At 53.4% G+C, this 43,734-nt stretch carries 46 protein-coding genes and 1 pseudogene; 33 read left to right on the top strand and 14 right to left on the bottom strand.

Annotated features, from left to right (window positions below; genetic code table 11):
- Positions 1-267: 267 nt before the first annotated feature.
- The 17 genes and pseudogenes from eutS to eutR all read left to right on the top strand — a co-directional run bounded on the left by eutS (position 268) and on the right by eutR (position 15,154).
- Positions 268-603, top strand: a complete 336-nt coding sequence (gene eutS, locus RTW80_RS14230; RefSeq protein WP_000356956.1) for an ethanolamine utilization microcompartment protein EutS — start codon at positions 268-270, stop codon at positions 601-603.
- Positions 604-615: 12 nt separating this feature from the next.
- Positions 616-1,095: an ethanolamine utilization acetate kinase EutP gene (gene eutP, locus RTW80_RS14225; RefSeq protein WP_000820762.1), complete on the top strand. Its 480-nt coding sequence runs from the start codon at positions 616-618 to the stop codon at positions 1,093-1,095.
- A complete protein-coding gene (gene eutQ, locus RTW80_RS14220) occupies positions 1,070-1,771 on the top strand; it encodes an ethanolamine utilization acetate kinase EutQ (RefSeq protein WP_000733906.1) in 702 nt (233 codons plus the stop codon). Before eutP ends, eutQ begins: the two co-directional genes overlap by 26 nt.
- Positions 1,768-2,571: an ethanolamine utilization cob(I)yrinic acid a,c-diamide adenosyltransferase EutT gene (gene eutT / locus RTW80_RS14215; protein ID WP_000651298.1), complete on the top strand. Its 804-nt coding sequence runs from the start codon at positions 1,768-1,770 to the stop codon at positions 2,569-2,571. Before eutQ ends, eutT begins: the two co-directional genes overlap by 4 nt.
- The gene (pta, locus tag RTW80_RS14210; RefSeq protein ID WP_000582977.1) at positions 2,568-3,584 is read left to right on the top strand and encodes a phosphate acetyltransferase; all 1,017 of its coding nucleotides are present in this window, start codon (positions 2,568-2,570) and stop codon (positions 3,582-3,584) included. Before eutT ends, pta begins: the two co-directional genes overlap by 4 nt.
- Positions 3,585-3,622: 38 nt before the next feature.
- Positions 3,623-3,916, top strand: a complete 294-nt coding sequence (eutM, locus tag RTW80_RS14205; protein WP_000387713.1) for an ethanolamine utilization microcompartment protein EutM — start codon at positions 3,623-3,625, stop codon at positions 3,914-3,916.
- Positions 3,917-4,022: 106 nt separating this feature from the next.
- Positions 4,023-4,310, top strand: coding sequence for an ethanolamine utilization microcompartment protein EutN (eutN, locus tag RTW80_RS14200; RefSeq protein WP_000762196.1), 288 nt, complete (start codon positions 4,023-4,025; stop codon positions 4,308-4,310).
- A gap of 11 nt (positions 4,311-4,321) precedes the next feature.
- Complete coding sequence (locus RTW80_RS14195) at positions 4,322-5,725, top strand: aldehyde dehydrogenase family protein (protein ID WP_001075690.1); 1,404 nt, start codon at positions 4,322-4,324, stop codon at positions 5,723-5,725.
- 10 nt (positions 5,726-5,735) lie between these two features.
- Positions 5,736-6,572, top strand: coding sequence for an ethanolamine utilization protein EutJ (gene eutJ, locus RTW80_RS14190; protein WP_000929711.1), 837 nt, complete (start codon positions 5,736-5,738; stop codon positions 6,570-6,572).
- Positions 6,562-7,749: an ethanolamine utilization ethanol dehydrogenase EutG gene (gene eutG / locus RTW80_RS14185; protein WP_001300552.1), complete on the top strand. Its 1,188-nt coding sequence runs from the start codon at positions 6,562-6,564 to the stop codon at positions 7,747-7,749. Before eutJ ends, eutG begins: the two co-directional genes overlap by 11 nt.
- Before the next feature lie 216 nt (positions 7,750-7,965).
- Positions 7,966-9,192, top strand: coding sequence for an ethanolamine utilization protein EutH (gene eutH / locus RTW80_RS14180; RefSeq protein WP_000512372.1), 1,227 nt, complete (start codon positions 7,966-7,968; stop codon positions 9,190-9,192).
- Positions 9,189-10,593 (top strand): annotated as a pseudogene (gene eutA / locus RTW80_RS14175) (ethanolamine ammonia-lyase reactivating factor EutA). Before eutH ends, eutA begins: the two are co-directional and overlap by 4 nt.
- An 11-nt stretch (positions 10,594-10,604) precedes the next feature.
- Complete coding sequence (gene eutB / locus RTW80_RS14170) at positions 10,605-11,966, top strand: ethanolamine ammonia-lyase subunit alpha (protein WP_000769961.1); 1,362 nt, start codon at positions 10,605-10,607, stop codon at positions 11,964-11,966.
- A gap of 20 nt (positions 11,967-11,986) precedes the next feature.
- Complete coding sequence (eutC, locus tag RTW80_RS14165) at positions 11,987-12,874, top strand: ethanolamine ammonia-lyase subunit beta (protein ID WP_000372364.1); 888 nt, start codon at positions 11,987-11,989, stop codon at positions 12,872-12,874.
- A 9-nt stretch (positions 12,875-12,883) separates the two neighbouring features.
- A complete protein-coding gene (eutL, locus tag RTW80_RS14160; protein ID WP_001111038.1) occupies positions 12,884-13,543 on the top strand; it encodes an ethanolamine utilization microcompartment protein EutL in 660 nt (219 codons plus the stop codon).
- A 12-nt stretch (positions 13,544-13,555) separates the two neighbouring features.
- Positions 13,556-14,056 (top strand): ethanolamine utilization microcompartment protein EutK, encoded by a 501-nt coding sequence (gene eutK / locus RTW80_RS14155; protein ID WP_000606257.1) that lies wholly within the window; start codon positions 13,556-13,558, stop codon positions 14,054-14,056.
- Between the two features lie 45 nt (positions 14,057-14,101).
- Complete coding sequence (eutR, locus tag RTW80_RS14150; RefSeq protein WP_063119305.1) at positions 14,102-15,154, top strand: HTH-type transcriptional regulator EutR; 1,053 nt, start codon at positions 14,102-14,104, stop codon at positions 15,152-15,154.
- 5 nt (positions 15,155-15,159) lie between these two features.
- Here the strand turns inward: eutR and hemF are convergent, their stop codons facing one another.
- Both hemF and amiA read right to left on the bottom strand, forming a co-directional pair.
- On the bottom strand, positions 15,160-16,059 hold the full coding sequence (gene hemF, locus RTW80_RS14145; protein WP_000801365.1) for an oxygen-dependent coproporphyrinogen oxidase: 900 nt from the start codon (positions 16,057-16,059) through the stop codon (positions 15,160-15,162).
- A 3-nt stretch (positions 16,060-16,062) separates the two neighbouring features.
- Positions 16,063-16,932, bottom strand: a complete 870-nt coding sequence (amiA, locus tag RTW80_RS14140) for an N-acetylmuramoyl-L-alanine amidase AmiA (RefSeq protein WP_000102936.1) — start codon at positions 16,930-16,932, stop codon at positions 16,063-16,065.
- A gap of 213 nt (positions 16,933-17,145) precedes the next feature.
- Here amiA and RTW80_RS14135 point away from each other — a divergent pair, with 213 nt between their 5' ends.
- From RTW80_RS14135 to yfeX, 4 genes are all read left to right on the top strand, one after another.
- Positions 17,146-17,571, top strand: coding sequence for a GNAT family acetyltransferase (locus RTW80_RS14135; RefSeq protein ID WP_000406000.1), 426 nt, complete (start codon positions 17,146-17,148; stop codon positions 17,569-17,571).
- On the top strand, positions 17,558-18,007 hold the full coding sequence (locus RTW80_RS14130; RefSeq protein WP_001300381.1) for a DUF2919 domain-containing protein: 450 nt from the start codon (positions 17,558-17,560) through the stop codon (positions 18,005-18,007). The genes RTW80_RS14135 and RTW80_RS14130 overlap by 14 nt, the downstream gene beginning before the upstream one ends.
- A gap of 60 nt (positions 18,008-18,067) precedes the next feature.
- Complete coding sequence (locus RTW80_RS14125; RefSeq protein WP_000838936.1) at positions 18,068-18,643, top strand: RpoE-regulated lipoprotein; 576 nt, start codon at positions 18,068-18,070, stop codon at positions 18,641-18,643.
- A gap of 95 nt (positions 18,644-18,738) precedes the next feature.
- Positions 18,739-19,638, top strand: a complete 900-nt coding sequence (yfeX, locus tag RTW80_RS14120; protein ID WP_001295462.1) for a porphyrinogen peroxidase — start codon at positions 18,739-18,741, stop codon at positions 19,636-19,638.
- Positions 19,639-19,877: 239 nt separating this feature from the next.
- Here the strand turns inward: yfeX and pbp4b are convergent, their stop codons facing one another.
- Genes pbp4b through murQ form a run of 3 tightly spaced genes read right to left on the bottom strand, consistent with a single transcriptional unit; the run spans position 19,878 to position 23,511 of the window.
- The gene (gene pbp4b, locus RTW80_RS14115; RefSeq protein ID WP_012135938.1) at positions 19,878-21,182 is read right to left on the bottom strand and encodes a penicillin binding protein PBP4B; all 1,305 of its coding nucleotides are present in this window, start codon (positions 21,180-21,182) and stop codon (positions 19,878-19,880) included.
- 4 nt (positions 21,183-21,186) lie between these two features.
- Positions 21,187-22,611 carry a PTS N-acetylmuramic acid transporter subunit IIBC gene (murP, locus tag RTW80_RS14110; protein ID WP_001040483.1) on the bottom strand — a complete coding sequence of 475 codons (1,425 nt, stop codon included), beginning with the start codon at positions 22,609-22,611 and terminating at the stop codon, positions 21,187-21,189.
- Positions 22,612-22,614: 3 nt separating this feature from the next.
- Entirely contained in the window at positions 22,615-23,511 is an 897-nt protein-coding gene (gene murQ / locus RTW80_RS14105; RefSeq protein WP_001159160.1) for an N-acetylmuramic acid 6-phosphate etherase, read from the bottom strand.
- Between the two features lie 163 nt (positions 23,512-23,674).
- On the opposite strand from murQ, the gene murR reads away from it, so the two are divergent.
- From murR to cysM, 7 genes are all read left to right on the top strand, one after another.
- The gene (gene murR, locus RTW80_RS14100) at positions 23,675-24,532 is read left to right on the top strand and encodes an HTH-type transcriptional regulator MurR (protein WP_000966453.1); all 858 of its coding nucleotides are present in this window, start codon (positions 23,675-23,677) and stop codon (positions 24,530-24,532) included.
- A gap of 128 nt (positions 24,533-24,660) precedes the next feature.
- The gene (gene ucpA / locus RTW80_RS14095; protein ID WP_000517431.1) at positions 24,661-25,452 is read left to right on the top strand and encodes an SDR family oxidoreductase UcpA; all 792 of its coding nucleotides are present in this window, start codon (positions 24,661-24,663) and stop codon (positions 25,450-25,452) included.
- 157 nt (positions 25,453-25,609) lie between these two features.
- Complete coding sequence (cysP, locus tag RTW80_RS14090) at positions 25,610-26,626, top strand: thiosulfate/sulfate ABC transporter substrate-binding protein CysP (protein ID WP_024243555.1); 1,017 nt, start codon at positions 25,610-25,612, stop codon at positions 26,624-26,626.
- A complete protein-coding gene (gene cysT / locus RTW80_RS14085) occupies positions 26,626-27,459 on the top strand; it encodes a sulfate/thiosulfate ABC transporter permease CysT (protein WP_032247363.1) in 834 nt (277 codons plus the stop codon). The genes cysP and cysT overlap by 1 nt, the downstream gene beginning before the upstream one ends.
- Positions 27,459-28,334, top strand: a complete 876-nt coding sequence (gene cysW, locus RTW80_RS14080) for a sulfate/thiosulfate ABC transporter permease CysW (RefSeq protein WP_000852686.1) — start codon at positions 27,459-27,461, stop codon at positions 28,332-28,334. Before cysT ends, cysW begins: the two co-directional genes overlap by 1 nt.
- On the top strand, positions 28,324-29,421 hold the full coding sequence (cysA, locus tag RTW80_RS14075) for a sulfate/thiosulfate ABC transporter ATP-binding protein CysA (protein ID WP_000021036.1): 1,098 nt from the start codon (positions 28,324-28,326) through the stop codon (positions 29,419-29,421). Before cysW ends, cysA begins: the two co-directional genes overlap by 11 nt.
- 133 nt (positions 29,422-29,554) lie before the next feature.
- Positions 29,555-30,466 (top strand): cysteine synthase B, encoded by a 912-nt coding sequence (cysM, locus tag RTW80_RS14070; protein ID WP_032247362.1) that lies wholly within the window; start codon positions 29,555-29,557, stop codon positions 30,464-30,466.
- 188 nt (positions 30,467-30,654) lie between these two features.
- Here the strand turns inward: cysM and RTW80_RS14065 are convergent, their stop codons facing one another.
- On the bottom strand, positions 30,655-31,389 hold the full coding sequence (locus RTW80_RS14065) for a WGR domain-containing protein (RefSeq protein WP_032247360.1): 735 nt from the start codon (positions 31,387-31,389) through the stop codon (positions 30,655-30,657).
- Between the two features lie 32 nt (positions 31,390-31,421).
- Positions 31,422-31,796, bottom strand: coding sequence for a YfeK family protein (locus RTW80_RS14060; RefSeq protein WP_000719962.1), 375 nt, complete (start codon positions 31,794-31,796; stop codon positions 31,422-31,424).
- 104 nt (positions 31,797-31,900) lie between these two features.
- Between RTW80_RS14060 and pdxK the strand changes: the two genes are divergently transcribed.
- Complete coding sequence (pdxK, locus tag RTW80_RS14055) at positions 31,901-32,752, top strand: pyridoxine/pyridoxal/pyridoxamine kinase (RefSeq protein ID WP_000096674.1); 852 nt, start codon at positions 31,901-31,903, stop codon at positions 32,750-32,752.
- Between the two features lie 42 nt (positions 32,753-32,794).
- Here the strand turns inward: pdxK and crr are convergent, their stop codons facing one another.
- From crr to cysZ, 5 genes are all read right to left on the bottom strand, one after another.
- Positions 32,795-33,304 carry a PTS glucose transporter subunit IIA gene (gene crr, locus RTW80_RS14050; RefSeq protein ID WP_000522247.1) on the bottom strand — a complete coding sequence of 170 codons (510 nt, stop codon included), beginning with the start codon at positions 33,302-33,304 and terminating at the stop codon, positions 32,795-32,797.
- Between the two features lie 40 nt (positions 33,305-33,344).
- On the bottom strand, positions 33,345-35,072 hold the full coding sequence (ptsI, locus tag RTW80_RS14045; protein ID WP_000623136.1) for a phosphoenolpyruvate-protein phosphotransferase PtsI: 1,728 nt from the start codon (positions 35,070-35,072) through the stop codon (positions 33,345-33,347).
- Positions 35,073-35,116: 44 nt separating this feature from the next.
- The gene (gene ptsH, locus RTW80_RS14040; RefSeq protein ID WP_000487600.1) at positions 35,117-35,374 is read right to left on the bottom strand and encodes a phosphocarrier protein Hpr; all 258 of its coding nucleotides are present in this window, start codon (positions 35,372-35,374) and stop codon (positions 35,117-35,119) included.
- 383 nt (positions 35,375-35,757) lie between these two features.
- Positions 35,758-36,729, bottom strand: coding sequence for a cysteine synthase A (cysK, locus tag RTW80_RS14035; protein ID WP_000034402.1), 972 nt, complete (start codon positions 36,727-36,729; stop codon positions 35,758-35,760).
- 184 nt (positions 36,730-36,913) lie between these two features.
- A complete protein-coding gene (gene cysZ, locus RTW80_RS14030) occupies positions 36,914-37,675 on the bottom strand; it encodes a sulfate transporter CysZ (protein WP_000254839.1) in 762 nt (253 codons plus the stop codon).
- A 229-nt stretch (positions 37,676-37,904) separates the two neighbouring features.
- On the opposite strand from cysZ, the gene zipA reads away from it, so the two are divergent.
- The 3 genes from zipA to RTW80_RS14015 all read left to right on the top strand — a co-directional run bounded on the left by zipA (position 37,905) and on the right by RTW80_RS14015 (position 41,197).
- Positions 37,905-38,891 (top strand): cell division protein ZipA, encoded by a 987-nt coding sequence (gene zipA / locus RTW80_RS14025; RefSeq protein ID WP_001297862.1) that lies wholly within the window; start codon positions 37,905-37,907, stop codon positions 38,889-38,891.
- A gap of 70 nt (positions 38,892-38,961) precedes the next feature.
- Positions 38,962-40,977, top strand: a complete 2,016-nt coding sequence (gene ligA / locus RTW80_RS14020; protein WP_000443700.1) for an NAD-dependent DNA ligase LigA — start codon at positions 38,962-38,964, stop codon at positions 40,975-40,977.
- A gap of 1 nt (position 40,978) precedes the next feature.
- Positions 40,979-41,197: a DUF3820 family protein gene (locus RTW80_RS14015; protein WP_000410201.1), complete on the top strand. Its 219-nt coding sequence runs from the start codon at positions 40,979-40,981 to the stop codon at positions 41,195-41,197.
- On the opposite strand, the gene RTW80_RS14010 is transcribed toward RTW80_RS14015, so the two are convergent.
- Positions 41,194-42,192 carry a bile acid:sodium symporter family protein gene (locus RTW80_RS14010; protein ID WP_000765610.1) on the bottom strand — a complete coding sequence of 333 codons (999 nt, stop codon included), beginning with the start codon at positions 42,190-42,192 and terminating at the stop codon, positions 41,194-41,196. The two genes, RTW80_RS14015 and RTW80_RS14010, sit on opposite strands and share 4 nt — an antisense overlap.
- A gap of 89 nt (positions 42,193-42,281) precedes the next feature.
- Here RTW80_RS14010 and RTW80_RS14005 point away from each other — a divergent pair, with 89 nt between their 5' ends.
- The gene (locus RTW80_RS14005; RefSeq protein ID WP_001109799.1) at positions 42,282-43,208 is read left to right on the top strand and encodes a LysR family transcriptional regulator; all 927 of its coding nucleotides are present in this window, start codon (positions 42,282-42,284) and stop codon (positions 43,206-43,208) included.
- On the opposite strand, the gene RTW80_RS14000 is transcribed toward RTW80_RS14005, so the two are convergent.
- Entirely contained in the window at positions 43,199-43,540 is a 342-nt protein-coding gene (locus RTW80_RS14000; RefSeq protein WP_000201405.1) for a FlxA-like family protein, read from the bottom strand. The two genes, RTW80_RS14005 and RTW80_RS14000, sit on opposite strands and share 10 nt — an antisense overlap.
- Between the last annotated feature and the right edge of the window lie 194 nt (positions 43,541-43,734).

The following is a 43,734-nucleotide window of genomic DNA, read 5'->3' as shown; positions in this document are numbered from 1 at the left end:
GATAGAAACAGAAGCCACTGGAGCACCTCAAAAACACCATCATACACTAAATCAGTAAGTTGGCAGCATCACCAAAGCAGTCTATATAATATCTCGATATTATTTTATTTATATTCATGCGTTGCATATGAAAGTTTATGCACCACAGCGAATATCTCTCCATTCTTAGTGATCTACCTCACCTTTTAAACGCGCTTGCCGAATTTTGTTATTTACTCTGACGAAAAATTGTCACGATACACGAAAGTTTTTCACAGGCGGCGACTCATGGATAAAGAACGCATCATTCAGGAATTTGTGCCCGGCAAACAGGTCACACTGGCGCATCTCATCGCGCATCCCGGTGAGGAACTGGCGAAGAAAATCGGCGTTCCGGATGCGGGCGCAATTGGCATTATGACGCTAACTCCCGGCGAAACGGCGATGATCGCCGGTGATTTAGCGCTGAAAGCCGCTGATGTGCATATCGGTTTTCTCGACCGATTCAGCGGTGCATTGGTGATTTATGGCTCGGTGGGCGCAGTAGAAGAAGCGTTATCACAAACCGTCAGCGGTTTAGGTCGCTTATTAAATTATACGCTTTGTGAAATGACCAAAAGTTAATACGAGGCATTCATGAAACGAATTGCGTTTGTGGGTAGCGTCGGGGCAGGAAAAACAACGTTATTTAATGCGTTGCAGGGGAATTATACCCTCGCCAGAAAAACACAGGCCGTGGAATTTAATGATAAGGGCGATATTGATACGCCGGGTGAATATTTTAACCATCCCCGCTGGTATCACGCCTTAATTACCACGCTACAGGATGTAGACATGCTGATCTATGTCCATGGCGCAAATGACCCGGAAAGTCGGTTGCCTGCCGGGTTGCTGGATATTGGCGTCAGCAAACGGCAAATCGCCGTCATCAGTAAAACGGACATGCCAGATGCTGACGTCGCCGCAACGCGAAAGTTATTGCTTGAGACGGGTTTCGAAGAGCCGATTTTCGAGCTAAACAGCCACGACCCGCAAAGCGTGCAGCAACTGGTGGATTATCTGGCATCTCTCACCAAACAGGAGGAAGCAGGTGAAAAAACTCATCACAGCGAATGATATTCGTGAAGCACACGCGCGCGGCGAACAGGCAATGTCCGTGGTTCTGCGCGCCAGCATTATTACCCCGGAAGCCCGTGAAGTGGCGGATCTACTGGGTTTTACCATCACCGAATGTGATGAATCGATCCCGGTAACGGCGTCCGTGCCCGCCAGCGTGCCAGCCGACAAAACCGAAAGCCAGCGCATCCGCGAAACCATCATTGCCCAGCTGCCGGAAGGCCAGTTTACCGAAAGCCTGGTCGCACAGCTGATGGAAAAAGTGATGAAGGAAAAACAGTCGCTGGAGCAGGGCGCAATGCAGCCGAGCTTCAAATCGGTGACCGGCAAAGGCGGCATCAAAGTGATTGATGGCAGTAGCGTCAAGTTTGGTCGTTTCGACGGCGCAGAGCCGCATTGCGTGGGCTTGACTGATCTTGTGACCGGAGACGACGGCAGCAGCATGGCCGCCGGTTTTATGCAGTGGGAGAACGCATTCTTCCCGTGGACCCTGAACTACGACGAAATCGACATGGTGCTGGAAGGGGAGCTGCATGTTCGCCACGAAGGCCAAACCATGATCGCCAAAGCAGGCGACGTGATGTTTATCCCGAAAGGCTCCAGCATCGAATTTGGTACGACATCCAGCGTGAAATTCCTGTATGTCGCCTGGCCGGCTAACTGGCAATCCCTATGAAAGATTTCATCACCGAAGCATGGCTAAGAGCGAACCATACGCTCAGCGAAGGCGCAGAGATCCATCTCCCTGCGGACAGTCGCCTGACGCCCTCTGCCCGGGAGTTGCTGGAAAGCCGCCATCTGCGCATCAAGTTTATTGACGAGCAGGGCCGCCTGTTTGTTGACGATGAACAGCAGCAGCCGCAGCCCGTTCATGGGCTGACCAGTAGCGATGAACATCCGCAGGCGTGCTGCGAACTGTGTCGCCAGCCGGTGGCAAAAAAGCCGGATACGCTGACTCACCTGTCGGCGGAAAAAATGGTCGCCAAAAGCGATCCGCGTCTGGGTTTTCGCGCGGTTCTCGACAGCACCATTGCGCTGGCAGTGTGGCTGCAAATTGAACTGGCGGAACCGTGGCAGCCGTGGCTGGCGGATATCCGTTCGCGTCTTGGCAACATTATGCGCGCCGATGCGCTGGGGGAACCGCTGGGCTGCCAGGCGATTGTCGGGCTTTCTGACGAAGATCTGCATCGGCTTTCTCATCAGCCGCTGCGCTATCTCGACCACGATCATCTGGTGCCGGAAGCCAGCCACGGGCGCGATGCTGCGTTGCTCAATCTGCTACGCACCAAAGTGCGGGAAACCGAAACCGTAGCGGCGCAGGTCTTTATCACCCGCAGCTTTGAAGTATTACGCCCGGACATTTTGCAGGCGCTGAACCGCCTTTCGAGCACGGTCTACGTGATGATGATCCTGAGCGTAACGAAGCAGCCGCTAACGGTGAAGCAGATCCAACAACGACTGGGGGAAACGCAATGATTATTGAACGTTGTCGTGAACTGGCGTTGCGAGCGCCCGCCAGAGTGGTTTTTCCGGATGCGTTAGACCAACGTGTGCTGAAAGCCGCGCAATATTTACATCAACAAGGTCTGGCAACGCCCATTCTGGTCGCCAATCCGTTTGAACTTCGTCAGTTTGCGCTCAGTCACGGCGTGGCGATGGACGGGCTACAGGTGATTGATCCGCATGGCAACCTCGCAATGCGGGAAGAATTTGCTCATCGCTGGCTGGCCCGCGCGGGCGAAAAAACGCCGCCGGATGCGCTGGAAAAACTTACCGACCCTCTGATGTTCGCCGCAGCAATGGTCAGCGCCGGTAAAGCGGATGTCTGTATCGCGGGCAACCTCTCTTCCACGGCAAATGTGCTGCGTGCCGGATTACGCATTATCGGCTTGCAGCCAGGCTGTAAAACGCTCTCTTCCATTTTCCTGATGTTGCCACAGTACAGCGGCCCGGCGTTGGGCTTTGCCGATTGCAGCGTGGTGCCACAGCCGACGGCGGCGCAGCTGGCGGATATCGCGCTTGCCAGTGCCGAAACCTGGCGCGCCATCACCGGAGAAGAGCCGCGCGTGGCGATGCTGTCGTTTTCCAGCAATGGTAGCGCCCGTCACCCCTGTGTTGCTAACGTCCAGCAGGCGACAGAAATCGTCCGTGAGCGCGCACCAAAGCTGGTGGTGGATGGCGAGTTACAGTTTGACGCCGCCTTCGTGCCGGAAGTGGCGGCGCAAAAAGCGCCTGCCAGCCCGCTACAGGGCAAGGCCAATGTGATGGTTTTTCCGTCGCTGGAAGCCGGAAATATTGGTTACAAAATCGCACAACGACTCGGCGGATATCGTGCCGTCGGGCCACTGATACAAGGACTTGCCGCGCCGATGCACGATCTCTCTCGTGGTTGTAGCGTGCAGGAAATTATCGAGCTGGCGCTGGTGGCAGCTGTGCCGCGTCAGACAGAAGTGAACCGCGAAAGCAGTTTACAAACACTGGTTGAATGAACGGTCCCGTTCTGGACCCTGATAAAGAGGAAAGCACAATGGAAGCATTAGGAATGATCGAAACCCGGGGCCTGGTTGCACTGATTGAGGCTTCTGACGCGATGGTGAAAGCTGCGCGCGTCAAGCTGGTTGGTGTTAAGCAGATTGGCGGCGGCCTGTGTACTGCCATGGTTCGTGGTGATGTTGCAGCCTGTAAAGCCGCGACCGATGCAGGTGCCGCAGCGGCACAGCGTATCGGCGAGCTGGTATCTGTACACGTTATCCCGCGTCCGCACGGCGACCTGGAAGAAGTCTTCCCGATCGGCCTGAAAGGCGATAGCAGCAACCTGTAATCACCCTGTGTGACGTCGATTCGGGCGTCACGCTCTCTCCTTTTTCATTTTACCTTCTGCGGAGGGTAGGGGGAGCTTTTACCTGAAATACGCCACGGAGGCGGGTATGAAACTGGCAGTCGTCACTGGACAAATTGTTTGTACCGTACGCCATCACGGACTGGCGCATGACAAATTGCTGATGGTGGAAATGATTGATCCACAAGGTAATCCTGACGGGCAATGCGCCGTCGCCATCGACAATATTGGCGCGGGAACCGGGGAGTGGGTGTTACTGGTGAGTGGCAGTTCCGCCCGCCAGGCGCATAAAAGCGAAACGTCACCGGTCGATCTGTGCGTGATTGGCATTGTCGATGAGGTGGTGTCTGGCGGTCAGGTAATTTTCCACAAATAAGGCAGAACATCATGAATCAACAGGATATTGAACAGGTGGTGAAAGCGGTACTGCTGAAAATGCAAAGCAGTGACACGCCGCCCGCCGCCGTTCATGAGATGGGCGTTTTCGCGTCCCTGGATGACGCCGTTGCGGCAGCCAAAGTCGCCCAGCAAGGGTTAAAAAGCGTGGCAATGCGCCAGTTAGCCATTGCTGCCATTCGTGAGGCAGGCGAAAAACACGCCAGAGATTTAGCGGAACTTGCCGTCAGTGAAACCGGCATGGGCCGCGTTGAAGATAAATTTGCCAAAAACGTCGCTCAGGCGCGCGGCACGCCAGGCGTTGAGTGTCTCTCTCCGCAGGTGCTGACCGGCGACAACGGCCTGACTTTAATTGAAAACGCGCCCTGGGGCGTGGTGGCTTCGGTAACTCCGTCCACTAACCCGGCGGCAACCGTAATTAATAACGCCATCAGCCTGATTGCCGCGGGCAACAGCGTCATTTTTGCCCCGCATCCGGCGGCGAAAAAAGTCTCCCAGCGGGCGATCACGCTGCTCAACCAGGCGATTGTTGCCGCAGGCGGGCCGGAAAACTTACTGGTTACTGTGGCAAATCCGGATATCGAAACCGCGCAGCGTTTGTTCAAGTTTCCGGGCATCGGCCTTCTGGTGGTGACCGGCGGCGAAGCGGTAGTAGAAGCGGCGCGTAAACACACCAATAAACGTCTGATTGCCGCAGGCGCTGGCAACCCGCCGGTAGTGGTGGATGAAACCGCCGACCTCGCCCGTGCCGCTCAGTCCATCGTCAAAGGCGCTTCTTTCGATAACAACATCATTTGTGCCGACGAAAAGGTACTGATTGTTGTTGATAGCGTAGCCGATGAACTGATGCGTCTGATGGAAGGCCAGCACGCGGTGAAACTGACCGCAGAACAGGCGCAGCAGCTGCAACCGGTGTTGCTGAAAAATATCGACGAGCGCGGAAAAGGCACCGTCAGCCGTGACTGGGTTGGTCGCGATGCGGCGAAAATCGCGGCGGCAATCGGCCTGAACGTGCCGCAAGAAACGCGTTTGCTGTTTGTGGAAACCACTGCAGAACATCCGTTTGCCGTGACCGAACTGATGATGCCGGTGCTGCCCGTCGTGCGCGTCGCCAACGTGGCGGATGCCATTGCGCTGGCGGTGAAACTGGAAGGCGGTTGCCACCACACGGCGGCAATGCACTCGCGCAACATCGAAAACATGAACCAGATGGCGAATGCTATTGATACCAGCATTTTCGTTAAGAACGGACCGTGCATTGCCGGGCTGGGGCTGGGCGGGGAAGGCTGGACCACCATGACCATCACCACGCCAACCGGTGAAGGGGTAACCAGCGCGCGTACGTTTGTCCGTCTGCGTCGCTGTGTATTAGTCGATGCGTTTCGCATTGTTTAAGGAGTAACAGATGGCGCACGACGAACAATGGCTCACCCCACGTCTGCAAACGGCGGCAACGCTGTGTAACCAGACGCCCGCCGCGACGGAATCTCCGCTGTGGCTGGGGGTGGATCTGGGCACCTGTGATGTGGTGTCGATGGTTGTTGACCGCGACGGTCAGCCGGTGGCGGTATGCCTCGACTGGGCCGATGTGGTCCGCGACGGCATCGTCTGGGATTTCTTCGGTGCGGTCACCATTGTTCGTCGCCATCTCGACACTCTTGAGCAGCAATTCGGTCTTCGTTTTAGCCATGCGGCGACTTCATTTCCTCCAGGTACGGACCCGCGTATTTCCATCAACGTGCTGGAATCTGCCGGGCTGGAAGTGAGCCATGTGCTGGATGAGCCAACCGCAGTTGCGGATCTGCTGCAACTGGACAACGCCGGTGTAGTGGATATCGGCGGCGGCACTACCGGCATTGCCATCGTGAAAAAGGGCAAGGTGACGTACTCGGCGGATGAAGCCACCGGCGGACATCACATCTCTCTGACTCTCGCCGGAAATCGCCGTATTTCGCTGGAAGAGGCGGAGCAGTACAAGCGCGGTCACGGTGAAGAGATTTGGCCTGCGGTGAAACCGGTGTACGAAAAAATGGCGGACATTGTCGCCCGGCATATTGAAGGGCAGGGCATTACTGATTTATGGCTGGCGGGCGGCTCTTGTTTGCAACCGGGCGTGGCGGAACTGTTTCGCAAACAATTCCCGGCGTTACAGGTGCATTTACCGCAGCACAGTTTGTTTATGACCCCGCTGGCGATCGCCAGTAGTGGGCGAGAGAAAGCGGAGGGGCTATATGCAAAATGAATTGCAGACCGCGCTCTTTCAGGCGTTCGATACCCTGAATCTGCAACGGGTAAAAACATTTAGCGTTCCACCGGTGACGCTTTGCGGTCCGGGCGCGGTGAGCAGTTGCGGGCAGCAAGCGCAAACGCGTGGGCTGAAACATCTGTTCGTGATGGCAGACAGCTTTTTGCATCAGGCGGGGATGACCGCCGGGCTGACGCGCAGCCTGGCTGTTAAAGGCATCGCCATGACGCTCTGGCCATGTCCGGTGGGCGAACCGTGCATTACCGACGTGTGTGCAGCCGTGGCGCAGTTGCGTGAGTCAGGCTGTGATGGGGTGATCGCATTTGGCGGCGGCTCGGTGCTGGATGCGGCGAAAGCCGTGGCGTTGCTGGTGACGAACCCCGATAGCACGCTGGCAGAGATGTCAGAAACCAGCGTTCTGCAACCGCGCTTGCCGCTGATTGCCATTCCAACGACCGCCGGAACCGGCTCTGAAACCACCAATGTAACGGTGATTATCGACGCGGTGAGCGGGCGCAAGCAGGTGTTAGCCCATGCCTCGCTGATGCCGGATGTGGCGATCCTCGACGCCGCATTGACCGAAGGTGTGCCGTCGCATGTCACGGCGATGACCGGCATTGATGCGTTAACCCATGCCATTGAAGCATACAGCGCCCTGAACGCTACACCGTTTACCGACAGCCTGGCGATTGGTGCCATTGCGATGATTGGCAAATCGCTGCCGAAAGCGGTGGGCTACGGTCACGACCTTGCCGCGCGCGAGAGCATGTTACTGGCTTCATGTATGGCGGGAATGGCGTTTTCCAGTGCGGGTCTTGGGTTGTGCCACGCGATGGCGCATCAGCCGGGCGCGGCGCTGCATATTCCGCACGGTCTCGCGAACGCCATGTTGCTGCCAACGGTGATGGAATTTAACCGGATGGTTTGTCGTGAACGCTTTAGTCAGATTGGTCGGGCACTGCGAACTAAAAAATCCGACGATCGTGACGCTATTAACGCGGTAAGTGAGCTGATTGCGGAAGTTGGGATTGGTAAACGACTGGGCGATGTTGGTGCGACATCTGCGCATTACGGCGCATGGGCGCAGGCCGCGCTGGAAGATATTTGTCTGCGCAGTAACCCGCGTACCGCCAGCCTGGAGCAGATTGTCGGCCTGTACGCAGCGGCGCAATAAATGCCGGATGCGACGCTTGCCGCATCTTATCCAGCCTACGGGATTGCACATGTAGGGCGGATAAGGCGTTCACGCCGCATCCGCCAGTGGCGCGGTGCAATTGCCGGATGCGACGCTTGCCGCGTCTTATCCAGCCTACGGGATTGCACATGTAGGGCGGATAAGGCGTTTACGCCGCATCCGCCAATAAATAACAACTAACAGGGAGTAAAGGCGATGGGAATTAACGAAATCATCATGTACATCATGATGTTCTTTATGCTGATAGCTGCCGTAGACAGGATCCTGTCGCAGTTCGGCGGTTCTGCTCGTTTCCTCGGTAAGTTCGGTAAAAGTATCGAAGGATCAGGCGGTCAGTTCGAAGAAGGCTTTATGGCAATGGGCGCACTGGGCCTGGCGATGGTCGGTATGACCGCGCTGGCACCGGTACTGGCTCACGTTCTCGGGCCGGTAATTATTCCGGTTTACGAAATGCTCGGCGCTAACCCATCGATGTTCGCCGGAACACTGCTGGCGTGCGATATGGGCGGCTTCTTCCTCGCCAAAGAGCTGGCGGGCGGCGACGTAGCCGCGTGGCTATACTCTGGGTTAATTCTCGGGTCGATGATGGGGCCAACGATTGTGTTTTCCATTCCGGTGGCGCTCGGCATTATCGAACCTTCTGACCGTCGTTATCTGGCGCTCGGCGTGCTGGCGGGCATTGTGACCATTCCGATTGGTTGTATCGCTGGTGGTCTGGTTGCTATGTACTCCGGTGTGCAGATCAACGGCCAGCCGGTGGAATTCACTTTCGCCCTGATCCTGATGAACATGATCCCGGTGATCATTGTTGCGATTCTGGTGGCGCTGGGGCTGAAATTCATCCCGGAAAAAATGATCAACGGCTTCCAGATCTTCGCCAAATTCCTCGTTGCATTGATCACCCTCGGTCTTGCCGCTGCGGTAGTGAAATTCCTGCTTGGCTGGGAACTGATCCCCGGTCTGGATCCTATCTTTATGGCCCCTGGCGATAAACCCGGTGAGGTGATGCGCGCCATTGAAGTTATCGGTTCTATCTCCTGCGTTCTGTTAGGGGCGTATCCGATGGTGCTGCTGCTGACTCGCTGGTTTGAAAAACCGCTGATGAGCGTCGGTAAAGTACTGAATATGAACAACATCGCGGCAGCCGGCATGGTGGCAACGCTTGCCAACAACATCCCGATGTTCGGCATGATGAAGCAGATGGATACCCGCGGCAAAGTCATCAACTGCGCCTTCGCCGTTTCCGCTGCTTTCGCCCTGGGCGACCACTTAGGCTTCGCCGCTGCCAACATGAACGCCATGATCTTCCCGATGATTGTCGGCAAGTTGATCGGCGGCGTAACGGCGATTGGCGTGGCGATGATGCTGGTGCCAAAAGAAGACGCGACCGCGACTAAAACCGAAGCGGAGGCACAATCGTGAACACTCGCCAGCTATTGAGCGTCGGTATCGATATCGGCACCACCACCACCCAGGTGATTTTCTCCCACCTGGAGCTGGTTAACCGTGCGGCGGTGTCGCAGGTGCCGCGCTACGAATTCATCAAACGCGAAATTAGCTGGCAAAGCCCGGTGTTCTTTACCCCTGTCGATAAACAGGGTGGTTTAAAAGAAGCGGAACTGAAATCGCTGATTTTAGAGCAATATCAGGCTGCGGGCATTGCGCCGGAAAGCGTTGATTCTGGTGCCATCATCATCACCGGTGAAAGCGCGAAAACCCGCAATGCTCGCCCGGCGGTGATGGCGCTCTCTCAGTCGCTGGGCGATTTTGTCGTCGCCAGCGCCGGGCCGCACCTCGAATCCGTGATCGCCGGTCACGGAGCCGGGGCGCAAACCCTTTCTGAACAACGGCTGTGTCGGGTACTGAATATCGACATCGGCGGTGGCACCGCGAACTACGCCCTGTTCGATGCCGGAAAAATCAGCGGCACTGCCTGTCTCAACGTCGGTGGTCGCCTGCTGGAAACCGACAGCCAGGGGCGCGTGGTTTACGCTCATAAACCGGGGCAGATGATTGTGGATGAGTGCTTCGGTGCAGGCACTGACGCCCGTTCGCTGACCGGCGCGCAGCTGGTGCAGGTTACCCGGCGGATGGCGGCGCTGATTGTCGAAGTGATTGACGGAACGCTTTCGCCGCTCGCGCAGGCATTGATGCAAACCGGTTTGCTGCCCGCAGGTGTTACGCCCGAAATCATTACGCTTTCTGGAGGCGTGGGCGAATGTTATCGCCACCAGCCCGCCGACCCGTTCTGTTTTGCCGATATTGGCCCACTTCTGGCAACGGCGCTGCATGACCATCCGCGCCTGCGTGAGATGAATGTGCAGTTTCCGGCGCAAACCGTACGCGCCACGGTGATTGGCGCGGGTGCACATACCCTTTCGCTCTCTGGCAGCACAATCTGGCTGGAGGGCAGTACAACTGCCGCTGCGCAATTTGCCGGTGGCGATCCCGATTGATGAAACGGATCTGGTGAGTGCCTGGCAACAGGCGCTGCTTCAGCTGGATCTTGATCCCAAAACTGACGCGTACGTGCTGGCGCTTCCCGCCTCGCTGCCTGTGCGTTACGCCGCGGTACTGACGGTCATCAACGCGCTGGTCGATTTCGTCGCGCGTTTTCCGAATCCGCATCCCCTGCTGGTGGTGGCCGGGCAGGACTTTGGTAAAGCTCTGGGCATGTTGTTGCGCCCACAGCTACAACAACTCCCGTTGGCAGTCATTGACGAAGTGATTGTCCGCGCGGGGGACTATATCGACATTGGTACGCCTCTTTTTGGCGGATCGGTTGTGCCGGTGACGGTGAAATCACTCGCATTTCCTTCCTGAGGGAACGACTTATGAAACTAAAGACCACATTGTTCGGCAATGTATATCAGTTTAAGGATGTAAAAGAGGTGCTGGCTAAAGCCAACGAACTGCGTTCGGGGGATGTGCTGGCGGGCGTTGCAGCGGCAAGCTCACAGGAGCGCGTGGCGGCAAAGCAGGTGTTGTCGGAAATGACCGTAGCGGACATCCGCAATAATCCGGTGATTGCCTATGAAGATGACTGCGTGACGCGGCTGATTCAGGACGACGTTAACGAAACGGCCTACAACCAGATTAAAAACTGGAGCATCAGCGAACTGCGTGAGTATGTGCTGAGCGATGAAACCAGCGTGGACGACATTGCCTTTACCCGCAAAGGGCTGACCTCGGAAGTGGTCGCGGCGGTAGCGAAGATTTGCTCCAACGCGGACCTGATCTACGGCGCGAAGAAAATGCCGGTAATCAAAAAGGCCAATACCACCATCGGTATTCCGGGCACCTTTAGCGCCCGTTTGCAGCCGAACGATACCCGTGACGACGTGCAAAGTATCGCTGCGCAAATCTATGAAGGGCTTTCCTTTGGGGTGGGCGATGCGGTGATCGGCGTTAACCCGGTAACTGACGACGTGGAAAACTTAAGCCGCGTGCTGGATACCATTTATGGCGTGATCGACAAATTCAACATCCCAACTCAGGGCTGCGTACTGGCGCACGTCACCACCCAGATCGAAGCGATTCGTCGCGGCGCGCCTGGCGGACTGATTTTCCAGAGTATCTGTGGCAGCGAAAAAGGGCTGAAAGAGTTTGGCGTGGAACTGGCGATGCTCGACGAAGCGCGCGCAGTGGGCGCAGAGTTCAATCGTATCGCCGGGGAAAACTGCCTCTACTTCGAAACCGGACAAGGCTCTGCGCTATCCGCTGGCGCTAACTTCGGCGCTGACCAGGTGACGATGGAAGCACGTAACTATGGGCTGGCGCGTCATTACGATCCGTTTATCGTCAACACCGTGGTCGGCTTTATTGGGCCGGAGTATCTCTACAACGACCGCCAGATTATCCGTGCTGGCTTAGAAGATCACTTTATGGGCAAGCTGAGCGGCATCTCTATGGGCTGTGACTGCTGCTACACCAACCACGCTGACGCTGACCAGAACCTCAACGAAAACCTGATGATCCTGCTCGCCACCGCAGGCTGCAACTACATCATGGGGATGCCGCTGGGTGATGACATCATGCTCAACTACCAGACCACCGCATTCCACGATACCGCCACTGTGCGTCAGTTACTCAACCTGCGTCCGTCACCGGAGTTTGAACGCTGGCTGGAAAGCATGGGCATTATGGCAAACGGTCGCCTGACCAAACGGGCGGGCGATCCGTCACTGTTCTTCTGATGACGCGGAGATAACACATCATGGATCAAAAACAGATTGAAGAAATTGTACGCAGCGTGATGGCGTCAATGGGACAAACGGCCCCCGCGCCGTCAGAAGCAAAGTGCGCCACCACCAACTGTGCGGCACCGGTGACCTCGGAAAGCTGTGCGCTGGATTTAGGTTCCGCTGAAGCAAAAGCGTGGATTGGTGTTGAAAACCCGCATCGCGCAGACGTATTAACAGAACTGCGCCGCAGCACCGTGGCCCGCGTTTGTACCGGTCGTGCCGGTCCGCGTCCACGTACCCAGGCGCTGCTGCGTTTCCTGGCCGATCACTCTCGTTCGAAAGATACCGTACTGAAAGAAGTGCCGGAAGAGTGGGTGAAAGCGCAGGGCTTGCTGGAAGTACGCTCTGAAATTAGCGACAAAAATCTCTACCTGACTCGCCCGGATATGGGCCGCCGCCTGTGTGCAGAAGCTGTTGAAGCGCTGAAAGCACAGTGTGTTGCTAATCCGGACGTACAGGTCGTTATTTCTGATGGCCTGTCAACTGATGCCATCACCGTCAACTACGAAGAGATCCTGCCGCCGCTGATGGCGGGCCTGAAACAGGCCGGGCTGAAAGTCGGCACGCCATTCTTTGTTCGTTATGGTCGCGTGAAGATTGAAGATCAGATCGGTGAGATCCTCGGCGCGAAAGTGGTGATCCTGCTGGTGGGGGAACGTCCGGGGTTAGGGCAGTCAGAAAGCCTCTCCTGCTACGCCGTTTACTCGCCGCGTATGGCGACCACCGTTGAGGCCGATCGCACCTGTATCTCTAACATTCACCAGGGCGGCACGCCGCCGGTTGAAGCCGCAGCCGTCATTGTGGATTTGGCGAAACGTATGCTGGAGCAGAAAGCATCCGGCATCAACATGACCCGATAAGGAGGCATCATGCCAGCTTTAGATTTGATTCGACCGTCGGTAACCGCCATGCGGGTGATTGCCTCCGTTAACGCTGAATTTGCGCGTGAACTAAAATTGCCGCCGCATATTCGTAGCCTCGGGCTGATTTCTGCCGATTCTGACGACGTCACCTACATTGCGGCTGACGAAGCGACCAAACAAGCGATGGTCGAAGTGGTATATGGTCGCTCGCTGTATGCGGGAGCGGCACACGGCCCGTCACCGACTGCCGGTGAAGTGCTGATTATGCTTGGTGGGCCAAACCCGGCGGAAGTGCGTGCCGGTCTGGATGCGATGGTTGCACATATTGAAAATGGCGCAGCTTTCCAGTGGGCCAATGACGCAGAAAACACCGCCTTCCTGGCACATGTAGTTTCGCGTACCGGTTCTTATCTCTCATCAACCGCCGGGATCACGCTTGGCGATCCGATGGCGTATCTGGTGGCACCGCCGCTGGAAGCGACCTACGGCATTGATGCAGCGTTGAAATCTGCCGACGTACAGCTGGTGACCTATGTCCCGCCACCGTCTGAAACCAACTACTCGGCAGCATTTTTAACCGGTAGCCAGGCCGCGTGTAAAGCAGCCTGTAACGCCTTTACCGATGCAGTGCTGGAAATCGCGCGTAATCCAATCCAGCGTGCGTAACGGAGGTTGCCGATGATCAATGCACTGGGATTGCTGGAAGTGGACGGCATGGTCGCCGCGATAGATGCAGCGGATGCCATGCTCAAAGCAGCTAACGTTCGTCTGCTCAGTCACGAAGTGCTTGACCCTGGTCGCTTAACGCTGGTGGTGGAAGGCGATCTGGCGGCGTGTCGTGCGGCGCTGGACGCAGGTTGTGCTGCCGCGATGCGTACCGGGCGTGTCATCAGCCGCAAGGAGATCGGTCGGCCAGACGATGACACCCAGTGGCTGGTTACTGGCTTTAACCGCCAGCCGAAGCAACCCGTAAGGGAACCCGACGCGCCAGTTATCGTCGCGGAATCTGCTGACGAGTTGTTGGCGCTGTTAACATCAGTACGTCAGGGAATGACGGCAGGAGAAGTGGCTGCCCACTTTGGCTGGCCGCTGGAAAAAGCCAGAAATGCGCTCGAACAGCTCTTTTCTGCCGGGACGTTACGTAAACGCAGTAGTCGTTATCGTCTCAAGCCCCATTAACCTGTCGGAGGTGCCGGGTGTCCTACAACACCCGGCATTAACATCATGAAAAAGACCCGTACAGCCAATTTGCACCATCTTTATCATGAACCCTTACCCGAAAACCTGAAGCTCACGCCGAAGGTCGAAGTGGATAATGTTCATCAACGACAGACAACGGATGTCTATGAACATGCTTTAACGATTACCGCCTGGCAGCAGATTTACGATCAGCTGCATCCGGGCAAGTTTCATGGTGAATTTACGGAAATTCTACTCGATGATATTCAGGTTTTTCGTGAATACACCGGTCTGGCGCTGCGTCAGTCGTGCCTGGTCTGGCCGAACTCGTTCTGGTTTGGCATTCCGGCGACGCGCGGTGAGCAGGGATTTATCGGTTCGCAATGTCTGGGAAGCGCGGAAATCGCCACCCGCCCTGGTGGCACTGAATTTGAACTGAGCACGCCGGATGATTACACGATCCTGGGCGTGGTGCTTTCTGAAGATGTCATCACCCGGCAGGCTAACTTTTTGCATAACCCGGATCGGGTATTACATATGTTGCGTAACCAGTCGGCGCTGGAAGTGAAAGAGCAGCATAAAGCCGCGCTGTGGGGCTTTGTCCAACAGGCGCTGGCGACGTTTTGCGAGAATCCGGAAAATCTCCATCAGCCTGCAGTGCGAAAAGTGCTGGGGGATAATTTGCTAATGGCGATGGGGGCCATGCTGGAAGAAGCGCAACCAATGGTGACGGCGGAAAGCATCAGTCATCAGAGTTACCGTCGATTGCTTTCCCGCGCCCGTGAATATGTGCTGGAAAACATGTCCGAACCGGTGACGGTGCTGGATTTGTGTAATCAACTGCATGTCAGCCGCCGCACGCTACAAAACGCGTTTCACGCTATTTTAGGCATTGGCCCGAACGCGTGGCTGAAACGCATTCGCCTGAACGCCGTACGCCGCGAACTGATAAGTCCGTGGTCGCAAAGTATGACGGTAAAAGACGCCGCCATGCAGTGGGGATTCTGGCATCTGGGGCAATTTGCCACGGATTTCCAGCAGCTGTTTTCCGAGAAGCCGTCACTGACGCTGCATCAGCGGATGCGGGAGTGGGGGTGAGGGAGTTACACCCAATCCCTGACCTTAATAAACTCACTTAACGCCGCTTCTGGGCTGCCATCTTTTGGCTGATAATCATATTCCCAGCGTACCAGTGGCGGCATTGACATCAGGATAGACTCGGTGCGCCCGCCAGTTTGCAGGCCAAACAGCGTGCCGCGATCCCAGACCAGATTGAACTCGACATAACGACCGCGACGATATAACTGGAAATTGCGCTCGCGCTCGCCGTAGGCCATCGCTTTCCGTCGCTCGACAATTGGTAAATAAGCGTCGGTGTAGCCTTTGCCTACCGCCTGCATAAAGGCAAAACAGCGGTCGAAATCTGGCGTGTTCAGGTCATCAAAGAACAGCCCGCCAATACCGCGCTGTTCGTTGCGATGTTTGAGGTAGAAGTATTCGTCGCACCACTTTTTGTAACGGGGATAAACGTCTTCGCCAAATGGCAGGCACAGGTCACGGGCGGTGCGATGCCAGTGAATAGCATCTTCTTCAAAACCATAGAATGGGGTTAAGTCGAAGCCACCGCCAAACCACCAGACGGGATCGGCACCCGGTTTTTCGGCAATAAAAAACCGCACATTCGCGTGGCTGGTGGGAACATACGGGTTATGCGGATGCACTACCAGTGAAACGCCCATCGCCTCGAAACTGCGCCCGGCAAGTTCCGGGCGATGAGCGGTGGCGGAAGCAGGCATCGCCTCACCGTGGACATGCGAAAAGTTGACGCCTGCCTGTTCGAAAACACCACCATTACGCAACACCCGACTACGCCCGCCGCCGCCAGCTTCGCGCTGCCAACTATCTTCGACAAATTCTGCGCCATCGACGGCGGTCAGCTGCTGACAAATCGTATCCTGAAGGTTGAGCAGAAACTGTTTAACCTGGTGTGCGTCGGGTTTCATAACTTATCGCTTTTTCGAATGTGCTTTCTGGTTGTCGAACCAGTGGAAATAACTGATCACGCCTTCAGCAATCGCTGTGGCGATTTTCTGACGAAACGCCGCCGTGCCTAACAGCCGCTCTTCTTCCGGGTTGGTGATAAACGAGGTTTCCACCAGCACCGAAGGAACCGACGGCGATTTCAACACCACAAACGCGGCTTGTTCGGTGTTGCGGCTATGCAGTTTATGCACCGGCTTAATCTTTTTCAGAATATGCGAGCCGAGCGTCAGGCTGTTTTTAATAGTATCGGTTTGCACCAGATCAAACAGCACTTGCTGCAATAGGTGATCCTTGTCAGTCGCCTTTTTACCGGCAACTTCATCGGCGCGGTTTTCGCGTTCAGACAGGTATTTCGCCATTGCGCTACTTGCCCCACGGTTAGAGAGGGCAAATACCGAAGCACCGGAAGCTTTCGGGTTGGTAAAGCCATCGGCATGAATTGACATAAACAGATCTGCGCCATGTTTATGGGCGATTTCAACGCGATCGTAAAGTGGGATAAACGTATCGCCAGAACGCGTTAAACGCGCATCAATCCCATGATTACGCAAAATGGAACGGACGTTTTTAGCAATCGCCAGCACCACATGTTTTTCTTTCGAACCGTTGCGTCCGATCGCTCCGGTATCAATTCCGCCGTGGCCTGGATCGAGAACAACGACACGTTTGCCGCCAGATTTTTTGGCTTTTGGCTTGCTGTGTCCGTTGCTGGTTTTTAAAGGTTCGTCTTTGGCGATGGCTTGCGACATTCCTGACAACGTCAGGGCAGCCAAACCGGCTTTCAGCACCTGGCGGCGCGAAGTGAGTGTTTTTAGTGATTTAAAAGTGCTCATACGGCCTGAGTTGTAATAATAAAGTTCCAGATGTTATATCGTATCGCGTAATCCGTTACGACGGTTTGATGTTGAGAATTGTTTTACTTTTCATTTCAATAGTTGACAACTCCCCATTATGCCACTTTTTCAACCGATTTTCGTCAGATATTGGCTAATTCGACCGTTCACGCCATAATCAGCCTTTTAACCCGCAAAAAGGTAACGAATACCATGGAGATACGCGTATTTCGCCAGGAAGATTTCGAAGAGGTCATCACCCTTTGGGAGCGTTGCGACTTGCTGCGTCCGTGGAACGATCCGGAAATGGACATCGAGCGTAAGATGAACCATGACGTCAGTTTGTTTCTGGTCGCTGAGGTAAACGGTGAAGTGGTCGGAACGGTGATGGGCGGTTATGACGGGCATCGCGGGTCTGCTTATTATCTTGGCGTGCATCCAGAGTTTCGTGGGCGTGGAATTGCCAATGCGTTGCTTAACCGGCTGGAGAAAAAGCTGATTGCTCGCGGCTGCCCGAAAATTCAGATCAACGTGCCGGAAGATAACGACATGGTGCTCGGAATGTATGAACGCCTGGGATATGAACACGCCGACGTGCTGAGTCTGGGTAAGCGTTTGATTGAAGATGAAGAGTACTGAGTTTCATCCTGTCCATTATGATGCGCACGGTCGCCTGCGTTTACCCTTGCTCTTCTGGCTTGTGCTATTGCTTCAGGCGCGAACCTGGGTGCTGTTTGTCATTGCCGGTGCGTCGCGCGAGCAGGGTACTGCGCTGTTAAATCTGTTTTATCCCGATCACGATAATTTCTGGCTGGGGCTGATTCCTGGCATTCCGGCGGTGCTGGCGTTTTTGTTGAGCGGTCGGCGGGCTACGTTTCCTCGCACCTGGCGTGTACTCTATTTTCTGTTGCTGTTGGCGCAGGTGGTTTTACTTTGCTGGCAACCGTGGCTGTGGCTGAACGGTGAATCCGTTAGCGGTATCGGTCTGGCGCTGGTAGTGGCGGATATTGTGGCGTTAATCTGGCTGCTGACCAATCGACGTTTACGCGCTTGTTTTAATGAAGAAAAAGAATAACGGCACTTTTTGGTGAATTTGCACTCCAAGCAACGTTATTGAATAACCAAAGGAAGTGACATGAAATCGCTGCGTTTAATGTTATGCGCTATGCCATTGATGCTGACCGGCTGTTCCACGATGTCGTCAGTTAACTGGTCTGCCGCTAACCCGTGGAACTGGTTTGGATCGTCCACCAAAGTGAGCGAGCAGGGCGTGGGTGAATTAACGGCGTCCACACCACTGCAAGAACAAGCCATTGCCGATGCGCTTGATGGCGATTATCGCCTGCGCAGCGGAATGAAATCCGCGAACGGCAACGTGGTGCGCTTTTTTGAAGTGATGAAGGGCGACAACGTGGCGATGGTGATTAACGGCGATCAAGGCACGATCAGTCGCATTGACGTGCTGGATAGCGATATTCCTGCTGACACCGGTGTTAAAATCGGTACACCGTTTAGCGACCTTTACAGCAAAGCATTTGGCAATTGCCAAAAAGCTGATGGTGATGATAATCGTGCCGTCGAATGTAAAGCCGAAGGCAGTCAACATATTAGCTACCAGTTCAGCGGGGAATGGCGTGGTCCTGAAGGGTTAATGCCTTCGGACGATACCCTGAAAAACTGGAAAGTCAGTAAAATTATCTGGCGGCGTTAATTTGCGTCTGAACAAACCGCCGCCGCGAAAAAACACGTAAAATAGCGCTCAACAATGCCACGGATTGCGTGGCATTATTATTTTCAGGAGGAACAATGTCTCAGGTTCAGAGTGGCATTTTGCCAGAACATTGCCGCGCGGCGATTTGGATCGAAGCCAACGTGAAAGGGGAAGTTGACGCCCTGCGTGCGGCCAGTAAAACATTTGCCGACAAACTGGCAACTTTTGAAGCGAAATTCCCGGACGCGCATCTTGGTGCGGTGGTTGCCTTTGGTAACAACACCTGGCGCGCTCTGAGCGGCGGCGTTGGGGCAGAAGAGCTGAAAGATTTTCCGGGCTACGGTAAAGGCCTTGCGCCGACGACCCAGTTCGATGTGTTGATCCACATTCTTTCTCTGCGTCACGACGTAAACTTCTCTGTCGCCCAGGCGGCGATGGAAGCCTTTGGTGACTGCATTGAAGTGAAAGAAGAGATCCACGGCTTCCGTTGGGTTGAAGAGCGTGACCTGAGCGGCTTCGTTGACGGTACTGAAAACCCGGCGGGTGAAGAGACGCGCCGCGAAGTGGCGGTTATCAAAGACGGCGTGGATGCGGGCGGCAGCTATGTGTTTGTGCAGCGTTGGGAGCACAATCTGAAGCAGCTCAACCGGATGAGCGTTCACGATCAGGAGATGATGATCGGGCGCACCAAAGAAGATAACGAAGAGATCGACGGCGACGAACGTCCGGAAACCTCTCACCTCACCCGCGTTGATCTGAAAGAAGATGGCAAAGGGCTGAAGATTGTTCGCCAGAGCCTGCCGTACGGCACCGCCAGTGGCACTCACGGTCTGTACTTCTGCGCCTACTGCGCGCGTCTGCATAACATTGAGCAGCAACTGCTGAGCATGTTTGGCGATACCGATGGTAAGCGTGATGCGATGTTGCGTTTCACCAAACCGGTAACCGGCGGCTATTATTTCGCACCGTCGCTGGACAAGTTGATGGCGCTGTAAGCGTTTCTGATTCATTGATTAAAGGCCAGGCAGTAACATTACTGACTGGCCTCAGATTGTTGACCAAGTGCGCGTTGTACACGCCGGATGCGGCGTGAACGCCTTATCCGGCCTACGAAATCGTGCTAATTCAATATATTGTGGGCTCCACGTAGGCCTGATAAGCGTAGCGCATCAGGCAGTTTTGCGTTTGTCAGCACTCTCAGACCAGCCAGTAACATTACTGACTGGCCTTTTTATTACTTCTGCTTTAACGCCGCATACACCTGATCAACTACCCAACCATAAGTTGCAATCGGCAACTGACCGCTTTCGAACATATTGGGATTCTTTTGCGGATCGGCAACTGGAGAATGTGGCTTGTTGCTTAACATCACAATCGCCATATGATTCACCGGATCGATAACGGTCACCGTTCCGGTCCAGCCAGTGTGACCGTAGGTTTGCGGGCTTGCCAGCGTGCCAAACGTCGGCGTCATGGTGGCATTACCATTCACGCGCCAGCCGAGGCCAAAAGTGGCATCTTCCTTAGAGCTGGTGGTGAACATCTTCACCGTTTCCGCATTGAACAGCTGCACATCACCATAGCCCCCGCCGTTCAGCATCGTTTGCATTAACACCGCAATATCGCCGGTATTGGAAAACAAACCTGCGTGCCCGGAAACGCCGCCCATCGAATAAAAGGCTTTTTCATCGTGCACCTGACCCCAGAGAGTGGAGGTGCGGATATTCGGGAAATGGATCACGCCATCGCGGGTATTGCCGTTCAATTCCGTGGCGGCAATTTGTTGCGGTTTAAAGCCTTTCAGCAGCGGGTTAAATACCGTATGTGTCAGGCCGAGCGGGCGATAAATCGACTCTTCAACATAGCGGTCAAGCGGCTGACCGGTGACCGACTCGACGATAAATCCAAGCAGCATATAATCGACATCACTGTAAATATGCTTGCTGCCGGGCTGATACTCTAGCGGCGTGCGCTTGATCATCTCCAGCGTCTGGCCTTTATCCTGGTAATATAACGCGCCCGCGACCGCTTTATTCGGGTATTGCGGATCTGCCGGGAAACCGCCGCTGTGATGCAGCAGGTCAGAAATCCGCAGGGTGTTTTTGCCTTTAATGGTGTCATTTGGACTATCGGCAAACCCCGGAATATATTTCGCAATCCGATCGTCAGGATGCAGTTTGCCTTCGCTCATCAGCTTTTGCAGGGCGAAGTTCGTGGCGTACATTTTGGTGTTTGAGGCCAGGTCATACAGCGTCCCGGTGGTGGCTTTGACAGGCTGTTCCATCAACACGCTGCCATCGTACTTTTTCGCCGCTCCCCAGGCTTTGCGATACACAATCTGATTATCTTTAATGATCAGCAGGTTTACGCCGGGATAACCGACATCAACTTGCTGGCTAATCCAGCGATCCATCTGGTTAAGCCGTTCGACGTTAAACCCTGCTTTCTCTGGCGAGCTTTCTGTCAGAACAGGGTATTTTGCGGCGCTGACGCTACAACTAACAGCCAGCAGAGAAAGATAGAGCATTGTCCGTTTCATGATATCAGTCCAGATTGACGTTACGGCAGCCAAAGAGCGTGGTGAAAATAAACCCGCAAACCCATGCCACCAGAATCCCGCCAGCATAAACCGCCATGGCCGGAAGGATGCCTTGTGCGGAAGTCATCAGCGGCAGCGCTACCAGACCAGACGGCCCAAAGGCGCTGTTTAAGCCCATCGGCAGACCCCACCAGGCTATCAGGCCGATAAACAAACCGCCCGCCGCGCCGCCTAAACAGGCGGTAACAAACGGCTTCATGCGGGGCAGGGTGACACCGTAAATCAGCGGTTCACCAACGCCCAGCAGGCCGGGAATAATCGCCCCGCGTACCTGACTGCGTAGCGCACTGTGCGGTTGCGCCCGCCAGTAGAGTGCCAGCGCCGCGCCCACCTGGCCCGCGCCTGCCATTGAAAGGATGGGAAATAAGCTGTTGAATCCCTGGCTGTCCATTAACGCGAGGTAAACAGGAATAAAGCCCTGATGCACGCCAAATACCACGGCGATCAGGAACAGCCCGGCTAAAACCGCACAACCGAACGGATTACTGTTCAGGTGCATAAACAGCCATGACATACCTTCGAATAACCAGCCACCCAGCGGCATAATGATCAGGTACGCAAGCGTAGCGGTGATCAGCAGGGTGATTAACGAGGTCAGCAGCATGTCGAGATCGTCCGGCATAAAGCGGCGCACCATGCCTTCAATGCGGGCGCAGGCCCACGCGGCAATCAGCACGCCGATAATATTGCCGCGCGGATCGATGGGCAGACCAAAGAAATCGTGAAAACCGGCGTAGTAACCGGTGGTCGCTGCGGGGTTATAACCGAGCAAAAAGAGCGCGGCGATAATTGCGCCATTTACGCCCGTGCCGCCAAATGCCTGGGCGGCGTTATAGCCCACCAGAATCACCAGGAAAGTGAACAAACCTTTGCTGAACACCTTCATAAAATTCAGCGCATCGGGTAGTGTTCCCTGAGCATCTGCCGGAACGTGCATCACCGTGGCAATTAACGTCGCTATCCCCAGCAGCAGACCGGCGGCAATAAAACCGGGGATCAGCGGCGTGAAGATGGTGGCGAATTTGGCGAGAAATTGTTGCACGCCGGAGGTTTGTTTGGCTTTTAACTGACGTTTGTTCTGGGCGGCGATTTCTGCGGCATCCTGTACCGGTGCCTCGCCCAGCAGCTCGCTCATCGCTTTTGCGGCACGATGTGCTTTACCAGGCCCAAAAACGACCTGCACCTGGTCGCTGGTCAAAATGACGCCCTTCACGCCTTCCAGCGTTTTGATATTGGGATCAACCAGTGAACTGTCATGTACACCCAGACGCAGGCGCGTCATACAGTTACCACAACTGGCGATATTTCCCGGTCCGCCGACACGGGTAAGAATGGTGTTCAGAAGTTCACTGCTGATCTCTTTGGCCATGGGTTATTCCTTGTCTAAAACCTGACGAATAAAGCCGCCGTGTTGATCCAGGCGTTTTTTAGCTTCTGCGGCATCGAGATTTTTCAGCACCATCACAATGGCCGTTTTACAGTTGCGCTCGCAAGCAATTAACGCCGCTTCCGCTTGTTCTGCGCTACATCCGGTGGCGTTTTTAACAATATTGACCTGGCGCACATGCAGTTTTTCGTTGGTGGCGACCACATCGACCATCAGGTTGCCGAACACTTTGCCGGATTTAATCATCAGCCCGGTGGAAAGCATATTGAGCACCAGTTTCTGCGCTGTACCTGCTTTCATCCGCGAAGAACCGGTAACAACTTCGGCACCTACAATCGGTGTAATGGCAAACTCAGCGGTGGTTGAAACGGCGCTCCCCGGATTACAGGAAATTCCCACTGTGCGGCAGCCGAGCTGGCGTGCGTATTCCAGTCCGGCAATCACATACGGCGTGCGACCGCTGGCAGCAATGCCAACCACCACATCCTGTGCCGTTAAATTAATATTTTTCAGATCATTAACACCGCCTTCCCGGCTATCTTCCGCGCCTTCCACCGCGTGCTGAATGGCATATTCGCCGCCAGCAATCAAACCAACCACCAGACCCGGTTTCACGCCGTAGGTGGGCGGACATTCGCTGGCATCCAGAATCCCCAGACGACCGGATGTTCCCGCACCGAGGTAAATCAGACGCCCGCCGCCGCTTACCTGGGCGTGGATAACATCGATCGCCGCGGCGATATCCGGCAGTACGCGCTCAACGGCAAGCGGTACGGTTTTATCTTCATCGTTGATAATCCGGCACATTTCCAGCGTCGATACGCGGTCAATTTCAGCCGAGGCGGTGTTCGAGCCTTCAGTAATCATCTTTTCAAATTGCATCGGTGGTGACCTTACTATTTACGATCAAATAATTGCAGATGTATGGAATCATATATCCCGAATTGACAGACTTAAAGGAATCATTGAGTCTACACTCGCAGAGTGTGAAGAGCGTCATAAGAACTTAAGCGGAATTTTTGCTGCCAGCCCAGGAGAGTGGAAGATGTTGTACCTGACGAAAATACGCAATGCGGAAAGTGAATTTACCGGGAACGAGCAAAAAATTGCTGACTTTCTGCGGGCCAACGTGAGTGAGCTGAAATCCGTCTCTTCGCGCAAGATGGCGAAACAGCTCGGCATCAGCCAGTCGAGTATTGTGAAATTTGCCCAGAAGCTCGGCGCGCAAGGATTTACTGAATTGCGTATGGCGTTAATTGGCGAATACAGTGCCAGCCGGGAGAAAACGAATGCCACGGCGCTGCACCTGCACAGTTCGATTACCAGTGATGATTCGCTGGAAGTGATTGCCCGCAAATTGAATCGCGAAAAAGAGCTGGCGCTGGAGCAAACCTGTGCGTTGTTCGACTACGCGCGGCTGCAAAAAATCATTGAGGTCATCAGTAAAGCACCGTTTATCCAGATAACGGGCCTGGGCGGATCGGCGCTGGTGGGGCGCGATCTGTCGTTCAAACTGATGAAAATTGGCTATCGCGTGGCCTGCGAAGCCGACACGCACGTACAAGCTACCGTTTCCCAGGCGTTGAAAAAAGGCGATGTACAAATCGCTATCTCTTACAGCGGCAGTAAAAAAGAGATTGTCTTGTGCGCAGAAGCGGCACGAAAGCAGGGGGCAACGGTGATTGCCATTACTTCTCTGGCTGACTCTCCGCTGCGGCGGCTGGCGCATTTCACGCTCGATACCGTTTCCGGTGAAACCGAATGGCGTAGCTCGTCGATGTCTACCCGCACGGCGCAAAATTCTGTTACCGATTTACTGTTTGTTGGTCTTGTGCAACTCAATGATGTGGAGTCATTGAAAATGATTCAGCGCAGCAGTGAGCTAACACAACGCCTGAAATGATGCATAAAGCAGCGACTGGATTGAGATTTTCCTGAATTAGTGAGCTGATCCGCAGCAATATTTTGTTTATCCTGTATTTTCAGAGGGAATGGAGTGTAACGCTCTGTATTAACAAGGAGAGCATTAAAATGGGTAAACTCACGGGCAAGACAGCACTGATTACGGGCGCATTGCAGGGAATTGGCGAAGGAATTGCCAGAACTTTTGCGCGTCATGGCGCAAACCTAATCTTGCTGGATATCTCCCCTGAGATCGAAAAGCTGGCGGACGAACTGTGTGGTCGTGGTCATCGCTGTACGGCGGTTGTCGCCGATGTGCGTGACCCGGCGTCGGTAGCCGCAGCTATCAAACGCGCGAAGGAAAAAGAAGGGCGCATTGATATCCTGGTGAATAACGCAGGCGTTTGTCGTCTGGGCAGTTTCCTCGATATGAGCGATGACGATCGCGATTTCCATATTGACATCAATATTAAAGGTGTATGGAACGTCACGAAGGCGGTGCTGCCGGAGATGATTGCCCGCAAAGATGGTCGCATTGTGATGATGTCTTCAGTCACTGGTGATATGGTGGCCGATCCTGGCGAAACGGCGTACGCCTTAACGAAAGCGGCGATTGTTGGCCTGACAAAATCGCTGGCGGTGGAGTACGCGCAGTCTGGTATTCGCGTTAACGCCATTTGCCCGGGATACGTGCGCACACCAATGGCGGAAAGCATTGCCCGCCAGTCGAACCCGGAAGATCCAGAGTCGGTGCTGACTGAAATGGCGAAAGCAATCCCGATGCGTCGCCTCGCCGATCCGCTGGAAGTCGGCGAACTGGCGGCCTTCCTCGCATCGGATGAATCCAGCTATTTAACCGGTACACAGAATGTGATTGATGGCGGCAGCACACTGCCGGAGACGGTTAGCGTCGGTATCTGATTCACCTCTGTTTCCTCCCTGCATTTGTGGGGAGGATTTCGTCTTATTCCCTTTTCAACTTCCAAATCACCAAACGGTATATAAAACCGTTACTCCTTTCACGTCCGTTATAAATATGATGGCTATTAGAAAGTCATTAAATTTATAAGGGTGCGCAATGGCCGTTAACTTACTGAAAAAGAACTCACTCGCGCTGGTCGCTTCTCTGCTGCTGGCGGGCCATGTACAGGCAACGGAACTGCTGAACAGTTCTTATGACGTCTCCCGCGAGCTGTTTGCCGCCCTGAACCCGCCGTTTGAGCAACAATGGGCCAAAGATAACGGCGGTGACAAACTGACGATAAAACAATCTCATGCCGGGTCATCAAAACAGGCGCTGGCAATTTTGCAGGGCTTAAAAGCAGACGTTGTCACTTATAACCAGGTGACCGACGTACAAATCCTGCATGACAAAGGCAAGCTGATCCCGGCCGACTGGCAGTCGCGCCTGCCGAATAACAGCTCGCCGTTCTACTCCACCATGGGCTTCCTGGTGCGTAAGGGCAACCCGAAGAATATCCACGACTGGAACGACCTGGTGCGCTCCGACGTGAAGCTGATTTTCCCAAACCCGAAAACGTCGGGTAACGCGCGTTATACCTATCTGGCGGCATGGGGCGCAGCGGACAAAGCTGACGGTGGCGACAAAGCCAAAACCGAACAGTTTATGACTCAGTTCCTGAAAAACGTTGAAGTGTTCGATACCGGCGGTCGTGGCGCGACCACCACCTTCGCCGAGCGCGGCCTGGGCGATGTGCTGATCAGCTTCGAGTCGGAAGTGAACAACATCCGCAAACAGTATGAAGCGCAGGGCTTTGAAGTGGTGATTCCGAAAACCAACATTCTGGCGGAATTCCCGGTGGCGTGGGTCGATAAAAACGTGCAGGCCAACGGTACGGAAAAAGCCGCCAAAGCCTACCTGAACTGGCTCTACAGCCCGCAGGCGCAAACCATCATCACCGACTATTACTACCGCGTGAATAGCCCGGAAGTCATGGACAAACTGAAAGATAAATTCCCGCAGACCGAGCTGTTCCGCGTGGAAGACAAATTTGGCTCCTGGCCGGAAGTGATGAAAACCCACTTCACCAGCGGCGGCGAGTTAGACAAGCTGTTAGCGGCGGGGCGTAATTAATGTTTGCGGTTTCTTCAAGACGCGTGCTGCCGGGCTTTACCTTAAGCCTCGGCACCAGTCTGCTGTTTGTTTGCCTGATTTTGCTGCTGCCACTCTCCGCGCTGGTGATGCAGCTGGCCCAGATGAGCTGGGCGCAGTACTGGGAGGTGATCACCAACCCGCAGGTGGTCGCAGCCTACAAAGTGACGCTGCTGTCGGCGTTTGTGGCATCGATTTTTAACGGCGTTTTCGGTCTGCTGATGGCGTGGATCTTAACTCGTTATCGCTTCCCTGGCCGCACGCTGCTTGATGCGCTGATGGATTTACCCTTTGCGCTGCCAACGGCAGTCGCCGGTTTAACGCTGGCCTCGCTCTTTTCTGTAAACGGTTTTTACGGTGAATGGCTGGCGAAGTTTGATATCAAAGTCACCTATACCTGGCTGGGGATTGCGGTGGCGATGGCCTTTACCAGCATTCCGTTTGTGGTACGTACCGTGCAGCCGGTGCTGCAAGAGTTAGGCCCGGAATATGAAGAAGCGGCGGAAACACTTGGTGCAACGCGCTGGCAGAGTTTCTGCAAAGTGGTGCTGCCGGAGCTTTCTCCGGCGCTGGTGGCGGGCGTGGCGCTGTCGTTTACCCGTAGTCTTGGTGAATTTGGCGCGGTGATTTTTATCGCCGGAAATATCGCGTGGAAGACGGAAGTGACGTCGCTGATGATTTTTGTGCGCTTGCAGGAGTTTGATTACCCGGCGGCGAGCGCGATTGCTTCGGTGATCCTCGCGGCATCCCTGATACTGCTGTTCTCAATTAACACTCTGCAAAGTCGCTTTGGTCGGCGTGTGGTAGGTCATTAATGGCGGAAGTGACACAATTGAAGCGTTATGACGCGCGCCCGATTAACTGGGGCAAATGGTTTCTGATTGGCATCGGGATGCTGGTTTCGGCGTTCATCCTGCTGGTGCCGATGATTTACATCTTCGTGCAGGCATTCAGCAAGGGGCTGATGCCGGTTTTACAGAATCTGGCCGATCCGGACATGTTGCACGCGATTTGGCTGACGGTGATGATTGCGCTGATTGCCGTACCGGTGAACCTGGTGTTCGGCATTCTGCTGGCCTGGCTGGTGACGCGCTTTAACTTCCCCGGACGCCAGTTACTGCTGACGCTACTGGACATTCCTTTTGCCGTATCGCCAGTGGTTGCCGGTCTGGTGTATCTGCTGTTCTACGGCTCCAACGGCCCGCTCGGCGGCTGGCTGGATGAACATAATCTGCAAATTATGTTCTCTTGGCCCGGAATGGTGCTGGTCACGATCTTCGTGACGTGTCCGTTTGTGGTGCGCGAGCTGGTGCCGGTGATGTTAAGCCAGGGCAGCCAGGAAGACGAAGCGGCAATTTTGCTTGGCGCGTCTGGCTGGCAGATGTTTCGCCGCGTCACATTGCCGAACATTCGCTGGGCGCTGCTTTATGGCGTGGTGCTGACCAACGCCCGCGCGATTGGCGAGTTTGGCGCAGTGTCGGTGGTTTCCGGCTCGATTCGCGGCGAAACCCTGTCGCTGCCGTTACAGATTGAATTGCTGGAGCAGGACTACAACACCGTCGGCTCCTTTACCGCTGCGGCGCTGTTAACGCTGATGGCGATTATCACCCTGTTTTTAAAAAGTATGTTGCAGTGGCGCCTGGAGAATCAGGAAAAACGCGCACAGCAGGAGGAACATCATGAGCATTGAGATTGCCAATATTAAGAAGTCGTTTGGTCGCACCCAGGTGCTGAACGATATCTCACTGGATATTCCTTCAGGTCAGATGGTCGCGTTGCTGGGGCCGTCCGGTTCCGGGAAAACCACGCTGCTGCGCATTATCGCCGGGCTGGAACATCAAACCAGCGGGCATATTCGCTTCCACGGCACCGACGTGAGCCGCCTGCACGCACGTGATCGTAAAGTCGGTTTCGTGTTCCAGCATTACGCGCTGTTCCGCCATATGACGGTGTTCGACAATATCGCTTTTGGCCTGACGGTGCTGCCGCGTCGCGAGCGCCCGAATGCCGCAGCCATCAAAGCGAAAGTGACAAAATTGCTGGAAATGGTCCAGCTTGCCCATCTGGCGGATCGTTATCCGGCGCAGCTTTCCGGCGGCCAGAAACAGCGCGTGGCGCTGGCGCGCGCGCTGGCTGTGGAACCGCAAATTCTGCTGCTTGATGAACCGTTTGGCGCGCTGGATGCGCAGGTGCGTAAAGAGCTGCGTCGCTGGCTGCGTCAACTCCATGAAGAACTAAAATTCACCAGCGTTTTTGTGACCCACGATCAGGAAGAAGCGACCGAAGTAGCTGATCGTGTAGTTGTGATGAGCCAGGGCAATATTGAACAGGCTGACGCGCCGGATCAGGTATGGCGCGAACCGGCGACCCGTTTTGTGCTCGAATTTATGGGCGAAGTGAACCGCCTGCAGGGAACCATTCGCGGCGGGCAGTTCCATGTTGGCGCGCATCGCTGGCCGCTGGGCTACACACCTGCGTATCAGGGGCCGGTGGATCTCTTCCTGCGCCCTTGGGAAGTGGATATCAGCCGCCGTACCAGCCTCGATTCGCCGCTGCCGGTACAGGTACTGGAAGCCAGCCCGAAAGGTCACTACACCCAATTAGTGGTGCAGCCGCTGGGGTGGTACAACGAACCGCTGACGGTCGTGATGCATGGCGACGATGCCCCGCAGCGTGGCGAGCGTTTATTCGTTGGTCTGCAACATGCGCGGCTGTATAACGGCGACGAGCGTATCGAAACCCGCGATGAGGAACTTGCTCTCGCACAAAGCGCCTGATAGGTTGTGTGAATGTTAAACGCCCGGAGGCGCTTCCCGCGATCCGGGCTTTTTAATGGCAAGGTTTGTAACCTGTAGGCCTGATAAGACGCGCAAGCGTCGCATCAGGCAACACCACGTATGGATAGAGATCGTGAGTACATTAGGACAAACAATAGGCAATACGCCTCTGGTGAAGTTGCAGCGAATGGGGCCGAATAACGGCAGTGAAGTGTGGTTAAAACTGGAAGGCAATAACCCGGCAGGTTCGGTAAAAGATCGTGCGGCGCTTTCGATGATCGTAGAGGCGGAAAAGCGCGGGGAAATTAAACCGGGTGATGTGTTAATCGAAGCCACCAGTGGTAACACCGGCATTGCGCTGGCAATGATTGCCGCGCTTAAAGGCTATCGCATGAAATTGCTGATGCCCGACAACATGAGCCAGGAACGCCGTGCGGCGATGCGTGCTTATGGTGCGGAACTGATTCTTGTCACCAAAGAGCAGGGCATGGAAGGTGCGCGCGATCTGGCGCTGGAGATGGCTAATCGTGGTGAAGGAAAGCTGCTCGATCAGTTCAATAATCCCGATAACCCTTACGCCCATTACACCACTACCGGGCCGGAAATCTGGCAGCAAACTGGCGGGCGCATTACCCATTTTGTCTCCAGCATGGGAACAACCGGCACTATCACCGGCGTTTCACGCTTTATGCGCGAACAATCCAAACCGGTGACCATTGTTGGCCTGCAGCCGGAAGAGGGCAGTAGCATTCCCGGCATTCGCCGCTGGCCTGCGGAATATCTGCCGGGGATTTTCAACGCTTCTCTGGTGGATGAGGTGCTGGATATTCATCAGCGCGATGCGGAAAACACCATGCGCGAACTGGCGGTGCGGGAAGGAATATTCTGTGGCGTCAGCTCCGGCGGCGCGGTTGCCGGAGCACTGCGGGTGGCAAAAGCTAACCCTGGTGCGGTGGTGGTGGCGATCATCTGCGATCGTGGCGATCGCTACCTTTCCACCGGGGTGTTTGGGGAAGAGCACTTTAGCCAGGGGGCGGGGATTTAAGGATTAATAGCATCGGAGACTGATGACAAACGCAAAACTGCCTGATGCGCTACGCTTATCAGGCCTACAAGGTTTCTACAATATATTGAATTAGCACGATTTTGTAGGCCGGATAAGGCGTTTACGCCGCATCCGGCATAAACAAAGCGCACTTTTTTAACAGTTGTTGCTGCCGACAAATGCAGTATTTAATTTTCGTGAGGAAACGCCGTAAGGTCATCAATCATTTTTTGAAGTATTGGTGAGTCCTGACCGTCACCCCATTGAAGAATTTTTGCGGTAAGCTGATGACGCGCTAGTGCATTGAGTCCCATCTTTTTAAGTTTATGGGAGATTTTACCCATGACTTTAATCTGACCGAATGCAGTTGCGTAGGTAATCATATTGCTCTGGATAGTGCTCATTTCATCGACTAGTAATTGCGCACGAAAATCCTCTTCAAGAATACTGTCCATAGCGATGTATTTCATACCCCACATAGTTTCAATTAACATTTGAGGGAAATCAGCACAGTCCAGATCCGGCTCTTTACGGAGGCTATTTTCAAGAACGTTTAGAGCATCAGCACCTTCATCGCTGCCAAAAGGAGATTCTTCATCCCAGCAACACATATAAAGTGGATCAGTAAAATGGCACTGGAAGTTTGGGTGTGACGTTTTAACATGTAACCCAATTTCTTCATCATCAAAATAGTAGCGATCCATGAAGTTAAACTTTGGATCTTCTTGATAGCCTTTCTTCATTTTTGCGGCAATCAATTTACTGGCTTCTTTCAGACACTGTTCTTCATTATCGAACTCTTTTGTCTGGAATTTACCAATACTACCTACCTTGCCATAGTTGACAGCTAAACTATCCCCTTCGTAATCTATCCACCAAAATTTATTCGATTTTTCATCGTGATAAATAAAGCGTTTTTTCATGTTACCTCCTGTAAATGCCTTCCCAAAGCGGATTAATTTCCTTCCGCAGGCACCGTTTTATCCGTCTGCGCAATTAACGCATGTAAAAAAGGCTGTGCGTTCTCATCGCTCTTACCGGGGATCTTCACAATATACGGCTTCCCAGTAATCGATGACGACGAAGCAACCTTATCAATAAACTGCTCGGCAGTGTCAATGCGGTTACGGGTATTGCCGAGCTTCAGACGCAGATGAGAAACCGCTTCATAGCAGGTATGTTCATCACCGTTGCGCACAAATATCAAATCCTTTTTCTGTGCTAACCCCTCCAGCATGGCGTTGATGCGGGCTTCTTCATGGGCAGTTAACTTCGCGTAAACGGGGAGTGTCATTAGTAGTGTAATGACCAGACAAATGATTTTCTTCATTGAATTACCTTATCCTTGTTTTGTGATAGCCGATTTGACTGCCAGAATCAGGTAAAGTTTCGGTTGGATTACGATGAGGATCATCGGCAAGGAGAAAAAATTAAATGAGTAGTTTGTTGTTGTTTAACGATAAGAGTAGGGCACTGCAGGCGGATATCGTCGCCGTGCAGTCGCAGGTGGTTTACGGCAGCGTGGGCAACAGCATTGCCGTGCCTGCTATCAAACAGAACGGCCTGAATGTCTTTGCCGTGCCGACGGTATTGCTGAGCAATACGCCGCATTATGACACTTTCTACGGTGGTGCGATTCCGGACGAATGGTTTAGCGGCTATTTGCGTGCGCTTCAGGAGCGTGATGCGCTGCGCCAACTTCGTGCTGTAACCACGGGCTATATGGGAACGGCATCGCAAATCAAAATCCTTGCCGAGTGGCTGACTGCGCTACGCAAAGACCATCCTGACCTATTGATCATGGTCGATCCGGTGATTGGCGATATTGATAGCGGAATTTATGTCAAACCTGACCTTCCCGAAGCGTATCGACAATATTTACTGCCGCTGGCGCAGGGAATTACCCCCAATATCTTTGAGTTGGAAATCCTGACCGGTAAAAATTGCCGCGATCTCGACAGTGCCATTGCTGCCGCAAAAAGTCTGCTTTCAGACACATTAAAATGGGTGGTGGTTACCAGCGCCTCCGGTAATGAAGAAAATCAGGAGATGCAGGTTGTGGTGGTCACCGCCGACAGCGTGAATGTCATTTCCCATTCACGGGTAAAAACCGACCTGAAAGGGACTGGCGACCTGTTTTGTGCTCAGCTCATCAGTGGCTTGCTGAAAGGGAAGGCGTTAACCGATGCAGTGCACCGAGCGGGGTTGCGCGTACTGGAAGTGATGCGCTACACCCAGCAGCATGAGAGCGATGAATTGATTTTGCCGCCGCTGGCGGAAGCATAAAAAAATGGCGCCGATGGGCGCCATTTTTCACTGCGGCAAGAATTACTTCTTGATGCGGATAACCGGGGTTTCACCCACGGTTACGCTACCGGACAGTTTGATCAGTTCTTTGATTTCGTCCATGTTGGAGATAACAACCGGAGTCAGGGTAGACTTGGCTTTCTCTTCCAGCAGCGGCAGATCAAATTCAATGACAGTATCGCCAACTTTCACGCGCTGACCTTCTTCAGCAATACGCTTGAAGCCTTCGCCTTTCAGTTCAACGGTGTCGATACCGAAGTGGACGAACAGTTCAACGCCGCTATCAGATTCGATAGAGAATGCGTGGTTGGTTTCAAAGATTTTACCAATGGTGCCGTCTACTGGCGCGACCATTTTGTTACCCGTTGGTTTGATAGCAATACCATCACCAACGATTTTTTCCGCAAAAACGACATCCGGCACGTCTTCGATATTGACGATCTCGCCAGAGAGCGGAGCAATGATCTCAATAGTTCCGGTATCCTTCTTGTCGTCGGAAACCAGAGATTTCAGTTTATCGAACAAACCCATGATCTTCTCCTAAGCAGTAAATTGGGCCGCATCTCGTGGATTAGCAGATTGTTTTTTCTTCAATGAACTTGTTAACCAGCGTCATTAACTCGTCCGTTGTCGGTTGAGCAAGAGCCTGCTCTGCTAACACCTTCGCATCTTCGAAGTTCGTGTTACGGATAATCTTCTTAATGCGCGGGATAGAAATGGCGCTCATAGAGAATTCGTCCAGACCCATCCCCAGCAACAGAAGTGTAGCACGTTCATCGCCAGCAAGCTCACCACACATGCCAGTCCATTTGCCTTCAGCATGAGAAGCATCAATAACTTGCTTGATCAAGTTCAGCACGGACGGTGACATTGGCTGGTAAAGGTGTGAAATCATATCATTACCACGGTCAACTGCCAGAGTGTACTGCGTTAAATCATTGGTGCCGATACTAAAGAAATCAACTTCTTTGGCTAAATGACGTGCAATTGTTGCGGCAGCCGGTGTTTCCACCATTACGCCGATTTCAATTGACTCGTCAAACGCTTTACCTTCGTCGCGCAGTTCCTGTTTGTAGATTTCGATCTCTTTGCGCAGTGCACGCACTTCTTCAACAGAGATGATCATCGGGAACATAATGCGCAATTTACCGAAAGCCGAGGCACGCAGGATAGCGCGGAGCTGATCGCGCAGGATCTCTTTACGATCCATCGCGATACGGATAGCGCGCCAGCCGAGGAACGGGTTCTCTTCTTTCGGGAAGTTCATGTATGGCAGCTCTTTGTCGCCGCCGATGTCCATGGTACGAACGATAACCGCTTGCGAGCCACACGCTTCAGCCACTGCTTTGTAAGCAGCAAACTGTTCTTCTTCAGTGGGCAGTGCGTCGCGGTCCATGAACAGGAACTCAGTACGATACAGACCAACGCCTTCAGCGCCGTTACGCTCTGCACCTTCAACGTCACGAACCGTACCAATGTTAGCGCATACTTCTACCTGGTGACCGTCCAGCGTAATAGCTGGCAGATCTTTCAGTTTAGCAAGCTCTGCTTTTTCAGAAGCCACTTGCTCCTGAACAGCGCGCATTTTATCAATAACTTCGTTGGTTGGATTGACGTAAACCTGATTATTTACGGCATCCAGAATCAGATAGTCGTCATTTTTCACCTGAGAGGTGACGCTACCGGTACCCACGATAGCAGGTAGTTCCAGAGAACGCGCCATGATAGAGGTGTGGGAAGTACGGCCACCCGCGTCGGTGATGAAACCCAGCACCTTCTTCAGGTTCAGCTGTGCGGTTTCGGACGGCGTCAGGTCAGCGGCAACCAGAATGACTTCATCCTGAATGGCGCTCAGGTCGATAATCTTCAGGCCCAGGATGTTGCGCAGCAGGCGCTTACCGATATCACGTACGTCAGCCGCACGTTCTTTCAGGTATTCATCATCCAGCTCTTCCAGGGCAGAAGCCTGACCTTCGATAACTTCATGAGCAGCTGCGTCAGCTGTCATGTGCTTATCTTTAATCAGGGCTATGATTTCCTGCTCCAGCTCCTCATCTTCGAGCAGCATAATATGCCCTTCAAAGATGGCTTCTTTTTCTTCACCGAACGTTTCACCAGCTTTCGTTTTGATCGTTTCCAGCTGGGCTGATGCCTTGGCACGACCGCTCAGAAAACGTTCAACTTCCTGATCAACCTGGTCGGCAGAAATTTTTTTCCGGTCAATGACAATTTCGTCTTCTTTCAGAAGCAGAGCTTTACCGAAAGCGATACCCGGGGATGCTAAAATGCCTGAAATCATAACCCTACCTTACTTGTGACTGATTTTTAAAAGAACCCGGGAAATTACTCGAGTTCCGCCATCAGTTTAACCAGATGTTCAACCGCTTTCTGCTCGTCTTCGCCTTCTGCGGAGATAGTCACAACGGTACCTTGAGTCAGGCCCAGAGTCTGCAGTTTAAACAGGCTTTTCGCGCTGGCGCTTTTGCCGTTGGAAGTCACAGTAATTTCAGAAGTGAAGCCCTTAGCTTCTTTTACAAACTGGGCAGCAGGGCGGGTGTGCAGACCGTTCGGAGCGGTAATGGTAACTTCTTGCTGGAACATTGTATTTCCCCAACTTATAGGTTTAGTGTTGTGGAACTAAAGTCTAGCCTGGCGGTTCGACTTTAGCCTGTATTGTTAGCGCCAGTTTTTAACAGACGCGACGCACGAAGAGCGCAATACAGTCCATTGCTGGCGGGTGTTGACCGCTGACGTTTCGTACGTCATTAAACATTATGCCGCTAAAGGAAGAATTGAACCAAATCATAAAATCGATTCAGCTTTGGCTTTTCCTGTAACGATTAATTTCGCGCATCAAAATAATTAGTCTGGTTAAATACCAGTTCCGACAGGCTGAATCAATGCCAGGAGGGGCGAAAGTTTGAAGCAGGCCACAAAAAAGCACCTAAAAAGGTGCTTTTTTACGCATTTTTAACAAGCTGGCATTACTGTTGCAATTCTTTCTCAGTGAAGAGATCGGCAAACAATGCGGTGCTTAAATAACGCTCACCCGATGATGGTAGAATAACCACAATATTCTTGTTGGTAAAGCTTTCATCTTCTTGTAGTTTCAACGCCGCGGCAACAGCTGCTCCAGAAGAGATACCTGCAAGAATACCTTCTTCTTCCATTAGACGACGGGCGGTAGAAATGGCTTCTTCATTGGTGATGCCAATGACTTTATCGACCAGCTTGAGATCGAGGTTAGCCGGGATAAAACCAGCGCCAATACCCTGAATTTTATGCGGGCCAGGTTTAATCTCTTCACCTGCCAGCGCCTGGGCGATAACTGGAGAATCGGTTGGCTCAACGGCGACAGATATAAGATCGGTCTTGCCTTTGGTGCCTTTAATGTAGCGGCTGACGCCAGTCAGCGTACCGCCAGTCCCAACGCCAGCAATAAATACATCAACCTGACCGTCGGTATCTTCCCAGATCTCCGGACCGGTGGTTTTTTCGTGAATTTCAGGGTTTGCCGGATTGCTGAATTGTTGCAGCAGCAGGTATTTCTCTGGATTGCTGGCGACAATTTCTTCTGCTTTTTGGATTGCGCCTTTCATGCCTTTAGCACCTTCCGTCAGCACCAGGTTTGCACCTAACGCTTTCAGCAGCTTGCGGCGTTCAATACTCATGGTTTCTGGCATGGTCAGGGTGAGTTTGTAACCGCGAGCGGCAGCTACATAGGCCAGTGCAATCCCGGTATTACCGCTGGTCGGTTCAACCAGTTCAACGCCTGGTTTCAGCACGCCGCGCTTTTCGGCATCCCAAATCATGTTGGCACCGATACGGCACTTAACGCTGAAGCTGGGGTTACGAGATTCCACCTTCGCCAGAATGCGTCCGTTACCGATGCGATTCAGGCGAACCAGCGGCGTGTGACCGATAGTCAGCGAGTTATCTTCAAAAATCTTACTCATGGCCTGTCCTTAACTGTATGAAATTGGGATACAACAGGTAGCATACCCGCTCAGAGAATATGCGGAAGTAAGGATTTAGCATATCTATATGCAGAAGGGAAATAATGACATGCAAGATGGAATAAGGGGCGGCATAAGCCACCCCTGTTTCACACAAACGGTTTACAAAATAACCGTTAGATTGTTACCGCCACATCGCGTGTTTATCGCGATAGCAATCGACCCACATCGCCGTCGCGCCACAAACGGCAACGGGCATAATGAACAGATTAAGCAGCGGGATCATCGTAAACAGACTGGTTAAAGCACCAAACTGCATATTGGTGATTTTGCGTGTGCGCAGGGCGGTGCGCATCTCTTTAAACGGCACTTTGTGGTTATCGAAGGGGTAATCGCAATACTGGATGGCTAACATCCAGGCGCTAAACAGGAACCACAGTACCGGCGCGACGGTTTGCCCAATACCAGGGATGAAGTAAAGAATTAGCAATACAATTGCGCGTGGCAGATACCAGGCAAATTTTTGCCATTCGCGTTTCATGATTCGCGGCACATCTTTCATGATACCGAAAATCCCGGTATCTGGCGGTGTAGCGCCAGTCAATCGTGCTTCCAGTTGTTCAGCCAATAAACCGTTGAACGGAGCGGCAATCCAGTTAGCAATCGTTGAGAAGAAATAGCCAAACACTAACAGCACAGAGATGACAGCCAGGGGCCACAACAGATAGCTCAGCCATTGTAACCAGTCCGGAACATAACTCATGAGAGTCGGGATCCAGACATCGAGTTGCGTAAAGAGCCACCAGAATGCGCCCCCCATCAACAAAATATTGACCAGCAGCGGTAAAATAACGAAACGCCGAATCCCAGGTTGCGAGACGAGCTTCCAGCCTTGCGCAAAATAGTAAAAACCGCTGCGTGGGGCAGATGTGAATGATGAAACCATAATCAGGATGAGCTCCTTTTGACCAATCCCAGGAAAATTCTGCGTATTTTACCGGGTAATTGCGCAATGGACAGTTAGGATATGTTCGAAAAAACAGCAAAAAGCACGATTTCATCTATCTTTGTGCTGTGAAAGTTAATAGTGCACTTGCACTTGAGGTAATCGGCAAATACTCTTAGTGAGTAAATGTTTGCCGTGGTGGCAAGGTGTTAGAACAACAGAGAATATAATGATGCAGGATTTGCGTCTGATATTAATCATTGTTGGCGCGATCGCCATAATCGCTTTACTGGTACATGGTTTCTGGACCAGCCGTAAAGAACGATCTTCTATGTTCCGCGATCGGCCATTAAAACGAATGAAGTCAAAACGTGACGACGATTCTTATGACGAGGATGTCGAAGATGATGAGGGCGTTGGTGAGGTTCGTGTTCACCGCGTGAATCATGCCCCGGCTAACGCTCAGGAGCATGAGGCTGCTCGTCCGTCGCCGCAACACCAGTACCAACCGCCTTATGCGTCTGCGCAGCCGCGTCAACCGGTCCAGCAGCCGCCTGAAGCGCAGGTACCGCCGCAACATGCTCCGCGTCCAGCGCAGCCGGTGCAGCAGCCTGCCTATCAGCCGCAGCCTGAACAGCCGTTGCAGCAGCCAGTTTCGCCACAGGTCGCGCCAGCGCCGCAGCCTGTGCATTCAGCACCGCAACCGGCACAACAGGCTTTCCAGCCTGCAGAACCCGTAGCGGCACCACAGCCTGAGCCTGTAGCGGAACCGGCTCCAGTTATGGATAAACCGAAGCGCAAAGAAGCGGTGATTATCATGAACGTCGCGGCGCATCACGGTAGCGAGCTAAACGGTGAACTGCTTCTTAACAGCATTCAACAAGCGGGCTTCATTTTTGGCGATATGAATATTTACCATCGTCATCTTAGCCCGGATGGCAGCGGCCCGGCGTTATTCAGCCTGGCGAATATGGTGAAACCGGGAACCTTTGATCCTGAAATGAAGGATTTCACTACTCCGGGTGTCACTATCTTTATGCAGGTACCGTCTTACGGTGACGAGCTGCAGAACTTCAAGCTGATGCTGCAATCTGCGCAGCATATTGCCGATGAAGTGGGCGGTGTCGTGCTTGACGATCAGCGCCGTATGATGACTCCGCAGAAATTGCGCGAGTACCAGGACATCATCCGCGAAGTCAAAGACGCCAACGCCTGATACACTTAAGGCAAATTAACTCCTCTTCGAACCCCCGCTTGTCGGGGGTTTTTAGCATTGATGGTGCGATATGGAATCAATCGAACAACAACTGACAGAACTGCGAACGACGCTTCGCCATCATGAATATCTTTATCATGTGATGGATGCGCCGGAAATTCCCGACGCTGAATACGACAGGCTGATGCGCGAACTGCGCGAGCTGGAAACCAAACATCCAGAACTGATTACGCCTGATTCGCCTACCCAACGTGTAGGTGCTGCGCCGCTGGCGGCTTTCAGCCAGATTCGCCATGAAGTGCCAATGCTGTCGCTGGATAACGTTTTTGATGAAGAAAGCTTTCTTGCCTTCAACAAACGAGTGCAGGACCGTCTGAAAAGCAACGAGAAAGTCACCTGGTGCTGTGAGCTGAAGCTGGATGGCCTTGCTGTCAGTATTCTATATGAAAATGGCGTTTTAGTCAGTGCCGCGACCCGTGGCGATGGCACCACCGGGGAAGATATCACGTCTAACGTGCGTACCATTCGCGCCATTCCACTGAAGCTACACGGAGAGAATATCCCGGCGCGTCTGGAAGTGCGTGGTGAAGTGTTCCTGCCGCAGGCGGGGTTCGAAAAGATTAACGAAGATGCGCGACGCACGGGCGGGAAAGTTTTTGCTAACCCACGTAATGCGGCAGCTGGTTCACTGCGTCAGCTTGATCCGCGTATTACAGCGAAGCGACCGCTCACTTTTTTCTGCTATGGCGTTGGTGTTCTGGAAGGTGGCGAGCTGCCGGATACTCATCTTGGCCGTTTACTGCAATTTAAACAGTGGGGGTTGCCGGTCAGCGATCGGGTAACGCTTTGTGAATCGGCGGAAGAAGTGCTGGCGTTCTATCACAAAGTGGAAGAAGACCGCCCGACGCTGGGCTTTGATATCGACGGCGTGGTGATTAAGGTCAACTCACTGGCACAGCAGGAGCAGCTTGGCTTTGTCGCGCGTGCCCCGCGCTGGGCGGTAGCGTTTAAATTCCCGGCGCAGGAGCAGATGACCTTTGTGCGTGACGTCGAGTTTCAGGTTGGGCGTACTGGCGCGATTACGCCTGTTGCGCGTCTGGAACCTGTCCATGTTGCAGGCGTGCTGGTGAGTAACGCAACCTTACACAATGCGGATGAAATCGAACGTCTTGGTTTACGCATTGGCGATAAAGTGGTGATTCGCCGCGCTGGCGACGTGATCCCGCAGGTGGTTAACGTCGTGCTTTCTGAACGCCCGGAAGATACCCGTGAGGTTGTATTCCCGACGCATTGTCCGGTATGTGGTTCTGACGTTGAGCGTGTGGAAGGTGAAGCGGTTGCCCGCTGTACCGGTGGCCTGATTTGCGGTGCGCAGCGTAAAGAGTCGCTGAAACACTTTGTTTCCCGCCGTGCGATGGATGTTGACGGAATGGGCGACAAAATCATCGATCAGCTGGTTGAAAAAGAATATGTCCATACTCCGGCAGATCTGTTCAAACTCACCGCAGGCAAACTGACCGGACTGGAGCGTATGGGGCCAAAATCGGCACAAAACGTGGTTAACGCGCTGGAAAAAGCGAAAGAAACCACCTTTGCTCGCTTCCTCTATGCACTTGGCATCCGTGAAGTCGGCGAGGCCACCGCAGCAGGTCTGGCGGCATATTTCGGCACGCTGGAAGCGCTGGAAGCCGCTTCGATTGAAGAGCTGCAAAAGGTGCCTGATGTTGGCATTGTCGTTGCATCCCACGTTCACAACTTCTTTGCCGAAGAAAGCAACCGCAATGTCATCAGCGAGCTGTTGGCGGAAGGTGTTCACTGGCCTGCGCCGATCGTTATCAACGCGGAAGAGATTGACAGCCCGTTTGCTGGTAAAACCGTGGTGCTTACGGGCAGCTTAAGCCAGATGTCGCGTGATGACGCTAAAGCTCGACTGGTCGAACTGGGCGCGAAAGTCGCGGGCAGCGTGTCGAAGAAAACCGATCTGGTGATAGCGGGTGAAGCTGCAGGATCTAAACTGGCGAAGGCGCAGGAACTGGGCATTGAAGTCATCGACGAAGCGGAAATGCTGCGTTTGCTGGGTAGCTGAGATGGAAAAAGAGCAGCTGATTGAAATAGCCAATACGATAATGCCGTTTGGCAAATACAAAGGGCGTCGCTTAATCGACCTGCCGGAGGAGTATCTGCTGTGGTTTGCCCGCAAAGATGAGTTCCCGGCAGGGAAGCTCGGTGAGCTAATGCAAATCACGCTGCTGATTAAAACCGAGGGGCTGACGCAACTGGTCCAGCCCCTGAAGCGTCCGCTTTAAGCTTTATCGGCGCTGCTTTCCTGCTGCGCCTGTAACTGTTCGGTCTGGCGTTTGTATCGACGCGCCAGCACCGCACAGACCATCAATTGGATCTGATGGAAAATCATCAGGGGCAGCACCATCATACCGATCACCGATGTGGGGAACAGAATGTTTGCCATCGGGATGCCATTTGCCAGACTCTTTTTCGAACCACAAAAGACGATAGTAATTTCATCTGCCTTATTGAAGCTCAGTCGGCGTGCCATAAAGACGTTAACTACAATCACGATAGCCAGAAGAACGCAGCTGACCACCACGATAAACAGCAATGATCCCCAGCCAACTTTATGCCAGATACCATTAACGACGGCTTCGCTGAACGCTGTATAAACCACCAACAGAATGGACGTCTGGTCAGTTTTCGCAATCCATTTTTTATTGCGCGACACCCAGTCACCAATCCACGGCCGGGAAAGATGCCCCAACACAAACGGCAGCAGCAGTTGCAGCATAATTTTACCGACCTGCTCAAGGCTGCCCCCTGCACCGTGAACATTCATCACCAGACCAACCAGCAATGGTGAAAGGAAAATCCCCAGCAGGCTGGATGCCGACGCAGAACAAACCGCTGCCGCGACGTTACCGCCCGCCATTGACGTGAAGGCGATTGCAGACTGCACGGTAGCCGGGAGAATGCACAAGTAGAGAAAACCGGAGTAGAGCATCGGGTCGACATTTACCGGTTTCCACCAGGCAAACAGTACACCCAGAATCGGAAACAGCACGAAGGTGCTGCACATTACCCACAAATGCAGTCGCCAGTGACCACCGCCAGCAATAATCGCCTCACGCGACAACTTCGCGCCGTGCATAAAGAACAGCAGGGCAATAGCTGCGGTGGTCAGATTTTCAAAGAAGGGGACGAAATCGCCTCTGGCCGGAAAGAAAGAGGCCAGCAACACCACCGTGATCAGGGTTAAGGTGAAAGGATCGAGGATACGAAAAAGTTTCATAAAGACTCCAGATGATCGATGGTTCTATTGTGCTTCTTCCAGTTTGAGAAATAAAATTGATTTATTGCATCCATTCATGAAGAAAACAGATGAATTATTCTTTAAAACAATTAAAGGTTTTCGTCACAGTAGCGCAGGAGAAAAGTTTTAGTCGTGCAGGAGAGCGTATCGGCCTGAGCCAGTCGGCAGTGAGTCACAGTGTGAAGGAACTGGAAAATCATACTGGTGTTCGCCTGCTGGACAGAACCACGCGTGAAGTGGTGCTTACAGATGCAGGGCAGCAGCTGGCTTTGCGTCTTGAGCGACTGCTGGATGAACTGAACAGCACGTTGCGCGATACCGGGCGTATGGGGCAACAACTGAGCGGAAAAGTTCGGGTCGCTGCCAGCCAGACCATTTCCGCGCATCTTATTCCGCAATGCATTGCTGAAAGCCATCGCCGCTATCCAGATATTCAGTTTGTCCTGCACGATCGTCCGCAGCAGTGGGTAATGGAAAGTATTCGCCAGGGAGATGTCGATTTTGGCATCGTCATCGATCCAGGCCCAGTGGGCGATCTGCAATGTGAAGCGATTCTTTCCGAGCCTTTCTTTCTGCTTTGCCATCGCGATAGCGCTTTGGCCGTGGAAGATTATGTACCCTGGCAGGCATTACAGGGAGCGAAATTGGTGTTGCAGGATTACGCTTCAGGCAGCCGACCGCTGATTGACGCAGCGCTGGCGCGCAATGGTATTCAGGCGAATATTGTGCAGGAGATTGGACATCCGGCGACGCTGTTCCCGATGGTAGCCGCAGGCATCGGCATCAGTATTCTTCCCGCACTGGCGCTACCATTGCCTGAAGGTAGCCCACTGGTGGTACAGCGCATTACGCCGGTTGTTGAACGCCAGTTGATGCTGGTGCGCAGGAAGAACCGTTCACTTTCCACCGCCGCTGAAGCGTTATGGGACGTGGTACGAGACCAGGGCAATGCGCTAATGGCTGGTCGGGAAGGGGATCCGTTGTATCAGATATAGATATCGATATGAGTCGTTTTTTCAACAGGATTTAGAAGGGATACATTCAGAGACAAACGCTGCTCTTTCTCCTGCGCCTTTTCTGCCTGCTGTCTCTGCAACTGCGCCAGTTGTGTTTCCAGTAGGGTGATTTGCTGTTGAATCAATTCGGCCTGTTTTTGCTTGTCTTCAGCACTGCCGCTAGTGTCTACAATCTCTTTAATTTGTTGAGTGAGTTTGATGATTTGCTGACTTATCCGCGCGATTTGTGAAGCAACATCGCCACCTTGTGATGCCCTGTTACTACTCTGTGTTTGTATGGAAGGAATTGAAGTTGAAGAGATAGTGGCCATTGTTCAGTCCTCGTCACTGTACGAGGTAATATCGGTAGAAGAACAAGGAACTTGAGAAGAAAAATCAATCTTACAAATCGCAGATAGCAAAAAAGCGCCTTTAGGGCGCTTTTTTACATTGGTGGGTCGTGCAGGATTCGAACCTGCGACCAATTGATTAAAAGTCAACTGCTCTACCAACTGAGCTAACGACC

The organism is Escherichia sp. AM3, from assembly GCF_032029835.1.
GTDB lineage: Bacteria > Pseudomonadota > Gammaproteobacteria > Enterobacterales > Enterobacteriaceae > Escherichia > Escherichia coli.
This window is presented reverse-complemented; position numbering and strand designations above follow the sequence as displayed.

Bases quoted from the DNA above. Each gene is read 5' to 3' on its own strand.
- cysW (WP_000852686.1), top strand. From the start codon at position 27,459: ATGGCGGAAGTGACACAATTGAAGCGTTATGACGCGCGCCCGATTAAC.
- eutC (WP_000372364.1), top strand. From the start codon at position 11,987: ATGGATCAAAAACAGATTGAAGAAATTGTACGCAGCGTGATGGCGTCA.
- pdxK (WP_000096674.1), top strand. From the start codon at position 31,901: ATGAGTAGTTTGTTGTTGTTTAACGATAAGAGTAGGGCACTGCAGGCG.
- murR (WP_000966453.1), top strand. From the start codon at position 23,675: ATGTTGTACCTGACGAAAATACGCAATGCGGAAAGTGAATTTACCGGG.
- eutP (WP_000820762.1), top strand. From the start codon at position 616: ATGAAACGAATTGCGTTTGTGGGTAGCGTCGGGGCAGGAAAAACAACG.
- eutT (WP_000651298.1), top strand. From the start codon at position 1,768: ATGAAAGATTTCATCACCGAAGCATGGCTAAGAGCGAACCATACGCTC.
- cysP (WP_024243555.1), top strand. From the start codon at position 25,610: ATGGCCGTTAACTTACTGAAAAAGAACTCACTCGCGCTGGTCGCTTCT.
- eutG (WP_001300552.1), top strand. From the start codon at position 6,562: ATGCAAAATGAATTGCAGACCGCGCTCTTTCAGGCGTTCGATACCCTG.
- RTW80_RS14015 (WP_000410201.1), top strand. From the start codon at position 40,979: ATGGAAAAAGAGCAGCTGATTGAAATAGCCAATACGATAATGCCGTTT.
- RTW80_RS14195 (WP_001075690.1), top strand. From the start codon at position 4,322: ATGAATCAACAGGATATTGAACAGGTGGTGAAAGCGGTACTGCTGAAA.
- pbp4b (WP_012135938.1), bottom strand. From the start codon at position 21,182: ATGAAACGGACAATGCTCTATCTTTCTCTGCTGGCTGTTAGTTGTAGC.
- cysA (WP_000021036.1), top strand. From the start codon at position 28,324: ATGAGCATTGAGATTGCCAATATTAAGAAGTCGTTTGGTCGCACCCAG.
- eutN (WP_000762196.1), top strand. From the start codon at position 4,023: ATGAAACTGGCAGTCGTCACTGGACAAATTGTTTGTACCGTACGCCAT.
- eutM (WP_000387713.1), top strand. From the start codon at position 3,623: ATGGAAGCATTAGGAATGATCGAAACCCGGGGCCTGGTTGCACTGATT.
- crr (WP_000522247.1), bottom strand. From the start codon at position 33,304: ATGGGTTTGTTCGATAAACTGAAATCTCTGGTTTCCGACGACAAGAAG.
- murQ (WP_001159160.1), bottom strand. From the start codon at position 23,511: ATGCAATTTGAAAAGATGATTACTGAAGGCTCGAACACCGCCTCGGCT.
- cysK (WP_000034402.1), bottom strand. From the start codon at position 36,729: ATGAGTAAGATTTTTGAAGATAACTCGCTGACTATCGGTCACACGCCG.
- zipA (WP_001297862.1), top strand. From the start codon at position 37,905: ATGATGCAGGATTTGCGTCTGATATTAATCATTGTTGGCGCGATCGCC.
- RTW80_RS14130 (WP_001300381.1), top strand. From the start codon at position 17,558: ATGAAGAGTACTGAGTTTCATCCTGTCCATTATGATGCGCACGGTCGC.
- pta (WP_000582977.1), top strand. From the start codon at position 2,568: ATGATTATTGAACGTTGTCGTGAACTGGCGTTGCGAGCGCCCGCCAGA.
- ptsI (WP_000623136.1), bottom strand. From the start codon at position 35,072: ATGATTTCAGGCATTTTAGCATCCCCGGGTATCGCTTTCGGTAAAGCT.
- hemF (WP_000801365.1), bottom strand. From the start codon at position 16,059: ATGAAACCCGACGCACACCAGGTTAAACAGTTTCTGCTCAACCTTCAG.
- eutL (WP_001111038.1), top strand. From the start codon at position 12,884: ATGCCAGCTTTAGATTTGATTCGACCGTCGGTAACCGCCATGCGGGTG.
- RTW80_RS14065 (WP_032247360.1), bottom strand. From the start codon at position 31,389: ATGAAAAAACGCTTTATTTATCACGATGAAAAATCGAATAAATTTTGG.
- cysT (WP_032247363.1), top strand. From the start codon at position 26,626: ATGTTTGCGGTTTCTTCAAGACGCGTGCTGCCGGGCTTTACCTTAAGC.
- RTW80_RS14010 (WP_000765610.1), bottom strand. From the start codon at position 42,192: ATGAAACTTTTTCGTATCCTCGATCCTTTCACCTTAACCCTGATCACG.
- ptsH (WP_000487600.1), bottom strand. From the start codon at position 35,374: ATGTTCCAGCAAGAAGTTACCATTACCGCTCCGAACGGTCTGCACACC.
- ucpA (WP_000517431.1), top strand. From the start codon at position 24,661: ATGGGTAAACTCACGGGCAAGACAGCACTGATTACGGGCGCATTGCAG.
- ligA (WP_000443700.1), top strand. From the start codon at position 38,962: ATGGAATCAATCGAACAACAACTGACAGAACTGCGAACGACGCTTCGC.
- eutH (WP_000512372.1), top strand. From the start codon at position 7,966: ATGGGAATTAACGAAATCATCATGTACATCATGATGTTCTTTATGCTG.
- eutK (WP_000606257.1), top strand. From the start codon at position 13,556: ATGATCAATGCACTGGGATTGCTGGAAGTGGACGGCATGGTCGCCGCG.
- cysZ (WP_000254839.1), bottom strand. From the start codon at position 37,675: ATGGTTTCATCATTCACATCTGCCCCACGCAGCGGTTTTTACTATTTT.
- amiA (WP_000102936.1), bottom strand. From the start codon at position 16,932: ATGAGCACTTTTAAATCACTAAAAACACTCACTTCGCGCCGCCAGGTG.
- eutJ (WP_000929711.1), top strand. From the start codon at position 5,736: ATGGCGCACGACGAACAATGGCTCACCCCACGTCTGCAAACGGCGGCA.
- RTW80_RS14060 (WP_000719962.1), bottom strand. From the start codon at position 31,796: ATGAAGAAAATCATTTGTCTGGTCATTACACTACTAATGACACTCCCC.
- RTW80_RS14005 (WP_001109799.1), top strand. From the start codon at position 42,282: ATGAATTATTCTTTAAAACAATTAAAGGTTTTCGTCACAGTAGCGCAG.
- yfeX (WP_001295462.1), top strand. From the start codon at position 18,739: ATGTCTCAGGTTCAGAGTGGCATTTTGCCAGAACATTGCCGCGCGGCG.
- eutB (WP_000769961.1), top strand. From the start codon at position 10,605: ATGAAACTAAAGACCACATTGTTCGGCAATGTATATCAGTTTAAGGAT.
- eutR (WP_063119305.1), top strand. From the start codon at position 14,102: ATGAAAAAGACCCGTACAGCCAATTTGCACCATCTTTATCATGAACCC.
- RTW80_RS14000 (WP_000201405.1), bottom strand. From the start codon at position 43,540: ATGGCCACTATCTCTTCAACTTCAATTCCTTCCATACAAACACAGAGT.
- RTW80_RS14125 (WP_000838936.1), top strand. From the start codon at position 18,068: ATGAAATCGCTGCGTTTAATGTTATGCGCTATGCCATTGATGCTGACC.
- murP (WP_001040483.1), bottom strand. From the start codon at position 22,611: ATGGCCAAAGAGATCAGCAGTGAACTTCTGAACACCATTCTTACCCGT.
- RTW80_RS14135 (WP_000406000.1), top strand. From the start codon at position 17,146: ATGGAGATACGCGTATTTCGCCAGGAAGATTTCGAAGAGGTCATCACC.
- eutS (WP_000356956.1), top strand. From the start codon at position 268: ATGGATAAAGAACGCATCATTCAGGAATTTGTGCCCGGCAAACAGGTC.